Raw genomic sequence first — 56,629 nt, forward strand, 5'->3', positions numbered from 1 at the left:
CGCCGCCGATGGAGTTCATGTGCGGGTACACCACCGCGATGGTCGACGCCACCGCGATGGCGGCATCGACCGCATTGCCGCCGCGCTCCAGCACGCGCAGCCCGGCCTGCGTCGCCAGGCGGTTGGAAGAGGTCACCATGCCGCCGGTGGCCATCGGGTTGATACAGGCCGAAGGCGTGTCGCAGTACTTGCCGGCCTCGTCGACGGCCCATGCCGGCGCGGCGGCCAGCGTCAGTGCCGACCACATGCCGGCCAGGCGCAGAGTGGTGAAGAATCTTGTGCGGTGCATCGCAGGCTCCCTGGGTAACACAGCGAAGTTGCATGCCGGAGCGGACGCAACCGGCACGAGCGGTAGAGCGGATTGCCCGGATTGTCTTGTGGGGCGAGCGCAAGTTAGCCTGCGCCAAACAATCTGGCTAACGGCAAAGTCGCATCCGCTGTCGGCAATCGGACATGAGCGGACATCGGCCGCGGCGCTGCCCGTGCCGCCAGCCATCGCCCACCACTACCACCGGACCACGCATGCCTGCCCATGATCCCGCCCTGCGCGCGCTCGCGCGGCTGCCTCGCCCGCTGTACGGCCACATCGAAGCCCTGCCCAACCGCGTGCTGGGCTACCGCCACCGGCATCCCTGGTGCCAGTTCGCCTATGCCCTGCAGGGCGTGCTGGAGGTGTGGACCGACCGCGGGCGCTTTGTCGCGCCACCGCAATGGGCGGTGTGGATCCCGGCCGGCGTGGCGCACCGCGTGCGCTGCGCGGCCGGCACGCGCATTCGCAGCCTCTACCTTGACAACAGCGTGTGCGCGGTGGCGCGTCCGCGTTGCCACGTGCTGACGGTCAGCCCGCTGTTGCGCGAGCTGATCCGGACCTTCAGCCACCTGCCGGCCGAATACGATGAGCGCGGCGCCGACGGACGCCTGGCGCGCGTGCTGATGGACCAGCTTGGCGCCGCGCCCGAAGTGGAATTCATGCTGCCGCTGCCGGCCGATCCGCGCGTGCGCCTGGTCTGCAATGGCCTGCAGCGCCATGCCGACCGCGACACCAGCCTGGCGGCGTGGAGCGCGCGGCTGGCGGTCTCGGGCAAGACCCTGACGCGGCTGTTCCAGCGCGAAACCGGACTGACCTTCCGCGCCTGGCGCCAGCGGCTGCGGCTGCTCGACGCGGTGCCCCGGCTGGAGCGCGGCGAAGCCGTGACCGAGGTGGCGCTGGATTGCGGCTATGAGTCGCTGTCGGCGTTTATCGCGGCCTTCCGGCGGCTCTACAACATGACGCCGGGCGAGCTGGCGCGCGCCAACCGCGTCGTTCCCGCGGGCAGTTAGCGAACGCCGTCAGGCACGCTTGCGGTGGCGCCGCGCCGCTTCCGCCGCGGCGTCGCGCAGCGCCGGCGGCAGCGCGCGAACCTCGGCCGTGAAGAAGGCCCGTTCGGCCGGGCGCAACGCCGGCAGCTGCCCGGCCAGCCGCTCCACCGCGGCGCACGCGGCGGCGGTGGCGCCCTGTTCATGGGTCAGGTACCAGGCCGATTCCAGCAGCAGGTTGGCCAGCTGCAGCGGCGCCAGCCTGACGTGGCCGGCGTCATGGTCTTCCAGCGCGAAGGCGGCCACGGCCGACCAGCGCACGAAGCCCCTGGCCGGCGCGAACGGTGCATGGAACGGCCGCAGCGCCTCGACCGCGTCGCCCACTGAAAGCGGGCGCTGGCGGCGGAACACGGCCATGCTGTCGCTGGCGCTGGCCGGGCGGTCCAGCGGCGGCGCATCGGGCCCGCAGCTGCCGCGCGCGATGCGCAGCAGGAAGATCGCATTCCACGCCGTGCCGCCGCCGACGCCGAAGCGGTCGCAGATCCATTCCGACAGCCCCAGCCAGCGCATCGCCTGCCGCTGCACGGCGCTGGCGGAAAGGCTGCGCCCGCCGTCGATCAGCCCATGGCGCCAGAACAGCCACAGGCTCAGCCCGATATTGGCCGCGGCATGCTGCACGGCATCGACCGAATCGGCCTCGTATGCAGCCTGCAGCGCGCCCGAGAACGCGTCCAGCGCGCGCTGCGCCGCAGTCGCCGCGGCCGCATGCCCGGGACGCATGGCATCGGCCTTGTGCAAGAGTGCTTCGAGGTTCAGCACCTCGAAGCGCACGCGCGGGTTGTAGCGCACCACCAGGCGCAGCTCGGCATCGGCGTGCAGGTGCTCCAGCCCGGCACGCGCGCCCTCGCCATCGCCGCGCGTATAGCGCTCCCAGGCACGCACCACCTGCGCCATGGCCTGGAACGCCGGCGTGGCCGCGCCCGCGTCAGCCGCCTGTGCCAGCCGGTCGAAACGCCGGAGCGCGGCGCGGCTCTGGTCGAGGCGCCCGCAGCGGCGCCACGCCTGGCTTTCCTTCAGCAGCGACAAGGCCTGCTGGAAACCGTCGCCGGCAAGCCGGCGCGCCGCGCCGAAGGACTCGGCCACGGCGAAGCCGTGGGCGCCCGCATGGCCGTCCTGCGCGCTGCGCATGGCCTGCGTCAGTTCGCTCCAGAAGGCCATGTCGCGCATCACGTAGCCCGTGCCATCGCGCTGCGCCGGCGGCACGGAATGCGCGCCGGCAGGAAAGCCGAAATGCCGCGCCAGCGCAACCGGGCCCAGCGTGCGTCCGTTGGCGAAAAAGCGCAGCCGGCGCGCGCTGGCCGCCGTCAGCCAGAACGGCCCGCGGCTGCGCGGCGCCGGGTTGGCCGCGGCCGGATCCCGCGCGCGGTCCGCGCCCCACCCCATCACGACGCCCCAGCTTGCGAAGTCTGCAAACGCGCGCGACACCAGCATGCGCAGGTTGGCCGCCGTAGGGAACGCATTGCGTACCGCGGCGGCGGTGACTGCTCCCTCTGCGCTGCGATGCGCATGCCATGCGCGTGCGAGCAGCCACACCGACTGGTAGCGCGCGGGCTGCCCATCGACCCGGTAGGGACTCGACACATCGACATGGATCAGGGCAGGCGCGGGCATCGATTTGGCAGCAGGCATCAGTGGCAACGCCCGCCATGTTACGCAAGTTACAGATCACGCGGTTGGCGCTGCGCGAGCGCTCTCCTATGCTGCGCATCACGGTCCGGGCCCGGATTGTCATTCCCTTAACTTCCCACGCACAACCATGAACAATCATCTTGCCCGTCTGCTGACGCCGGTGGCCTTCGGCCTCGGCCTGCTTGCCGCCAACCTGCCCGCACTGGCCGCGCCAAAGGAAACGCCGCTCGACGCCGCGGCACTGTTCCGCCAGGCCGATACCACCGGCACCATGGTGATCTACGACCTGCGGCGCGACCGCATGCTGACCTACAACCCGTCGCGCGCCGCCACGCCGTATTCGCCGGCATCGACCTTCAAGATCATGAATTCCCTGATCGGCCTTGAAACCGGCGCGGTGGCCGACGTCGACCACGACAAGCTGCCATGGGACGGCAAGGTCTGGCTGGTGGGCGGCAAGGCCGTGCTGCCCGAGACCTGCAACGCCGACGTGCCGCTGCGCGTGGCCCTGCCCAACTCGTGCGTGCCGGCCTACCAGGCGCTGGCGCGCCGGGTCGGCAGCGCGGCCTACCAGCGCTACCTGACCGCCTCGCACTATGGCAATGCCGACAGCTCGGGGCCGGTGGACCGCTTCTGGCTGAACGGCAAGCTGAAGATCACCGCCTACCAGCAGATCGATTTCCTGAAGGGCCTGGTGCAGCGCACCCTGCCGTTCTCGCCCGCCACCTTCAAGGCCGTGGACGACATCACCGTGCTGGAGCGCACCGCCAACTACACCCTGCACGCCAAGACCGGCTGGGCCACCTCCGCCAAGCCGGCGGTGGGCTGGCTGGTGGGCTGGGTCGAGCGCGGCAATGACGACTACCTGTTCGCGCTGAATCTGGACCTGCTCCGGCCCGAGCATGCCAAGACGCGGATGGAGATTGCGCGGGCGGCGCTGCGGCAGGTGGGGGTGCTGGCGGACTGAGGCTGCGGATTTCGATCGGCATGGCCCCCGACGACGGCCTTGCGAGACCACTGCCATGCGGTCCCGCGGATTAAGCTTGAAACTGCCCCCAAGTGCCGTTATCCGTTCCGGCGCTGCAAGCCGGACAAGATCTGTTCAGCAAGAAAATCACACGGGGGCCGCTTCGACTTGGCGCTGCGCGCCAGCAACAGCTCCAGCGCAGCCAGCTCGGGCAACCCCTGTGGCTGGCCAAGGATCGTGAAATGCGCTGGCACTGCGCAACGCGCCAGCGGCGCCAGCGCCAGTCCGGCTTCCACCATGCTGAGCAGGCCAAGCAGGCTGGGGCTTTCGTAGGACATGCGGTAGGCAATCCCGGCTCGTTCCAGGCTGCGGATCGCGTTGTTGCGCGCGACGCTGCCCGGCTGGAACACGGCGATGGGCAGCGGCCGCTCGTTCCAGATTTCCCGGGCCGACGGCGAAGCCGCCCACACCATCGGTTCCAGCCGGATAAATTCACCGGACAATCCTTTCACGCGCGTGGCGCAGGCCAGGTCGACGGTTCCGTCCTTGACCAGCGGCGCCAGCGCCACGCTCGGCAAGCCGATAACCTGGATTTCGACCTTGGGGTAGGTCGCGGAAAATCTCTTCAGGATCGGCGGCAGCAACGACGAGGCATAGTCATCCGGCATGCCGAGCACCACGCGCCCGGTCACATCCGGGCGTACCACGGCCGCCCAGGCCTCGTCGCGCAGGGCCAGCATGCGGCGCGCGAAGCCCAGCAGCACCTCGCCTTCCGGCGTCAGCAGCAAGTTCCTCGGCTTGCGCACGAACAGCGGCTTGCCCAAAGCGAGCTCAAGCGCCTTGATCTGCATGCTGACCGCCGACTGCGACCGGTGCACGAGTTCGGCCGCACGGGAGATGCTGCCGGTATCTGCCACGGCCACCATCATCGCCAGCACATCGAAGTCAAGCGCTTTCATTGGTATCAGTAAAACTGAAGCAACAAATCAATTTTACGCGTTTTTCTTAATGGTCCGGCCACGGCATACTGATCCGAAACGTTAAACGCCCATGCCGCATCTCATCCTGGACCACCCCCTGCGCGACAGCCTTGCGCGCGAACTGCATGCCCGCCCCTTCCTGCGCATCGGCGGATCCGCTTCGCTGACGCACTTTGCCATCTATGCCGAGGGCGAAGGCGATACCAACATCCACCACGCCCTGCTGGCCGACCTGTGCAGGCTGACCGGGCTCGACCAACCGGCCGACGGCGCGACGCATTACTCGGCGCGCTGGACCCATGGCACGCAACTGAAGTGGGAGCGGCACACCGAGTTTTCCACCTTCACGTTCGTGGCCCGGCGCAGCGACACCGACTACTTCTCGGAGCTGGCCACCTCGCATATCCCGGCGCAATGGTTCGAGCGCATCGCCGGCAAGCGTCTGGTGGCGCTGCGCATGGAACTGGTCTCCGGCGAGGCCGCCAGCCATGCGCGCGACAACGTGAGGCAGTGGATCGATGGCCCTATCCTGGCGGGCAGCCACGTGCTCGGCGGCGGTGAGGTGTTCTGCGACTGGACCATTCCCCCTGACGGCTTTACGCGCTTCCTTGTCATCGACAATGGCTTTCGTGAAGTGCAAGGCGGACGGCTGTTGCAGCGGCTATATGAGATCGAGACGTACCGGATGATGGCGCTGTTGTCATTGCCGGTGGCGCGTGAACTGGGGCGCAGCGTCGATCATCTGCAGAGCGCGCTCGCGCCACTGATGCGCAGCATGGACACCAGCCAGGGCGGGCGCCACGATGCCGCGGTGCTGGAACGACTGACGCACCTGGCCGTCCGCATCGAAGCCCTGGCAGAGTCCGGCAATCGCTTCAGCGCGTCGCGTGCCTACGAGAAGCTGGTGCTGGCACGCATCCAGGAATTGCGGGAAGAACGGATCGAGGGCATCCCGACGATCGCCGAATACATGGAGCGCCGCTTCGCGCCGGCCATGGAGACATGCAGGTCGGTGTGGGCGCGGCACGAGCAGTTTGCCAGCCGCGTGGCACGCGCGCTCGACCTGCTTCGCACGCGCGTCAACCTGGCGCAGGAGCAGGACACCACGCGCCTGCTGGAGGGCATGGACCAGACCGCGCGCAACCAGTTGCGGCTGCAGCATGCGGTCGAAGGCCTGTCCGTGGCTGCCATTTCCTACTACGTGCTGTCGCTCGCCGGCACCGGGCTCAAGGCGCTGCATGCCGTCCATCTGCCGCTGGACCCGGAACTGATCAAGGGCGTGTTGATCCTGCCGGTGGTGCTGCTGGTGCTGCGGGCGACCCGGCGCAGCAAACATGCCGGGGAAAAGGCGTCAACGCGGCGCCAGGCTGAAAACCAAGCTGCGTAACCTGCACATCAGCAGTAGCGAATAGCGCGCCCAGTCTCCATGCCCCTCCAGGGTGGGCTGCGTATGAACGTTCGCCCCCGGGTTTCCCCGTAGTTGAGTTTTCCGCCCTTCCGTCATTTAATTCAGCATGAATTAATTAATGAGCGGGCCGTGGCAGTGTGGTTCGCCAACAGGACGGAGACAACATGACGGCATCCAAGTCGGGGCGTGGCGTGAATTCCGCCAGCCTGCGCCTCTACAACGAACGCGCGCTGCTGCTGGCGCTGCGCCGTGCTGGCGAAGCCTCCAAGGCGGACCTTGCGCGCATGGCGCAACTGACCAATACGGCCGTCGGCAGCATCGTCCAGACGTTGTCCGACGAGGGCCTGGTCGAGCAGTCCGGGCGCCGCACGGAAGGCCAGCGCGGCCAGCCCGCCAGCCTGATCCGGCTTCAGCCCAAGGGCGCCTTCGGCCTGGGCGTGAGGCTGGACCGGGGCAGCATCGAGGTGGCGATGGTGGACTTTGCCGGCCATGTCCTGGCCAGCCGCGCCCATCAACTGGTATTGCCGCACCCGGACCAGGCGCTCGAGCTGGTGCGGCACGATATCGCCGAGCTGCGTGCCCTGCTCACCCCTGCCGAACAGAAGCGGCTGCTGGGCATCGGCGTGGCGCAGCCCTATAACCTCGGCGCCTGGCTGCGCGAGCTGGACGTGCAGGACGATGCGTTCCAGGCCAGCTTCCGAGCCTGGGACGAGGCCGATTTCCCGGCGATGCTCAACGGCGCCACCGGCCTGCCGGTGTTCGGCGAGAACGATGGCACCGCCGCCGCGGTGGCCGAGCTGTTCTACGGGCGCCACCACGCCCAGCATTTCCTGTACGTGTTCCTGGGCCCCGCCATCGGCGGCGGCGTGGTGCTCAACGGCGATTGCGTGCGCGGGGTTTCCGGCAATGCCGGCGACATCGCGATGATGCCGGTGCCGCGCAGCACCCTGTCCTCTGCGCCGCCGGCGACGGGCCAGCGCAAGCGCCACGACATCCTGATCTCGCGCGCGTCGCTCAACGCCCTGACCCGCCACCTGCGCCACCATGGCGTGGTGGTCAGCGGTCACGCCGACCTGGAGCGCCAGGTCGAACTGGGGCACCCGGCGGTCGAGGAATGGGTGGCGGACTGCGTCGATGCGCTCGCGCCCGCGCTGCAGTCCGCCCTGGCGGTGCTCGACGTGCCGCTGGTGATCTTCGACGCCGATATCGACGGCGGCCTGGTCGCCACGCTGATCGCGCGCCTGCAGCAGGCGCTCGCTGAAAGCGCCCCCGAAGCCCGCGCGCCGGCCACCGTGGTACGCGGCTGCTTTGGCGCCAACGCCGGCGCGGTCGGGGCCGCGTCGCTGCCGATGTTCATGAACTTCTCGCCGCGCACCGAGTTGCTACGGGGTGCGTCGGCCATCGTCCCGGAGGCCAGCCATGCCAATGTCTGAAGCACCGCATGCATCGCCGACGCCAACGCCCTTGCATGTTGGCCATGCGGGCCACTGCGGCTCTGCGCCGCTGCTCGAGCTGCATAACATCTCCAAGACCTTCCCCGGCGTGAAGGCGCTCACCAATATGGCGCTGACCGTCTACCCCGGCGAGGTCCATGCGCTGATGGGCGAAAACGGCGCGGGCAAGTCAACGCTGATGAAGATCCTGTCGGGCGCCTACATTGCCGATCCCGGCGGGGAGTGCCGCATCGCCGGCAAGCCGGTAACCATCGACGGTCCGGCCGCGGCGCGCGCCCACGGCGTGGCCGTGATCTACCAGGAACTGAGCCTGGCTCCCAACCTGAGCGTGGCCGAGAACATCTACCTGGGCCGCCACCTGCATCATCGCGGCATGGTCGACCGCGCCGCCATGGCGCGTGCCTGCGCGGCCACGCTGGCGCGTCTGGGCGCGGACTTCACGCCGCAGGCGGCGGTACACACACTGTCGATCGCCCAGCGCCAGCTGGTGGAGATTGCCCGCGCGGTGCACTTCGAGACCCGCATCCTGGTGATGGACGAGCCCACCACGCCGCTGTCCACGCGCGAGACCGACCGCCTGTTCGCGCTGATCCGCCAGCTGCGCGCCGAAGGCCTGGCGATCATCTACATCAGCCACCGCATGGCTGAGATCGACGAGCTGGCCGACCGCGTCACGGTGCTGCGCGACGGCTGCCTGGTCGGCACGCTCACGCGCGATACGCTGACGCAGGCGGCCCTGGTCAAGATGATGGTCGGGCGCGACCTGTCCGGCTTCTATACCAAGTCCCATGGCGAGCGCGCGCCCGGCGAGATCCTGCTGTCGGTGCGCAATATGTCCGACGGGCAGCGCGTGCGCGGCTGCAGCTTCGACCTGCGCGCCGGCGAGGTGCTGGGGCTGGCGGGACTGGTCGGGGCCGGCCGCACCGAGCTGGCGCGGCTGGTGTTCGGCGCCGACGCGCGCACCGGCGGCGCGGTGTTCGTGGCCGGCACGCCGCTGGCGATCAGCGGCCCGCGCCAGGCCATCGATGCCGGCATCGCCTACCTGACCGAAGACCGCAAGCTGCAGGGGCTGTTCCTGGACCAGAGCGTGCACGAGAACATCAACCTGATCGTGGCCGCGCGCGATGCGCTGCGCGGCGGGCGCCTGAACCGCGCCAGCGCGCGCCAGCGCACCGCCGCGGCGATCCGCTCGCTCGGCATCCGCGTGGCGCACCCGCAGGTCAATGTCGGCGCGCTGTCCGGCGGCAACCAGCAGAAGGTGATGCTGTCGCGCCTGCTGGAAACGCGCCCGCGCGTGCTGATCCTGGACGAACCGACCCGCGGCGTGGATATCGGCGCCAAGGCCGAGATCTACCGGCTCATCGATGCGCTGGCGCACTCCGGCGTGGCGGTGCTGCTGATCTCCAGCGAACTGCCCGAAGTGGTTGGCCTGTGCGACCGCGTGCTGGTGATGCGCGAGGGCGAGCTGGCCGGCGAAGTGCCCGGCTGTGCCGATGCCGCGGCCATGCAGGAAAAAATCATCGCGCTGGCGACCGGAGCCCGCGAATCAGCTTCCGCAGTCCTGCACTGACCCATTGAATCCTCATGAAAGCCGGCCAGAAAACGGCTGAGCCGGGGCGGCCTGCTGCCTCGCAGCCACAGGAGACACCAATGCGCAACACCAGCAATGCCAGCAATCCCCTTTCATCCGCGGCCCACGCCGCCCCGCCGGCGCGCGCCGCCGGACGCGCCACCACCCAGGAGCGCCTGCGCGCCCTCGGCATGCTGCCGGTGCTGGTGCTGCTGTGCGTGGGCTTCACGCTGCTGACCGAGAACTTCGCCAGCCTGCAGAACCTCTCGATCATTGCCCAGCAGGCCTCGATCAACCTGGTGCTGGCCGCCGGCATGACCTTCGTGATCCTGACCGGCGGCATCGACCTGTCGGTGGGTTCGATCCTGTCGGTGTCGGCGGTGGTGGCGATGCTGGTGTCGCTGATGCCGCAGCTGGCCGCGCTGAGCGTACCCGCGGCGCTGCTGTGCGGCTTGCTGTTCGGCCTGCTCAACGGCGCGCTGATCGCATTCATGAAGCTGCCGCCGTTTATCGTCACGCTGGGCAGCCTGACAGCGGTGCGCGGGCTGGCGCGCCTGGTCGGCAACGACAGCACGGTCTACAACCCGGATATCCCCTTCGCCTTCATCGGCAACGGCGACCTGCTGGGCGTGCCCTGGCTGGTGGTGATCGCCGTGGCAGTGGTGGCGGTGTCGTGGGTGGTGCTGCGCCGCACGGTGCTGGGGCTGCAGATCTACGCGGTCGGCGGCAATGCCGAGGCCGCGCGCCTGTCGGGCATCAAGGTCTGGGTGGTGCTGCTGTTCGTCTATGCGGTCTCTGGACTGCTGTCGGGACTGGGCGGCGTGATGTCGGCGTCGCGGCTCTATGCGGCCAACGGGCTGCAGCTGGGCCAGTCCTATGAGCTGGACGCGATCGCCGCAGTGATCCTGGGCGGCACCAGCTTTGTCGGCGGGGTCGGTTCGATCGCCGGCACGCTGGTGGGCGCGCTGATCATCGCGGTGCTGTCCAACGGGCTGATCCTGCTGGGCGTGTCGGATATCTGGCAATACATCATCAAGGGCCTGGTGATCATCGGCGCAGTCGCGCTCGACCGCTATCGCCAGAAGGGCTCGGCCCGTACCTGACCTGCCGCCGCACCGGAGACAAGCCGTGATCCCACCCATCCTCAAGGCCCTCGCCGCGGTCGCGCTGGCGGCACTGTCCATGCTGCCCGCCATGGCGCCCGCGCAAAGCGCACCGGCTTCCGCCGCGCCGGCCATGCAACGCCCGCTCAAGAAGGTCGGCGTCACGCTCGGCTCGCTGGGCAATCCGTACTTCGTCGCGCTGGCCCGCGGTGCCGAGGCCGCCGCCCGGCAGGTGAACCCGAAGGCAAAGGTCACCGTGCTGTCGGCCGACTACGACCTGAACAAGCAGTTCGCGCATATCGACAGCTTTATCGTCGCCGGTGTCGACCTGATCCTGATCAACGCCGCCGACGCGCGCGCCATCGAGCCGGCGGTACGCAAGGCGCGCAAGGCGGGCATCGTGGTGGTCGCGGTGGACGTGGCCGCGGCCGGCGCCGATGCCACGGTGCAGACCGACAACACCCAGGCCGGCGAACTGGCCTGCGGCTTTATCGCCGACCGGCTCGAGGGCCGCGGCAACGTCATCATCCAGAACGGCCCGCCGGTGTCGGCGGTGCTGGACCGCGTCAAGGGCTGCAAGACAGTGCTGGCACGCCACCCGGCCATCCGCATCCTCTCCGACGACCAGGATGCCAAGGGCTCGCGCGAAGGCGGGCTGAACGTCATGCAGCTGTACCTGACGCGTTTCCCCAAAGTGGATGCGGTCTTCACCATCAACGACCCGCAAGCCGTGGGCGCGGACCTGGCCGCGCGCCAGCTCAACCGCCGCGGCATCCTGATTGCCTCGGTCGACGGCGCGCCTGACATCGAGGCTGCGCTCAAGGCCGACACGCTGGTGCAGGCTTCGGCCAGCCAGGACCCATGGGCGATTGCGCGCACCGCGGTGCAGCTGGGCGTGGGCATGATGAACGGCCAGCGCCCGGCCAATCCAACCGTGCTGCTGCCGTCCACACTGGTCACGCGCGCCAATGTCGCCCAGTACAAGGGCTGGGCCACGCCCCGCTGAACTGCCACGCCGGTTCCGGTTCCCCTTCCCCCTTATTGCTGATCCAAGATGGCTAGCCACCCTGCCGGCGCTCCGGCGCCTGACTCTGCCCCGGAGTTCGATTTCGTGTTGTTCGGCGCCACTGGCGACCTGGCGCGGCGCAAGCTGCTGCCGGCGCTGTTCGACGCCCACGCCGCCGGTTCGCTGCATCCGCGCGGCCGCATCCTGGCGCTGGGGAGCCAGCCGCTGACGCATGACGCCTACCTGGCCATGCTCGACGATGAAGTGCTGCCCGGACTGCCGGGCCATGCCGCGGCGGCTGCGTGGCCGGGCTTTCTCGAACGCATCGTGTACCTGCAGGTCGATGCCAACGCCCCTGCCGGCTTCGATGCGCTGGCCGAACTGGTCAGCGCCCGCGCGGCACCGGTGGTGGTGTTCTACCTGGCCACGGCCCCGCATCTGTTCGTCACCGTGTGCGAGCAGCTGGCGCGCGTGGGCCTGACCGGCCAGCGCAGCCGCATCGTGCTGGAGAAGCCGCTCGGGCACGACCTGGCTTCGTCCGAGGCCATCAATGCCGAAGTGGCGCGCCATTTTGCCGAGGACCAGATCTACCGGATCGACCACTACCTGGGCAAGGAGTCGGTGCAGAACCTGATGGCGGTGCGCTTCGGCAACGTGCTGTTCGAACCGCTGTGGCGGCGCGAATGGGTGCGCCAGGTGCAGATCACCATTGCCGAAGAGCTGGGCGTGGAGCGCCGCGGCAACTTCTACGACGGCATCGGCGCGCTGCGCGACATGGTGCAGAACCACCTGCTGCAACTGCTGTGCATGGTGGCGATGGAGCCGCCGACCAGCCTCTCGGAAGATGCCATCCGCGACGAGAAGCTGAAGATCCTGAAGGCGCTGCGGCCGATCCGGCCCGAGGACGTCGCCGAGAAGGTGGTGCGTGGCCAGTACGGGCGCGGCGCCGCGGGCGGCGACCCGGTGCCCGGCTATGCCAGCGAGCCCGGCATTGCGCCCGACAGCCGCACCGAGACCTTCGTCGCGATCCGCGCCGAGATCGCCAACTGGCGCTGGGCCGGCGTGCCGTTCTACCTGCGCACCGGCAAGCGCATGCAGTCGCGCGTGGCGGAGATCGTGATCCATTTCCACGACGTGCCCTACCCGCTGTTCCCGCATCCGCTGGGAACCCTGTCCGGCAACCGGCTGGTGATCACCCTGCAGCCGCAGGAGAGCATCCGGCTGTATTTCCTGACCAAGCAGCCGGGCGACACGCAGGCGCTGATTCCGGCCTCGCTGGACCTGCAGCTGACCAGCGCGGCGCCGCGCGTGCGGCGCGTGGGCGCATACGAACGCCTGCTGCTCGACGTGATCCGCGGCCGGCTGGGCCTGTTCGTGCGGCGCGACGAGCAGGTCCAGGCATGGCGCTGGGTTGCGCCCATCCTGGAGACCTGGGAGCACTCGCCCACGCCGCCCAAGCCTTACACCGCCGGCACCTGGGGCCCGGCGGCCTCCAGCGCGCTGCTGTCGCGCGACGGCATGGCCTGGCATGAAGAAATGTAGCCCACGTATTGCGGAGCACCCGAGATGACCACTTCCCTACCCGCCTGGCAAGCGCTGCGCGCGCATGCCGACTGGCTGCGCGGTACCCATATGCGCGACTGGTTCGACGGCCCGCAAGGATCGGCGCGCGCCGCGCGCTTCACCGCCGAGGCCTGCGGCCTGACGCTGGACTACGCCAAGAACCGCATCACCGACGAAACCCTCGCGCTGCTGTTCGCGCTGGCGGCGCAGGCGCGCGTGGCCGAGCGGCGCGACGCCATGTACGCGGGCGAGCCGGTCAACGTCACCGAGCACCGTGCCGCGCTGCATATCGCGCTGCGCGCCTACCCCGAGGATGGCTACCGTGCGCTGGGCGAGCCTGTCGGCGCCCAGGTCGAGGCCGTGCTGGCGCAGATGGCGCGCTTTGCCGATGCGGTGCGCAGCGGCGCATGGACCGGCGTCGACGGCCGCGCGATCACCGACGTCGTCAATATCGGCATCGGCGGTTCGGACCTGGGGCCGCGCATGGTGTGCCGCGCGCTCACCGATGCGCAGACCACCGGTCCGCGCCTGCACTTCGTCGCCAATGTCGACGGCAGCGACCTGGCGCGCACGCTGACCGGGCTCGATGCCGCCACCACCCTGGTGATAGTCTGCTCCAAAACCTTCACCACGCTGGAAACCATGGCCAACGCGCGCACCGCGCGCGACTGGTTCCTGCGGCAGGGCGTGAGCCGCGCCGGCCTGGCGCGCCACTTCGTGGCGGTATCGACCAACCGCGAGGCAGTGGCCGGGTTCGGCATCGACCCGGCCAATATGTTCCCGTTCTGGGACTGGGTGGGCGGGCGCTTTTCGCTGTGGTCGGCGGTGGGCTTGTCGATCGCAGTGGCGATCGGCTTCGAACGCTTCCGGCAACTGCTGGATGGCGCGCGCGCGATGGACATTCATTTCGCCGGTACGCCGCCGCAGCGAAACCTGCCGATGATCCTGGGCCTGCTGGATGTCTGGTACCGCAGTTTCCTCGGCGCCGCGAGCCGCTGCGTGGCGCCCTACTGCGAGCCGCTGGAACTGCTGCCGGCCTTCCTGCAGCAACTGGAAATGGAAAGCAACGGCAAGTCGGTGGGGCTCGACGGCAGCCCCATCGCCGCGGGCTCCGCCGCGGTGGTGTGGGGCACCACGGGCACGAACGGGCAGCACGCCTACTTCCAGATGATGCACCAGGGCTCGCAACTGGTGCCGGTGGATTTCATCGCCACGCTCGCGCCGGTCAGCGCGCTGCCCGGGCACCATACCAAGCTGCTGGCCAACTGCTTTGCGCAGGGCGAGGCGCTGCTGCGCGGACGCAGCGCCGACGAAGTGCGTGCCGAAGGCGTGCGCGACGAAGCGCTGGTGCCGCACCTGGTGTTCGACGGCAACCGGCCCAGCAACACGCTGTTGCTGCAGCGGCTGGATCCCTACCACCTGGGCGCGCTGCTGGCGCTGTCCGAGCACCGCACCTTCGTGCAGGGCGCGCTGTGGCAGATCAACTCCTTCGACCAGTGGGGCGTGGAACTCGGCAAGAAGCTGGCCGCGCCGATCCAGCGCGAACTGGAAGGCACTGACGGCGTGGTCGCGCATGATGCTTCCACCGCGGCGCTGATCCGCCGGGCGCGCGCGGCGCAGCCCACGCCGGCACGCTGACCCGCAGCAATCCACATTCCACCACCAAGGAGACCTCGATGGCCATGCCCCTTCCCCGCTATGTGGTATTCGGCGAAGCGCTGACCGACATGGTGCGGCAGGCCGACGGCAGCTGGCTCGGGCTGCCCGGCGGCTCATGCTGGAACGTGGCGCGCGTGGCCGCCCGGCTGGGCATTGCCACCGCCTTTGCGGGCGCCGTCAGCCAGGACCTGTTCGGCGATGACCTGGCGCAGGCCAGCGCTGACGCCGGCCTGGACAGCCGCTTCCTGCAACGCGTGGCGCGCTCGCCGTTCCTGGCCTTTGTGGCCTCGCGCCATCCGCCGCAGTACTTCTTTGTCGGCGGCGACAGCGCTGACCTGCATTTCGATCCAGCCCGCTTGCCAGAGGGCTGGCGCCAGGCGGCAGAAGCGATCCACTTCGGCTCCATCAGCCTGGTGCGCCAGCCGTTGGCGGCACGCCTGTGTGAAGAAGCCACGCTGGCCGCAACCGCGGGCAAGCGCATTGCCTTCGACCCCAACTTCCGGGACCTGATGCGTGCACCGGGCTACGCCAATGTTCTCGCACACATGCTGCGGCTGGCCAGCTACGTCAAGATCTCCGACGAAGACCTGGCCGGACTCTTTCCCGCGCTCGATACCGACACAGCACTGGCACAAGTACGCGCCATGGCGCCCGATGCAACCGTCATGCTGACGCGCGGCGCGCATGGCATGACGTTGCTCAAGGGCAGTCGTGTCGTCGAGCAGCCTGCGCTCGCGGTCGAGGTGGCCGACACCGTCGGCTGTGGCGATGCGGCGATGGGCGGCTGGATGGCCGGCGTGCTGTCCGGCGCGGCGGGCGACCTTGCCGCACAGGCGCGGCTGGCTGCGGCCGCGGCGGCCATTGCTGCGACCCGGGCCGGCGCATATCCGCCGCGGCGCGATGAAGTGGAAGAACTGCTGGCTGCTTGAAAGGCCGGCGACAGGCCGCAACGGTCAGCAACAGAAAAGCCGGAGCCAGGAAAGCCTTTTGGGAAAGCTCTAAATACGCGTCAGATCTCGCGAAAGTAACCCCATCGTTACATTGTCGATGGCAAAGTGATGTGCTAGCCAGACGAGCCTTGGCCACATGCAACGGGATTCGGTATCCCCCTGTGGGCGTACAAAACTATGCAAGCGGTCGGGCTCGCCATACTTATCACACTGTGATAGCATATCTATGCGCGACCGTAGCCTCGACACACTGTTGGACCTGGATGGACTCCGCTTCGTCATAGATGACGAAAGCTTGCATTGGGTGAAAATCGTGGTGCGTACCTGCCCTGTCTCGCAGGAACGCCCTCACGGGCTGAGGTATTCGCTGACACTGCATGACAAGATTGGCTGCCGTTTGCTTGGCTTTGACAATGCGCACGGCATCAATGAGGGTTCCGGGCCAGGAGTGCGGACGCGCATTGAATACGACCACCAGCACATGGCGGCGGGCGTTCGATTCTACGACTACCAGGATGCTTCCACGTTGCTGGAAGATTTCTGGACAGAGGTCGACAAGATCCTGCAGCACAAGGAGTGAATGATGAGCGGCAACCTCAAGATTGGCATCGCCTCACTGGAAGACTTCAAGGCCCGCACCATGGCGATCGCCCGCGGCAAACTCAAGCCCGGAAAGGATGAGCCCAAGGTCTGGTTTCAATCGCTGGACGTGCTGGCAAAGGTCCTTTCCCCAGCCAATCGCCAATTGCTTGCACTGATCGCGGAAACGAATCCTGAATCGCTCGAAGAGCTATCGCAGAAAACCGGGCGCGCCGTGTCGAACCTGTCGCGGACACTCCGCACGATGGAGGGCTACGGCTTGATCCACTTCGAACAAGGGCCACGCCGCAGGCTTGCTCCGCGCGTTGACTACAGCGGCGTGGAGCTTGAGCTTGCTTTCCACTAACGTCCGCTGACTGGCCGGCACCATGGCCGGCGCGCTCGCCGCTACGGCAAAAACGCCGGCGACAGCAGACGCAGCCCGACGGTAAAGAAGCGCGCGCCCGTGCCGCCGCCGAACACATTGCCATAGGTGGTGTCGACCTGCACCCGGTCCTGCACCACCCAGAAGCGGAAGCCGGCCTGGAAGGACGGCTTGCCGCGGTTCTCGCCGAAGGTCTCGGCGATCAGGAACACGCGCGGGTGAAGCTGGGTTTCGGTGCCCGCGCCCCAGGTCATGCGCGTCTGGCGATTGCCGGTGTCGCGGTTGGCGCCCAGGTTCAGGTGCGCGACGAAGCGGTCGTCCGCGAACGAGAACGACACCGGCACGTTGACATAGAGGTTGCCCAGCACCTTGCCGGGCTCGGCGTCGGGATGGTGGATCACGCCGCCCGACAGCGCAATGCCGTAGCCGTTGGTTTCCAGCGGCTTGAGCAGCGTCTTGGCCTGGAACTGCACATTGGTGCCGTCCCAGCCGCCATCGACGCGCTGCAGCGAACCGCCCAGCGTAAGTTCGAGGTTGCCGGTGGGATTGCAGCCCGGCAGCGCCCACAGCTCATTGCCGCCGGACTGGAACTGCATCCACGATTCCAGCTGGCAGGCCTTGGGATCGACGATGCGGGCATCGTCCGTGATCAGTGGCCGCGCCGCCAGCGCCGGCCGGCAGGCCGCGGCCACGATGGCCAGCGCGGCCAGGCGTACGAAGAACTGGTGCCACACCATGGCAACCTCCTGAGCAAATACAGCCATACGGCCGGCGACGATACACGCCGGCCGTGACAAGACATCGAAAGGCAGCAAGGGAGGTCTGGCACCGGCGGTCGCAGGCGTGGGCCTGGCCGCATGGGGCATGGCAGCGCCGGGCGGCGGCACTGCAGCGAATGACCGCAGTGTCTCAGCGCGCCGGCGCGGCCGGGAAAACTCCCGTTGCGCAAGAAGGACTGGGACAACTGTCCACGGATAGCTCCGTTGGTTGGAACGGGGCGCAGTGTAATCCCGGCCCATGGCGCGGTCAACCCGATCCATGCGCCGCGCGCATGGCTGCATGCGGAGATTTCGCTACCGCTCGCCGACCACCCTCTCCTAACATCGTCGGCACCATCTGCCAGGCCGGTGCGAGATGCAAGCGCCCGGTCCCTGCCCCCCGGCAGATGCCACAGAGGAGGAAGCCAAATGCCAAACAGTGCCGCGCCAACGAGCGCGCCCTACACGCCGCCGACCCAGGCGGCGCCCGCCATCCAGCCCAGCCAGCGCCGCCGCGCCATCGTCGCCACGGTGATCGGCAACGGCCTGGAGTGGTTCGATTTCACCGTGTACAGCTTTTTCGCGGTCATCATCGCCAGGCTGTTCTTCCCCACCGGCAACGACCTCAGCTCGCTGCTGCTGGCCGTGGCCACCTTCGGCGTGGGCTTTTTCATGCGGCCGGTGGGCGGCATCGTGCTGGGCGTCTACGCCGACCGCGTCGGGCGCAAGGCGGCGCTGTCGCTGACCATCCTGCTGATGGCACTGGGCACGACCTTGATCGGGATTGCCCCCACCTATGACCAGATCGGCATTCTGGCCCCGCTGCTGATCGTGGTGGCGCGGCTAATGCAAGGTTTCTCCGCCGGCGGCGAAATGGGCGGCGCCACCGCCTTCCTGACCGAATACGCACCGGCGCGCCAGCGCGCCTACTATTCCAGCTGGATCCAGGCCAGCATCGGCGTGGCCGTGCTGCTGGGCGCCGCGGTCGGCACCTTCGTCACCAGCTCGCTGAGCGAGGAGGCACTCAACAGCTGGGGCTGGCGCCTGCCGTTCCTGCTGGGCATCGTGATCGGCCCGGTGGGCTACTACATCCGCCACCACCTGGACGAGACCCCGGCCTTCCGCGACACCGCCGAGCGCGCGGATTCGCCGCTGAAGGAAATCTTCCAGGCCTATCCGCGCGAAACCGCCGCCAGCTTCTCGATGGTGATCCTGTGGACCGTGTGCACCTATGTGCTGCTGTTCTACATGCCGACCTACGCCGTCAAGGTGCTGAAGGTGCCGCAGGCCGACGGCTTCGTCGCCGGCATGGCGGGCGGCTGCGCCATCATGGTGTTCGCGCCGCTGGTGGGGCTGCTGGCCGACCGCATCGGCCGGCGCGTGCTGCTGAGCGGCTCGGCGCTGCTGATCCTGGTGCTGGCGTGGCCCATGTTCGCGTACATCAACCACCTGCCCGGCCTGGCCTCGCTGCTGGTGTTCCAGCTGGTGTTCGGGGTGCTGATCGCCACCTATACCGGCCCGATCCTGGCGGCCTTCTCCGAGCTGTTCCCGGCGCGCGTGCTGTCGACCGGCCTGTCGGTGGCCTACAACTTCGCGGTGACGATCTTCGGCGGCTTTGCCTCCTTCATCATCACCTGGCTGATCGCCAGCACCGGCAGCAGCATGGCGCCCGCCATCTACGTGATGATCGCCGCCGCCATCAGCCTGGTCGGCACCCGCTTCGTGCGCGAACCCTCCTATCTGCAACAACGCTGACATGTCCCAGAACACCCAGATCCTTTTCCACGGCGGCGATGTGCTCGAACCCGGCACGGGAGAGCTGCTGCGCGGCCACGACGTGCTGGTCGACGGCGAGCGCATCGCCGCGGTCGGCCCGGCCATCGATGCTCCCAATGCCCGGCGCATCGACGCGCGCGGCAAGACCGTGATGCCCGGCCTGATCGACTGCCACGTGCACGTGCTGGCGTCGCTGGCCAACCTCGGCCTGAACGCGGTCCAGCCCAACGTGCTGGTGGCGATCCGCGCCCTGCCGATCATGCAGCGTATGCTGGAGCGCGGCTTTACCACCGTGCGCGATGCCGGCGGCGCCGACTGGGGCCTGTCGCAGGCGGTGGCCACCGGGCTGGTGCCGGGCCCGCGCATCTTTGCCTCGGGCAAGGCGCTGTCGCAGACCGGCGGCCATGGCGACTTCCGTCCGCGCTCCGATGTGCTCGAGCCCTGCTCGTGCGCCTTCCGCGCCGGCGCCATTGCCCGGGTGGCCGATGGCGTGGACGCGGTGCGGCTGGCGGTGCGCGAGGAAATCCAGAAAGGCGCGACCCAGATCAAGATCATGGCGTCGGGCGGCGTGGCGTCGCCGACCGACCCCATCGGCAACACCCAGTACAGCGAGGACGAGATCCGCGCCATCGTCGCCGAGGCCGAGGCCGCGCAGACCTACGTGATGGCCCACGCCTACACCGGCCGCGCGATCACGCGCGCGGTACGCTGCGGCGTGCGCACCATCGAGCATGGCAACCTGGTCGACCGCGCCGCCGCCGACGAAATGCGCAAGCACGGCGCCTTTGTCGTGCCGACGCTGGTCACCTACGACGCGCTGGCGCGCGACGGTGCCCGCCTGGGCCTGCCGCCCGAATCGGTGGCCAAGATCGAGACCGTGCGCCAGGCCGGCCGCGACTCGCTGCGCCTCTATGCCGATGCCGGCGTGCCGATGGGCTATGGCTCGGACCTGCTCGGCGAGATGCACGACCACCAGGCCGACGAGTTCCGCATCCGCGCCGAACTGCTGGGCAACCTGGAAGCGATCCGCTCTGCCACCTCGATCGCCGCGGCCATCCTGCAGCGCGAAGGCGAACTGGGCACCACGCGTGCCGGCGCGCTGGCCGACCTGCTGCTGGTCGACGGCAACCCGCTCGCCGACATCAGCCTGATCGCCGGACAGGGTGAACGCCTGAGCGTGGTGATGCAGGCGGGCCGCATCCACCGCCGCGCCGGCTGAGCCGGCCGCCGCCACCCGGATGCCGCGGGTGGCAAGCCTCTCCCGCCCCACGCGCTGGCACATGCCGGCGGTCTATCATGGCGGCATCTCCGGCCCGGACGCCCCCATGCGCATTTCCCCGCTCCCGCCCCTGCCCAACCTGGTCGCCTTCGAAGCCGCGATGCGGCACGGCAGCTTTACCCGCGCCGCGGCCGAACTGCACCTGACGCAGAGCGCGATCAGCCGCCAGGTGGCACAGCTGGAACGCTTCCTGGGGCGCAAGCTGTTTATCCGCGAACCGCGCGCGCTGCGCCTGACCGTGAGCGGGCAACGCTATGCCGAGGTGGTGCAGCGCCTGCTGGTCGGCTGCGCCGAGGCCACCGAAGACGTGATGAAGGTACGCAGCCATACCGCGCTGACGGTGGCCTGCTCAAGCGGCGTCGCGGTGCTGTGGCTGACGCCGCGGCTGGCCTCGTTCCGCGCCGCCCACCCCGAGATCCAGCTGCGCCTGACCGTCAACGACAGCCTGTCGGCGCTGTCGCCGGCAGAGTTCGACATCGGCCTGTACTACCTGCGCGAAGGACCGCCGCCCGGGCTGGCCGCGCGCCGGCTGTACGGCGAGGAAGTGTTCCCGGTCTGCACGCCCGGCTATCTCGGCGGCCGCACGCTGGCCCCGTCGGACCTGGCCGGCGAGACCCTGCTGATGCTTGACGACGGCCAGCGCCAGTGGATGTCGTGGCAGACCTGGCTGGCCCACCAGGGGCTGCCCGACGCCACGCCGCGCAACGTGCTGACCTCGAACCAGTACCCGATCCTGCTGCAGCTGGCCATGGAAGGCCAGGGCATCGCGCTGGGCTGGCGCCACATGATCGATGCCTGCCTGCGCGACGGCCTGCTGGTGCGCGCCTGCGACGCCAGCGCCAGCCTGGGCGGCGGCTACCACGCGGTATGGCCGCGCGACCGGATGGAACCCGCCGCGGCGCGCGCGTTCCGCAACTGGCTGGTGCGGCAGGCGGCGGCCGCGTCGTGACGGCTCAGGACCCGGCCTTGTAGTTCGTCTCCTTGACGATCTTTGCCCACCTTGCCGCGTCCTCGGCGATGGTGGCGGCGAACTGTTCCGGGGTGCCGCCCACCACCTCGTAGTCGATCGCGGCCAGCCGTTGCCGGATGTCGGGCTGCGCCAGGATGCGGTTCATCTCCTGGTTCAGCCGCGTGACGATCTCCTTCGGCGTTCCGGCCGGCGCCAGCAGGCCGGCCCACGAGTTGAACGCCATGCCGTCGAAACCGGCCTCCTGCATGGTCGGGACATCCGGCAGCGCGGGCGAGCGCCTGGACGCGAACACCGCCAGCGGGCGCAGCTTGCCGGCCTTGATCATGGCCATGCCGTTGAACGGGTCGATGGTCATGTCGACCTCGCCCGAGACCACCGCCTGCATCTGCGGGCCGGTGCCGCGGTACGACACGCTGACCACGTCGGGCGTGCCCGCGGCGCTCTTGAAGGTGGCGCCGATCAGCTCGATCATGCTGCTGCCGGCCGACAGGCTCAGCGGCCGGGACTTCGCCTTGGCCAGCGCCACGAACTCCTGCACGGTCCTGGCCGGCACCGACGGGTGCACCACCATCACGAAGCCGATATTGCTGATCTGCGAGATCGGCGCGAAGCTCTTCAGCGGCTCATAGCCCGCCTTGTACAGCACCGGGCTGAGCGTCTGCGCGCCGGCGGTATTGAGCAGCAACGTATAGCCATCGGGGGCCGCGCGCGCCGCCGCGTCGGTGCCGATGATGCCGTTGGCGCCAGGACGGTTTTCCACCACCACCGACTGCTTCAGCGCCTCGCCCAGCTTTTGCGAAATCAGCCGCGCCACCACGTCGGTGGCGCCGCCGGGGGCGAACGGCACCACCATGCGGATCGGCTTGCTGGGGTAGGTGTCGCTCCAGGCCAGCGCGGGCATCGCGCCCAGCATGGCGGCGCACAGCATCAGGCGGCGGCGCGGATTCGGTTGCATCGGGGTGTCTCCTGGATGGCGGTGGTCGGAAGCGGTGCCGCACGGTGGCTAGCACCTGCCATTATTCATAGTTATGAATTAAATTTTACGCACATAAACTTTACCGTCAATTAGGGGTATGTGCGGACTGCGCAGCCGGTGAAGTGCTTCGCCGAAGACGCCGGCAACCCAGTGCCCGGCAGGATTCCCCCATGGCATGTGGTTTGCGTTTCCATCAGGCTTCGACGTCGGGAAGCAGGCCGCGGGTGGCTTCGGATCGGGAGCCTCGCGCGTTCGGCGCAACATCTACCGGAGATCAGCCATGGCAAATGACAAGCGTCCGCAAGGAAATCCGCGCGTGGATCGATGGGATCCGGCCGCGCTCGAGCAGGCACTGCGCGGCCTGGACTATCCCGCGACGCGTGGCGCGTTGGTTTCCACCGCGCGCGACAACGACGCGGATGACGCGATCGTGGATGCCCTGCTGGGCATACCTGAACAAAACTACCGGGATGCTGCGGAAGTGGCGCGAGCCGTTGCGCGGCACCTCGGCACGTAGCAGGGACCGCCGCGCAGGCCCTCGCCTGCGCCCGGGATTTCAGCGTCGATCGCTGTACAGCGGGTCCAGGTCGTGCCGGAACAGCTTGCGCAGCGGAGCGGGATACTGGAACGCCAGCACGGGCTCCAGCGCGCCTTGCTGGTCCCGGAACACCTCGAACAAGCGGCGCCTGCCGCCGCCGTCCCAGCCAAAGACATAGACGTAGGCGCTGCCCCGCCACGCCAGCGTTCCGGCCCCGAACGGCGGTCCCACCTCGGCAAGCGGGCAATAGCGGGCGCAGAGCGCCAGGGCCGTCTTTTCAGGTCCGGTGGGCTCGCGGTTGGTGTCTGTTTCAAACGTCGCGCCCAGGCCCGGGGCGAGCGACAGAGGAGGACCGTTGGGATGTGCCGGCGCAAGGCGGTGAACTGGCGACTGGTGGGCAGGCACTGTCTCACTCCTTTTTCTTGAGGGTTCCATATCGCGCGCCGACGGCACCAGCCGATCAAACGCGAATGATTCGCGCCTTCATATCACTTTGCTGCTCCCCAAAAGAAAGCGCCCGCAGGTGGAACCTGGCGGGCGGGCTTTCCCGGGTGCGGACGGGCGCATTCGGACCGTGCCGATATTGCCCTGCTATGTCGGTCGCAGCATATCCCTCTAAAGCACTACAGCAGCAACGCGCATCGCGCCGTCACGCCGCCAGCTCCACCCGGGCGGGCTCAGGCCGCGGCTTGCGCCAGCGTCGGATAGTCGGTCAGCCCTTGCGCCCCGCCGCCGAACAGGGTGTCGCGCTGGTGCTGCGCCAGTGGAGCGCCGACGCGCAAACGCTCGGGCAGGTCCGGATTGGCCACGAACGGACGGCCGAACGCGATCAGGTCGGCCCAGCCGGCGGCAACGGCGTCGCGGGCACGCTCGGCGGTGTACTTGCCGGCATAGATCAGCACCCCCGGGAAGGCCTCGCGCAGCCGTTGCTTGAATGCCAGCGGCATCAGCGGCGCGTCGTCCCAGTCCGCTTCGGCGATATGGAGGTAGCCGACGCCAAGCTGGCCCAGCAGCCTGGCGGCGCCCAGGTACGTCGTTTCCGGATCGTCATCGACGCAGCCGTTGAGCGTGGTCAGCGGCGCCAGGCGGATGCCGACGCGCGATGCATCACCGGCGCCTTCGATCAGTGCCTGCGCGACTTCGCCCAGGAAGCGCAGCCGGTTTTCCAGCGAGCCACCGTACGCATCCGTGCGGGTGTTGGCGCCCGAGTCGATGAACTGGTTCACCAGGTAGCCGTTCGCGCCGTGCAGCTCGACGCCGTCGAAGCCCGCCGCGATTGCGTTGCGGGCCGCGGCACGGTACTGGTCGACGACCTCGCGGATTTCGTCCACCGTCAGTGCGCGGGGCACGGAGGCCTGGACGAAACCCGGGGTGCTGCCGTCCTCCGCCGCAATGAAGACATTGACGCCCTGCGCCTGGATCGGCGACGACGACACCGGTTGCCGGCCGCCCAGCAGGCTGGTGTGGCTGAGCCGGCCGACGTGCCAGAGCTGCGCGAAGATGCGCCCGCCGGCGGCGTGGACCGCGCCGGTCACCTTGCGCCATCCGGCCACCTGCGCCGGCGTATGGATGCCCGGCGTCCAGGCGTAGCCCTTCCCCAGCGGGTCGATATAGGTGCCCTCGCTGACGATCAGGCCGGCGCCGGCGCGTTGCGCATAGTAGGCGGCCATCAGGTCGTTGGCCTCGTCGCCGGGCTGGCTCGCGCGCGAGCGGGTCATCGGCGGCATGACGATGCGGTTCGGCAGCGCCAGGCCACCCAGTTGCAGCGGTTGGAACAGCGGATCCTTGTTCATTGTGCTTGTCCTGTCAGGTTCGCGGCCGGGGGGCCGCGAACGGGTCATCGGGAATGTCGGCGCGTCAGGTCGCTCAGTCCCATTGCGGCGCCAGCCCGTCCGGGCTGACCTCGCGGCCGTTGCGCTCCAGCGCGGCGATCTGCGCCATGTCGTCTTCGCTGAGCCGCAGGGTCTGCGCCAGCAGGTTGCTGGCCAGGTTCTCGCGTTTGGTCGACGACGGAATCACCGAGTAGCCCAGCTGCAGCGCCCACGCCAGCACCACCTGCGCGGGCGTGGCCTGGTGCCGCTGCGCGATCGCGCCGATCACCGGGTCGCCAAGCACCTTGCCGTAGGCGAGCGTCATGTACGACGTTACGTGGATGCCTTCGCGCTGCAGGAACGCCACCAGCTCGCGGTTCTGCAGGTAGGGGCTCAGTTCGATCTGGTTGGTGGCGATCGCATCCTTGCCGACCGCGGCGATGGCCTGGCGCGTCAGCGCGATGTTGAAGTTGGAGACGCCGATCTGCCGCGTCAGGCCTTTTTCCTTCGCGCCGGCCAGCGCGGTCATGAAGGTTTCCAGCGGCACGCCATTGCCGGGTGCCGGCCAGTGGATCAGGGTCAGGTCGACGTAGTCGGTGCGCAGCTTGCGCAGGCTCTCTTCGAGGCTCGGCACGAGCTTGTCCGGGGCGTAGTTGTCGACCCAGATCTTGGTGGTCAGGAACAGCTCGTCGCGGCGCACGCCGGAAGCCGCGATGGCCTCGCCGATCTCGGCTTCGTTGCCGTAGATCTGCGCGGTGTCGATGGCGCGATAGCCCAGTTCAAGGCCGTTGCGGACCGAGTCGATGACAACCTGGCCTTGCAGGCGGAAAGTGCCGAGGCCGAAGGCGGGAATCTTGCTCATGGTTTTAGCTCCTGGGGAGAAGACAGGGAAGGCTGGTTCGATGCAGCCATTCTGCCCGCCGGAACTGATGAGATAAACGCCTTTACTGGACAAAAATATTTGATTTGAGATCAAGGATTGCCACGCGCTGCGGCATCGTCTATAAACCAGTCTGTCTCGATTCCGGCGCAACCATGAAAATCACGCTCGACGAACTGCTCGCCTTTGCGACCGTGGTCGACAGCGGCTCGATCACGGCCGCCGCGCAGCAGCTCGACCTCACCGTCTCGGCAACCAGCCGCACCCTCGCCCGCCTCGAGGAAAAGCTCAAGACCACGCTGCTGCGCCGGACCACGCGCCGCCTCGAGCTGACCGAGGAAGGCCAGGCCTTCCTGCACGACGCGCGCGCCATCATCGACTCGGTCGAAAGCGCCGAAGAACAGATGCTGGCGCGGCGCGAGAAGCCGTCCGGGCGCCTGCGCGTCGACGCGGCGTCGCCGTTCATGCTGCATGTGATCGTGCCGCTGGTGCACGGCTACCGCGAGCGCTTTCCGCAGGTCGAGCTGGAGCTGAACAGCAACGAGGGCATCATCGACCTGCTTGAGCGGCGCACCGACGTGGCCATCCGCATCGGCCGCCTGAAGGACTCGACGCTGCATAGCCGGCTGATCGGCAACAGCCGGGTGCGCATGCTGGCCAGTCCGGCCTACCTCGAGGCGCACGGCCAACCGCGCAAGGCGCAGGATCTCGGCAAGCACGCGCTGCTCGGCTTCAACCAGCCCGAATCGCTGAACGTGTGGCCGATCCTGGGTGCGGACGGCGAGCCCTACCGGATCGAGCCGGCGGTGTGGTCGTCGAGCGGCGAAACGCTCAGGCAGCTGGCGCTGGAGGGCGCGGGGATCGTGTGCCTGTCGGACTTCATGACCGCGCACGACCGCGAGGCGGGCCGGCTGGTGCAGGTGCTGGCGCGCCAGACGCAGGACGTGCGCCAGCCGATCCATGCGGTCTACTACCGCAATACCGCGATCTCCGCGCGGATCGCGTCGTTCGTCGACTACCTGGTCGAGGCGATCGGCGGCAAGGGCGGTTCACGGCAGCCGGCGGCGTGGGCCCAGCCGTGACGATGGCCCAGGCCACCACGAAGCTGGAGGCCAGCCGGGCCCGGGGCCGGATCGACGGCGGCCGCGGCACCGAAGCTGTTCGCGTCACATGCGGGTCGCCTTGCCACCTCCCCTTATCCCGCCTCTAATAGATCCAGGTACCGTCAGGCTGGCAACGACGGCCGGGAGGCGAAATGCGCTGCAGCCAATGCGGCTTCGGCAACCTTGCTGGCGCCAACTTCTGTGAGGCGTGCGGGGCGCGGCTTGCCCGCGTGTGCCCGCAATGCGGCGCGGAGGCCACCGCGGCGGCGCGGTTCTGCCGCGTCTGCGGCGTCGGCCTGCCCGACGCGCCCGCCACGACTGCGCCTGCGCCCGCCGCGCCGCGCCAGGACAGCCCGGCGCCGGTCCACTACACCCCGCCGCACCTGGCCGGGCGCATCCTGGCCGAGCAGGCGGCAATGGAAGCCCGCGGCGAGACCGCGGGCGAGCGCAAGACCATTACCGCGCTGTTTGCCGACATGGCCGGCTCCACCGCGCTGACCCAGGACCTGGACCCGGAGGACGCACGCCGGCTGATCGATCCCGTGGTGACGCTGATGATGGAAGCGGTCCACCACTACGAGGGCTACGTCGCCAAGTTCCTCGGCGACGGCATCCTGGCGCTGTTCGGCGCGCCCATCGCCCACGAGGACCACGCGCTGCGCGCGCTGTACGCGGCGCTGCGCATGCAGGATGCGATGCACCGGCACAGCGACCGCGTGCGCCTGGAGCAAGGCATTCCGCTGCAGGTCCGCATCGGCATCCATACCGGCGAGGTGGTGGTGCGCTCGATCCGCAAGGACGACCTGCACACCGACTACGATCCGGTCGGGCACACCATCCATATCGCCTCGCGCATGGAAGGCATCGCCACGCCGGCGTCGATCCTGGTCAGCGAGTCGACCCACAAGCTGACCGAAGGCTATTTCGAGTTCACGGCGCTGGGCACCACCAGCGTCAAGGGCGTGCGCGAGCCGCTGGCGGTGTACGAGGTGATCGGCCCGGGAGCCTTGCGCACGCGGCTGCAGGTGGCCGCGCACCGCGGCCTGGCGCGCTTCGTCGGGCGCCAGGACGAACTTGCGCACCTGAACGCGGCGCTGGAGCAGGCCAAGGCCGGCCACGGGCGCATCGTCGCCGTGGTCGGCGAGGCCGGGGTCGGCAAGTCGCGCCTGTTCCATGAATTCAAGGTCAGGTCGCAGCAAGGCTGCCTGGCGCTGGAGACGTTCTCGGTCTCGCACGGCAAGGCCTTCGCCTACCTGCCGCTGATCGAGATGCTGAAGAACTATTTCCAGATCACCGCGCACGACGGCGACCGCAGCTGCCGCGAGAAGCTGACCGGCAGGCTGCTGACGCTGGACCGCTCGCTGGAAGAGCACCTGCCCTACCTGCTCTACCTGCTCGGCGTGGTCGAGCCCGACTCGCAGCTGCCGACCATGGACCCGGCCCTGCGGCGCCAGCGCACCTTCGAGGCGATTGCGCGGCTGCTGGTCCGCGAAAGCCAGAACCAGCCGCTGGAAGTCATCTTCGAGGACCTGCAATGGCTCGACGGCGAGACCGAGGCCTTCCTCAACATGCTGGTCGAGCATGTGCCCGGCGCGCGCATCGTGCTGCTGGTGAACTACCGGCCCGAGTACAGCCACCGCTGGGAAGCGGGCGCGCATTACTCGCAGCTGCGCCTGCAGCCGCTGGGTCAGGCCGAGGCGCAGGAGCTGCTGACCGCGCTGCTCGGCGACGACCCGAGCCTGGCGCCGCTGAAGCGGCTGATCCTCGACAAGACCGAAGGCAATCCCTTCTTCATGGAGGAAGTGGTCCAGACCCTGGCCGAGGAAGGCGCGCTGCTGGGCCAGCCGGGCAGCTACCGCATCGAGAAGGCGCCGGCGCTGCTGCACATCCCGACCACCGTGCAGGGGGTGCTGGCCGCCCGTATCGACCGGCTGCCGCTGGCGCAGAAGGAGCTGCTGCAGACCCTCGCCGTGATCGGCAAGGAGTTTCCGCTGGGCCTGGTGCTGCGCGTCACCGGCCTGCCCGAAGAGCGCCTGCATCCGCTGCTGCGCGACCTGCAGGGCGCCGACTTCATCTACGAACGCCCCGCCTTCCCCGAGGTCGAGTACGCCTTCAAGCACGCGCTGACCCAGGAAGTGGCCGGCAGCTCGCTGCTGACCGAGCGCCGCAGCGCCCTGCATGAAAGCTCGGCGCAGGCAATCGAGGCGATGTTCCACGGCCGGCTCAAGGACTACTGCAGCGAACTGGCCCACCACTACAGCCACAGCGGCAACGTGCCGAAGGCGGTCGAGTACCTGCACTGCGCCGGCCAGCAGGCGCTGCAGCGCTCCGCGCAGGAAGAAGCAATCCGGCACCTGAGCGAGGCCATTGCCCTGCTCAAGCGCCAGCCCGACAGCGGCGAGCGCGCGCGCCTGGAACTGACGCTGCTGCTGACGCTGGGGCCCGCGCTGATCGCGGCGCGGGGCCAGGCCTCGCCCGAGGTCGAGGCCAATTACCGGCGCGCGATGTCGCTGTGCGAGCAAGGGCGGCAGACACCCTATGTGTTCTCGGCGCAGCTGGGCATGTGGGCGTTCTACCAGCTGCGCGCGCAATACCAGGTGTCGCTGCCGCTGGCGCGGCGCCTGCTGGCGCTGGCCACCGAGTCGCAGAAGCCCAAGCAGCTGGCCGAAGGCCACCGCGCGCTGGGCGCCACGCTGTTCCGCCTGGGCCTGCTGGAAGAAGCGCGCGCGCATATGGAGGCCGTGCTGGCCGTGCCGCACCCGGAGCACTCCGCCTATGACTTCCTGACTGGCTACGGCCGCGACCCGATGGTCCATGCCACCAGCACGTTGGCCTGGATCCTGTGGTACCAGGGCTTTGCCGACCAGGCCCTGGCGCGCAGCCGCGAGGCGCTGGCGCTGGCCCGCGCGCGCCCGGATGCCTACAACCTGGCGCTGTGCCTGGTGTTCGCGGCGGAACAATACCGCTGGCGCCGCGATCCCGCGCAGGCCAGGGAGTATGCCGAAGCCGCCATTGCCATTTCGGGCGAACAGGGCTTCCCGATCTACCTGGCCTGGGGCACCGTGCTGCAGGGTTGGGCGCTGTCCGAGCAGGGCAGCCACGAGGAAGGCATTGCGCGGATGCGCCGCGGCCTCACGGCTTACGAGGCCACCGGCGGCGAACTCGGCATGCCGAACCTGCTGGCGATGCTGGCCGAGGCCTGCGGCAAGGCCGGCCAGCCAGCCGCCGCGCTGGACGTGCTGACGCGCGCGCAGGCCATGATCGAAGAAACCGGCGAGCGGCTCGATGAGGCCGGGGTCTATCGGCTGCGCGGCGACTTGCTGCTGCAGCTGGCCGCGCCCGATGCCGGTGCCGCCGCCAGCCATGAAGCCGAGGCCTGTTTCCAGCGCGCGCTTGCAGTCGCGCACGGCCAGGGCGCCAGGCCGCTGGAACTGCAGGCCGCGCTGAGCCTGGCCCGGCTGTGGCAACGCCAGGGCAAGCGCGACGCCGCGCGCGAAGCACTGGCGCGCATCCACGGCAGCTTCAGCGAGGGCACCGATGGCGCCGACTGGCAGGAGGCGCGGGCCCTGCTTGCCGAGCTTGCCGACGACGCGGCCCGCGACACGGGTGCGGCGCGCGCATGACTACCGCCGCCGCCAACCCGCTGCAAGAGCGCTTTGTCGCGCTCTGGACCCTGGCGGGCGGCACGCGCGCGGCGGACGCGTATGCCGACCTGGCGCGCTGCTACGGCGAGCCGACCCGGCACTACCACACCCTGGACCATGTGCGCCGCTGCCTGCACGACCTCGACTGGGCGCGCAGCGCGATACCGGATGCCGCCGACGTGGAACTGGCGCTGTGGTGCCATGACGTCATCTACGTGCCCGGCGCCGCCGACAATGAAGCGCGCAGCGCGGCGTGGCTGCAGCAGTGGTCCGCCGGCACGGTCGCCGCCGCCGGGCGCGTCGCCACGCTGATCCTGGAAACCACGCACGCCGACGTGCCCGCCAGCCTGGCCGGGCGCTTCACCGCCGACATCGACCTGGCCGCGCTGGGATACAGCCGCGCGCGCTTCCAGGACAACGGCGCGCGCCTGCGCGCGGAGCGCACCGACCTGGACGATGCCGCCTATGACGCCGCCGAGCGGGCCTTCCTGCAACGCCTGCTGGCCAGTCCCCGCATCTATGCCACCGACCTGTTCCGGTCGCGCTACGAGGCGCAGGCGCGTGCCAATCTGTCCTGGCGGCTGGCCCAGCCGGCGACTACAGGAATTCGCCGGTGATATCGACGCTGGAGCGCTGGCCCACGCAGTCATAGTTGCGATCCAGCCAGAGCGTGGCGGCCTGCCGGCCCTGGTCGCGCAGCGTGCACAGGAAGTCCCAGTCGGCGTTGTACTTGGTCGAGACCCCGAGCGCGGCCATGGTCTCGTCCGAGCGGATCGAATGGATCCACATCTCCTTCATCTCGTTGCGGTCGATCTTGCCCTGCTGGATCAGCGTGGTGACGAAGCCGATCGCCCGCATCTCGCGCATCAATGACGAATTGAAGCTGACCTCGTTGACCCGGTTCAGGATCTCCGCCGCCGTGGTCGGCACGCCGCGGCGCACGATCGGGTTGATGTGGACGATCACGACGTCGTGGGTCTCGCAGTGATAGATCAGCGGAAAGATCGCCGGGTTGCCGACATAGCCGCCATCCCAGTAATGGTGGCCGTCGATGCTGACCGCCTGGAACAGCGTGGGCACGCAGGCCGAGGCCAGCACCGCGTCCGCGCTAAGCTCTTCCTGCGCGAAGATGCGGATGCGGCTGGTCTCGATATTGGTCGCGCACAGGTACAGGCGGATCGGGCAATGCGCGCGCAGCGCCGCGAAATCCACCTGGCCGAGCAGCACGTCGCGCAGCGGATTGGCATTGCCCGGGTTGAACTGGTACGGCGACAGCAGCCGCAGCGTGATGTCGGCCATGGCGTACAGCGGCGAATGGTTCAGACCCAGGGTATGGCTGCCCTTGAACCACGGCAGCCAGCGCAACGGGTTGAAGCGCTGCGCCGAGTGCGCGATGGCCTCCCAGAAGTCATGCAGGGCCTGGCGCGCGCCTTCGCTGCCGCCCTGCATCAGGCCATAGGCCAGCACCGTGCCGTTCATCGCGCCGGCGCTGGTGGCGCTGACGCCCTCGATCACCAGCCGGCCGTCTTCCAGCAGGCGGTCCAGCACGCCCCAGGTAAATGCGCCGTGCATGCCGCCGCCTTGCAAGGCCAGCGCCACGGGCTTGGCTTGGACAGGCTCGGGCGGCATAGGCGTGTTCCCCTGGGCGGCGACAAGGCGCCATGCTCCAGTGTAGGGAAGAACCGCGCCCGGGGCGTAGGGCGCCGTGCGTGGTATGACACACAGCGCGGCGCCGCTACGTCATGATGGTCCCCGCGATCGTGGCAGCGGCATCACTTGCGGACGTGCCCGCACCCCGCTATGCCAGTTCGAACCCGTGCCGCGCCAGCGGCAGCGAGCGCAGGCGCTGGCCAGTCGCGGCAAACAGCGCATTGGCCAGCGCCGGCGCCAGCGTCGGCACCGCCGACTCGCCCACGCCGCCGATGCGCTCGCCACTGGGCGCCAGCACCGCCTCGAAGCGCGGCGTCTGCGCCAGCCGCAACAGCGGATAGTCGTGGAAGTTGGATTGCTGCACGCGCCCGTCGGCAATGGTGATGGCGCCAGTCATGGCCGCGCTCAGGCCCCAGATGCTGGCGCCCTCCAGCTGGCGCTCGACCGTCGCCGGGTTGATCACCGTGCCGCAGTCGATGGCATTGACGACGCGGTGCAGCGTGATGCGCTGGCCCTGCACCGACAGTTCCACCACCGTCGCGCACAGCGAGCCCCACGCCTGCGACAGCGCCACGCCGTGGCAGCGCCCTGCCGGCGCGCTGCCCCAGCCGACGTGCTGCGCCAGGCGCTGCAGCAAGCGCGCCGGACGCGGACGGTCGGCCAGCAGGTTCAGCCGGAACTGCAGCGGATCGGCTTTGGCGTGATGGGCCAGTTCGTCGATGAAGCTCTCGGCAAAGAAGGTGTTCTGCGTATAACCCACGCCGCGCCAGAACCCCACCGGCACGGCAGTATTGACCATGGCATGGCGCACCGCCACGTGGGGCAGCGCGTAAGGCAGGTCGACCACCCCTTCGACCGATTTCGGGTCGACCCCGCCCTTGACCCGGTCCGGGAAATTGCGGACATAGATCGACGAGCACGCCAGGCGCGCATCCAGCGCGCGGATGCCGGCCCCGTCCGGGGCCAGCACCGCGCTGAAGCGCGCCGCCGCCGCGGGCCGGTAGAAATCGTGCTGGATGTCTTCCTCGCGCGACCAGATCAGCTTGACCGGCTGCCCCGCCGCCTTCGATGCCAGCGCGGCCTGGACAAAGACATCGAACTCCTCGCGCCGGCCGAAGCCGCCACCGACGAAGGTCCCGTGCACGGCGATGCGATCGGCAGGCAGCCCAAGGGCGCCCGACAGCCGCTGCGCGATCTCGCCGCAGACCTGGGTCGGACCCCAGATCTCGGCGCCGTCGGCGCGCACATCGGCGGTGGCGTTCATCGGCTCCATGGTGGCGTGGGCGAGGTATGGCACCTCGTATTCGGCGATGTAGGCCTGCGCTTGCTGCAGCTGCGCGTCCGGGTCGCCGTGGCGCAGCGCCACCGCCGAGGCATGGCGCGCGGCATCGCGGTAACCGGCCATCAGCGCCGCGTCGCTGGCCGGCTTGCCTTGCGGCAGCTGCCACTCGGGCTGCAGCGCGGCCAGGCCCTTGCGCGCGGTCCAGTAGCTGTCGGCCAGCACCACCACGGCATCGTCCAGCGGCACCACGCGCCGCACGCCGCGCAGCGCCAGCGCCGGCCGGGCATCGACCCGGCGCAGCGTGCCGCCGAAGGCGGGGCACGCCATCACCGAACCCACCAGCATGCGCGGCACCCTGACGTCGACGCCGAACACCGCGGCGCCGCGCGTCTTCAGCGGAACGTCGAGCCGGTCCGTCGGGCGGCCCAGCAGCTTCCAGTCGCTCGGCTCCTTCAGCGCCACGCTGGCCGGGCGTGGCAGCGTGGCAGCGCGCGCGGCGAGCGCACCGTAGCCCAGCGCGCGCCCGCTGGGCTCGTGCCGCACCACGCCCTGCACGGCACGGCACTGCGCCACCGGCACGCTCCAGCTTTGCGCGGCGGCCTCGCGCAGCATCTCGCGCGCGGTGGCGCCGATGCGGCGCAGCGGCTCGAACGACCAGCGCGCCGAGGTGCTGCTGGCGGTCGCCTGGACCTTGAACATGCGGTTGTTGTAGACCGGGTCGGTCGGTGCAAGCTCGGCCCGCACCTGGCGCCAGTCGCACTCGAGCTCTTCGGCGATCAGCATGGGTGCGGAGGTCATCACGCCCTGCCCCAGCTCGGCCGATGGCACCATGATGGTCACGCCGCCGTCGGCATCGATGCGCAGCCAGGCGTTGACGTCGTCCGGATCGCGCGCGGGCGCGCGCGCCTCGGCGGCCTTCGCCAGCGGCAGGTGAAAGCCCAGCACCAGCGCCGCGGGGATGGCGCCGGCGGCTTGCAGGAAACGGCGGCGGCTTGTGTGGAGATGGCTCACGATGACGCCCTCGCCTTGGGATCGCCCGCGTTCTGCGCGGTGGCCGCGCGCAGGATGGCGCGTTCGATGCGCGGATAGGTGCCGCAGCGGCACAGGTTGGTGATGCCGGCGCGGATATCCTCCGGGCGCGGCGACGGGTTGTCCTTCAGCCAGGCGCAGGCGGCCATGATCATGCCCGACTGGCAATAGCCGCACTGCGGCACCTGCTCGGCAATCCACGCACGCTGGACCGGGTGCGAATTGTCGGCCGACAATCCTTCGATGGTAGTGATGTCGGCGCGCGCTACGCTGCCGACAGGCGTGATGCAGGCGCGCGCCGCCTTGCCGTCGACATGCACGGTGCAGGCGCCGCACAGGCCGGCACCGCAGCCGAACTTGGTGCCGGTATAGCCCAGGTAATCGCGCAGCACCCACAGCAGGGGCATGTCGCGTTCGGCCTCGACGGCGTGACGCTTGCCGTTGATCTTCAACTGCAGTTTCATGGGGGTCTCCTCGTTGCGCACCGGCTTCGGGGCGGCCGGTTCGGTGCGGCCCAGTATCGGCCGGGCGCCATGGCGGGACAATCGACTTGTTTTGCCAGCACCTGTGAGGCAAGATCACAGCCATGATCCGCAGGCTCCCCTCGATGCAAGTGCTCCAGGCCTTTGCCGCCACCGCGCGCACGGGCAGCATGACGCGCGCCGCCGATGCGCTGTGCGTAACGCATGGCGCCATCAGCCGGCATATCCGTGCGCTGGAGTCACAGCTGGGCTGCACCCTGTTCCTGCGCGCCGGCCGCCAGCTGGAGCTGACCGCCACCGGCCGCGAACTGGCCGACGACCTCGATCGCGCCCTGCGCGCGGTGGAGCTGTCGCTGGCAGGCGCGGCCGAGCGGCGCGCGCGCGAACGCCAGTCGCTGCATGTCAATGTCAGCCCCGAACTGGCCGGCGCCTGGCTGGTGCCCAGGCTGCCGCAACTGCGCGAGGCGCTGCCTGGCCTGGACCTGTCCATCGCCGCCACCACCGAGGATCCCGACTTTGCCCGCTCGGACCTCGACGTCAGCCTGCGCTACGGCCCCGCGCCCTTCACCGGCTACCAATGCCTGAAGCTGCTCGACGACGACATCATCGTGGTGTGCAGCCCAGGCTTCGCCCAGCGGCACGCCGGCATGACCGCGGCCGACACCGCGCAACTGCCGCGGCTGCGGCATGCACGCTTCCGCTGGTCGCAGTGGGGCGCGGCTGCGGGCGTGGCGCTGGACGAGCCCGAGGACGGCATCGTGTTCGACTGCCGGGCACTGTTGATCGAAGCCGCGGCCAGCGGGATGGGGCTGGCGCTTACGCGGAGCTTGCTGGCACGCGAGGCCATCGCCGCGGGGCGGCTGGTGCAGCCGCTGGTGGACAGTTTTCCGGCCAGCCATAACTGCTACATCGTATGGCGTGGGGATAATCCAAAGCAGGGGCTGATACGGGGTTTTGCGGAGTGGTTGCGGGAGGTGGCTTTGCGGGGGTGAGGGCCGGCGCATCCACGAAGTCAACCGCATCAATCCGTGCAGACCAATATCCCCGGCCCCTCAGTCCTTAAATCCCCTTCCCCGCCAACCATTCCTATCCCGCCCAGTCAGCACTATCGTCGAGCGGATAAACCGGCCTGCTCACCTTGCGAAACGGAAAGCGCTCGTAGCGCGAACTGGTAACGCCCTCCCCGTCGCACTCCACCACCGCCCTGGCGATCGGCACGAACACCGGGCGGCAGTACATGCGTGACTTCAGCAGCAGGAACTTCGCCCGGTGCGGATCGATGCCGATATGGGTGAAGATGCCCAGGTCCCAGTGCTCTTGCGGGGTCTCGGTCACGATCACCTGCGCCGCGCCGATATCGAGCAACGCGGTGCGCCCCATGCGGATGCGTTGTCCGGTGTAGGTCGGCCCGGTGATGGTGTACTCGCCGTCGCTGATCGCGGCGACCGTGCCGGTCAGCGGCCTGGCCTGCGGATAGACCTCCAGCTGCGGCAAGGGCACCTTGTCGCCGACGGGCAGCGTGATGCTGGCGCCGACGCCGGCGTCGACCAGCGCTGCGACCGCCTCAGGGTCGCACACGGGTCCGACCGCGATGCCCGTCAGTCCCTGCGCCAGCGCTTCGTGCAGCACCGCCATGTTGTCGCAGGTGCCGCCGGACATGCAGTTGTCGCCATGGTCGAGCAGCAGCACCGGGCCGGCGCCCGCAGGGTGCGCGCTGTCGGCCAGTTGCGCGGCGCGCGCGATGGAACTGGCCAGCGGTTCTGCCTGGTAGCCAAAGGCATCGCGCTCGGCCCACGCCTGCGCGGCGATCCGGCCGGCGACCTCGTCGGCCTTGGCCTGGTCGCCGTCGCCGACCACGATCACGCTCAGGCAGGGCGCGGCGATGTCGGCCAGGCCGAAGCCGGCCAGCACCGACACCGCCAGCATGCCATCCCGCTCGGCCTCGCGCGCCAGCGCGACGGCGCGCTGCATGGCGCCTTCGTCGGTGCGGCTGCGCAGGGTGTGGGTGATCAGCGGCGGGCGCCGCCACGCCATCACCGGGCGCACGCGTCCCGCGACCATGTCGAGCAGCAGCCGGCCGGCGTGCTCGCCGGTTTCGTACATGTCGACGTGCGGATAGGTCTTGAAGCTGACCGCGATGTCGGCGTGGTCGATCAGTGCCTGCGTGATGTTGCCGTGCAGGTCCAGGGCGACCGCGACCGGCGCGTGCGGCAGCACGGCGCGCAGGCGGCGCAGCAGGTCGCCTTCGCCGTCGTCGATGTTGTCGGCCACCATCGCGCCGTGCAGGTCGAGCATCACCGCATCGCAACCATGGGCCGCCGCGATGATGGTGTCGCACAGGTGCGTATACGCATCGGCGGCGACGCGGCCGCTCGGGTTGGCGCCGGCGATCACCGGCACCACGATCTCGGCGCCGGCGGCCTCTGCCAGGTCGATGAAGGCGGCGGCCGCGGTGCGGGTGCCTTTGGCGGCGCGATAGGCGTCGTCGCCATAGGCCGGCGTGAACGCAGCCAGCGGCGTCGGCACCGGTGAAAAGGTGTTGGTCTCGTGGTTGAGTCGGGCAATCAGGATCTTCATCGGGCAGTCCGTTCCGGTGTCATGGCCGCGTGGCGGCATCGAGCATGGCGCGCAGCAGGACGTTGCAGCCAGCCTCCAGGTCCTCGGGCCGCGCGTCTTCGATTTCGTTGTGGCTGATGCCGTCCTTGCACGGCACGAAGATCATCGCCGCCGGGGCGACGCGGGCCAGGTAGACCGCGTCATGGCCGGCGCCGCTGATCACGTCCATGGCGGAATGGCCGAGCCGCCGTGCGGCGCCGCGCACCGCCTGAACCAGCCGCGCATCGAACGGCTGCGGCGGGAAGTACACCACCTGCTGCAGCTCGATGTCGATGCCGCTGCGCGCCGCCAGCGCGGCAACCTGCTTACGCAGCGCCGCGTCCATCGCGGACAGCACCGTGTCGTCGCCGGCGCGCAGGTCCACCGTCATCGTCACCCTGCCCGGGATGACGTTGCGCGAATCGGGATGCACGCCCAGGCAGCCCACCGTGCCGCGGCCATGCGGGGGATGATCGAGTGCGATGCGGTTGACGATGCCGACCAGCTCGGATGCCGCCAGCAGCGCGTCCTTGCGCAACGCCATCGGCGTGGGCCCCGCGTGTGCTTCCATGCCGGTCAGCACCACGTCATACCAGCGCTGGCCGAGCGCGCCGGTGACCACGCCGATGGTGGTGTCGTTGGCCTCCAGCACCGGACCCTGCTCGATATGCGCTTCAAAGTAGGCGCCGACCGGGCGCACGCCGACCGTTTCGGGTCCGGCATAGCCGATGGCCTGCAGCGCCTGCCCGACGCTGATGCCGTCGCGGTCGCGCTGCTGCAGCACGTCCGCCAGCGCGAACTCGCCGACGAACGCGCCCGAGCCCATCATCACCGGCACGAAGCGCGAGCCTTCCTCGTTGGTCCACACCGCCACCTCGAGCGGGGCATCGGTGACGATGCCCGCGTCGGCCAGCGTGCGCAGCACTTCGATGCCGGCGAACACGCCGTAGTTGCCGTCGAACTTGCCGCCGGTCGGCTGGGTATCGATATGGCTGCCGGTCATCACCGGCGGCAGGGCGTCGTCGCGGCCGGCGCGCCGCGCAAAGATATTGCCGATGGCATCGATGCGCACCGTGCATCCGGCGGCTTTGGCTTCGGCAATGAAGAAGTCGCGGCCCTGGCGGTCCAGGTCGGTCAGCGCCAGCCGGCATACGCCCCCCTTGGGCGTGGCGCCGATGGCGGCCAGGCGCATCAGGGTGTCCCACAGGCGCTGGCCGTCGATGCGCAGGTCGGCGCGCGCGCCGGCGCTCGCCGCTGCCGCGCGCGCAGCTTGCAATGTCGTCATGTCATTCCTCGTCTGGGTCGGCCGGCATCGCGGCCGCCGTCATCCATGGTTCAGGCCGCCAGCCCGACGCCGAGATAGCGGTCCTTGACCCCCTCGTCGGCGCGGAACGCGTCGTTGTCGCCGGTATAGACCACCCTGCCCTGCTCGATGATCACGTGGCGGTCGGCCAGTTGCGTGCACACCTCCAGGTTCTGCTCGACCAGCAGGATCGGCACGCCGGCGGCCTTGATCACCCTGAGCTGCGCCACGATCTCTTCCACGATCACCGGGGCCAGCCCTTCGACCGGCTCATCGAGCATGAGCAGGCGCGGATGGTTCATCATGGCGCGCCCGATCGCGAGCATCTGCTGTTCGCCGCCGGACAGCTGCGCGCCGCCGTTGCCGCGCCGCTCGCGCAGGCGCGGGAAGATGCGGTAGATGTCCTGCAGCTGCCACGGCGAATCGCGGCGCGCGGCCAGCTTGAGGTTCTCTTCCACCGTCAGCAGCTTGAAGATGCCGCGGTGCTCGGGCACCAGGCACAGGCCTTCGGCGGCAATCCGGTGCGGCGCCATGCCGGCGACGTCCTTGCCGCGGAAAACGATGCGCCCGCCGCGGGGCTGGACCACGCCTGCGATGGCCTTCAGCGTGGTCGACTTGCCGGCGCCGTTGCGCCCCAGCAGCGTTACCAGTTCGCCTTCGCCGATCGCCAGCGATACGCCCTGCAGCACATGGCTCTTGCCGTAGTAGCCATGGATCTCCTGTACATCGAGCATCATCCCTTGCCTCCGGTGATCATGTTGCCGAGATAGGCCGCGCGCACGCGCGGATCGCCGCGCACGGCCGCGGGCGGCCCTTCCATCAGCACCTTGCCTTGCTGCATCACGGTGACGGTGTCCGAGATATCCATGACGATGTCCATGTTGTGTTCGATCAGCACGACGGTGTGGTCCGCGGCCAGCCCGCGGATCAGCCGCTTCATCGCGCCGAGGTCGTCGACGCCCATGCCCGACGTGGGCTCGTCCAGGAAGATCGCGCGCGGCCGCGCCGCCAGCGCCATGCCGACTTCCAGCCGGCGCTGCTGGCCGTGCGACAGCACGCCCGCCGCGCTGTCGGCGACGCGCCCCAGCTCCAGCCGTTCCAGCACCTGGTCGACCACCTCGCCACAAGCGAGTTCGCCCACCGGCAAGCGCCATCCGCTCATGGCCTTGCGCGGCGACGTGCCCAGCGCGGCGAGGCGCAGGTTCTCGCGTACCGGCAGGCTCGGGAACAGGCTGGTGACCTGGAACGAGCGCGCGATACCGCGCTGCACGCGCTGGTAGTCGGCTTCGCCCGTGACGTCCTTGCCGTCGAAGACGATGCGGCCGGCGCTGACTTCCTTGGTGCCGGTCAGCATGTGGAACAGCGTGGTCTTGCCGGCGCCGTTGGGGCCGATCACCGAATGGATCGTGCCCGGCATCACGCGCAGGTCGACCCCGCCCAGCGCCATGAACTTGCCGTACTGCTTGACGATGCCGGTGGCTTCCAGGATGGGGGTGGTGGCGGTATTCATGCGCGTTCCTCCTGTGTGGCGGGCGCGCGGCGCACGCCGCGCAGTCGATCCCATAGCGTGGCGCCCAGCCCCCACAGCCCGCGCTGCATGAACAGGCTGACCGCGATCAGCAGGAAGCCGAGCAGCATCAGCCAGCGCGGCCACAGCGTCGACAACCAGTCCGCCAGCAGCACATAGAAGGCCGCGCCCAGCACCGACGCGAAGATATTGCCGGTGCCGCCGATCACGGTCATCACCAGGATCATCTCGCTGGCGTGGTAGTCGATGTTGGTCAGCGGCGCGATGCCGGTCAGCATGGCGTGCAGCGCGCCGGCCAGCCCGGTCACCGCGCCGGAAACCATGAACGCCAGCAGCTTGAACGCCTTGACGTTGTAGCCGACCGCCAGCGCGCGCTCTTCGTTGTCGCGGATCGCCAGCAGCGTGCGTCCCAGCACCGACTCGGTCACGCGCAGCACCGCCAGGAACACCGCCAGGAACAGCACCGCGACAAAGCCATAGAACTGCCATGGCGACGCCAGCGGCACCAGCGCATGGCCGGCCACCGACAAGGGCGGACGCGGGATATCCAGCAGGCCGTTGTCGCCGCCGGTGATGCCGGGCGCGGTATAGGCCAGGAAGTAGAACATCTGCGCGAAAGCCAGCGTCAGCATCACGAAGTAGGTGCCGCGCTGCCGGATCGCGAACCAGCCCACCAGCGCCGCCGCGGCCGCGCCGGTCGCGATCGCCAGCAGCAGGGCCAGCGGCATCGGCAGGCTGGCGCGGGTCAGTGCCAGCCCCACCGCGTAGCTGCCCAACCCGAAGAAGATACCCTGGCCGAACGACAGCAGGCCGGTGTAGCCGAGCAGCAGGTTGCAGGCCATGGCGGCCATCGCGTAGATCAGCACCTCCGTGGCAAGCGTGCCGGAGCGCATCGTCAGCGGCAGCAGCAGCGTGACGCCAAGTGCCAGCCACCAGAAGCGGTAGCGCAAGAGCCATTGTCCTTGCATAGCCATCATCCCCTCCCCAGCAAGCCATGCGGACGCAGCAGCAGCACCGCGGCCATGGCGACATAGATCATCAGCCGCGCGCCTTCGGGCCACAGCGTGCTCATCAGGCTCTGCACCACGCCGACCAGCAGGCCGCCCACCAGCGCCCCCGTGAAGCTGCCCATGCCGCCGACCACCACCACGATGAAGGCCACGCCCAGCGCCTCGACGCCCATGAACGGCTCGGCGCCGCGGATCGGCGCGGCCAGCACGCCGGCAATCGCCGCGGTCGCGGCGCCGAGCGCAAACATCAGGCTGAACAGCCGGAACACATTGATGCCGAGCAGCGACACCATCTCGGTGGATTCGCTGCCCGCGCGCACCGCGCTGCCCAGGCGCGTGCCTTCCAGCAGCCACCACAGTCCGATCGCCAGCAGGCCGGTGAAGCCGATCACGAACAGGCGGTACTTGGGATAGACGAAGTCGCCCCACATCACCACACCCTGCAGCGCATCCGGCGGCGGCACGTCGACGCCGAGCGGCCCCCAGCCGACGATGATGAGTTCCTGGATGGCGAGCGCCAGGCCCACCGTGACCAGGATGTGGAACTCGTGCGGCTGCGCGTAAACGTGGCGCAGCATGACCTTCTCGGTCAGCCACGCGAGCGCGCCGATGATGATCGGAGCGAATACCAGCGCCACCCAGAAGTTCATGCCGATCTGCAGCGCCTGGAAGCAGAGATAGGCACCGAGCGCATAAAAGGCGCCATGCGCGAAATTGACGAAGCGCAACAGGCCGAACACGATCGACAGGCCTACCGCCAGCAGGAAGTAGAGCATGCCGATCCCGACGCCGTTGATCACCTGCAACAGATAGACGTTCATGAGTCGTACGGATGTAGGAAGCCGCCATGCCGCGCGCGACTGCGCGGCACGGTGCCTCGGTGTGCTTCAGTGTGTGAATCGCCGGGGCGGCGGCCCCGCGGCGTCAGGGCATCAGGCCATCTTGCACTGGGTCTGCTCGACCGGCAGGAAGGCCTTGCCGACGCTGACGATTTCGGCGTAGTCGTCCTTGTCCTTCATGCGCGACCTGGCCTTGCCCTTGAGCAGGTAGTAGTTTTTCAGCACCTGGTGGTCGGCGGCGCGAATTTCCTCCGGCCCGGTCAGGCCCTCGTACTTCATGCCTTCGAGCGCGGCGACCACCGCCTTGGGATCGGCGCTGCCGGCCTTGATCATGCCGTCCACCATGATCTTGGTGCAGATATACGAGCCAGCCAGGCTGTAGTTGGGATTGGCCTTGAACTTGGCCTGGGTGCGCTTGACCAGGTCGCGGTTCAGCGGCGTATCGACACCGTGCCAGTACTGCGCGCCGAAGTACACGCCCTCGCACAGGTCGGCGCCGAGCGACTCGAACTGCTCCAGCCCCGAGGCCCAGGCCAGCAGGATGGTGGTGTTCTTCTTCATGCCGAAGCTGACCGCCTGGCGCAGCGTGTCGGCGGACTGCGAGCCGAAGTTCAGGATCAGCAGCACGTCCGGCTTGGCGGCCAGCGCATTGGTCAGGTAGCCGCTGAATTCCTTCTCGGTCAGGGCATGGTAGCTGTTGCCCACGTGCTCGATGCCCTTCTCCTTGAAGATCGCCTTCGCCGCCGACAGCAGCCCGTCGCCGAACACGTATTGCGGCGTGATGGTGTACCAGCGCTTGGCCTTGGGCATCGATTCGATCAGCGGCCGCACGGTGCGCTCGATCGCGCCGAAGGTCGGCACCGACCAGCGGAAGGTGGCGCGGTTGCAGTCCTTGCCGGTGATCTCGTCGGCCCCGGCGGTGGTCACGAACACGCCGCCGAACTTTTCCGCCTCCTTGCCCATGGCCAGCGATTCGGACGACAGGATGCCGCCCGCGAAATAGCGCGCCGCCTTCTGCTGCGCCAACTCCTGCACCTTGCGCACCGCGGTGGCGGGCTTGCCTTCAGTGTCGAGCACGCTGTAGCGCAGCGGCCGGCCCAGCACCTGTCCGTACTGGTCAATGGCGAGCCGCATGCCCAGGTCGGCGAACTTGCCGTTGGCGGCGAAGGCGCCCGACATCGGCACCGGGCAGCCGAACTCCAGCGCCTCGCCCGCGGCAAGGGCGCTGCGGCCATGGATCAGGGAGGTGGGGACGGCGGACAGCGCCGCCAGTTTCAGCAGGTCACGACGATTCAAGGCTCACTCCTCGTTCTGTGGGGATTGGGCTGCACGGGGCGAAAGTCCGGCCAACGCCATGGCCTGGCGCTGCCCCGTCTCCCCGACATGCTGGTGACTTTCGCCCGGCGCCGACACTGCCCGAGCAAGAATCGAACCTGTTTATTCTATTTATACGTATAAATAGAATAGAATCATCTTAGGAGTCGGCCGGAATCGTTGTCAACAAAGGAAGGGTCAGGGTTTACGCACCCTCGGCGCATCGCCTCATGTGCCCGGCGCATGGGGCGACGGCGGGCAGAAAGGTGCGGGCAGCGGGCATGGCCATGCCAGCCAATCGGGCACCATGCACGCCCCTGGGGCAAGCCGCGGCCCTGCGCCGGCGCGCTTGGCTAGAATGCAGGCGCCCGGTCGTCCATGGCTGGCGGCGCATGACAAGGAAAGAGCAATGGCGATGTTTCGGGAGGGCAAGACCGGTTCCATCGAGATCCGCAAGCAGAAGCGCGCGGACCTGGTGGCGGAAGAGCTCAAGCGGCTGATCACCCAGCGCAACCTGCGCCCGGGCGACAAGCTGCCGCACGAGGTCAAGCTGCAGCAGATGTTCTCCGTCAGCAAGAGCACCATCCGCGAGGCACTGAAGTCGCTGGAGGTGCAGGGCCTGATCCGGGTCAGCACCGGGCCGGCAGGCGGCGGCACCATCGTGGAAGTGCCGCTGGACCGCACCTTCCAGCTGATGCAGAACTACCTGTTCTTCAAGGACGTCGGCATTGCCGACATCTACACCGTGCGCCGGCTGCTGGAGCCGGAACTGGCCGCCGGCGCGGTGCCGCATCTGACCGATGACGATTTCCGGGCGCTGGAACGCACCATCGACCTGTGCGACCCGGCCTCGGCCGCGGCCGCGACGCCGCTGCTGGACCAGCGCCAGGAAGACCTGACCTTCCACGACATCCTGGCCGCGGCCAACCCCAACCCCATGCTGCGGTTCTCATGCGAGCTCATCAACGAGATGATCCGCCAGCTGGTGGTGTTCGCCAACGACACCCCTGCGTGCGAGCACGAGAAATTCGGCGCGGCCAACGTCAAGTTCCACAAGCGCATCGTCGAGGCGGCACGCCAGCGCGACGCCGAGACGGTACGCGCGCTGATGTCGGCGCATATGGAAGAGTGCACGCATTACGTCACGCGCATGAACGGGCGGGTCCATGGCCGGCTGGTGCTGGACTCTGAAATGCCGCGGCGCGGCCGGATGCTGCCGGCGGACGACGAATGAACCGCGGAGCGGCGCACCCGCTATCGCGTCAGCCAGCCGCGTCCAGGCGCGCCGCCGCCCGCTTCAGCCGCGCCACGCCTTCGGCGATCTGCTCCGGCGCCGCGCCAGCGAACGAGAGCCGGAACGCGGGCCGTGGGCGGCGCTGCGCGTAGAAGCCCGCGCCGGGTACGAACAACACCTTTTCGGCGATCGCATGCGGCAGCAGCGCGGCCGCATCGTCGACGCCTTCCAGCGCGGCCCACAGGAACATGCCGCCGGCGGGCAAGGCAAAGCGGATGCGCTCGCCGAAGGCCTGGCACAGCGCCTCCGCCAGCCGGTCGCGCTTGTCGCGGTAGAACGCGATCTCGCGCTCCACCTGCGCGCGCAGGCGGCCGTCCGCCAGGTATTGCGTGACCGCCAGCTGGATCCACGGCGGCGTGCAAAGGTCCGACACCTGCTTGGCAATCACCGCGCGGCGGATGATTTCCGGCGCGGCCACCATCCAGCCGATGCGCAGGCCGGGCGCGAGCGTCTTCGACAGGCTGGCCAGGTGCACCAGCCACGGACGGGCGCCGGGCACCTGGTCGCACAGCGCCAGCAGCGACGGCGGCGCGGCGCCGTCGAAGCTCAGCGCGCCATAGGGATCGTCTTCGACCAGCACCACCTGGTGCCGCGCCGACAGCTCCAGCAGGCGCAGCCGGCGCTCGGGCGACAGCGTGGCGCCGGTCGGGTTGGCGAAGGTCGGCACGGTGTAGATCAGCCGCGGGCGCACCGCGCCGTCGGCCAGCATCGCCGCAAGCGCGTCGACGTCCATGCCGTGCCGGTCGGACGGCACCCCGCGCACCTCGGCACCGGCCAGCCGCAGCGCCTGCAACGTCGCCGAATAGGTCGGCTCCTCGACCAGCACCACGCTGCCCGGCTCGACCAGCGCGCGCACCAGGAAATCGAAGCCCTGCTGCGAGCCGCTGGTGACCAGCAGTTGCTCCCGCGTCACGGCGGCACCGCGCCCGGCCATCAGCGCCACCAGGGCGTCGCGCAGCGCGGGGGCGCCTTCGGTGGCGCCGTACTGCAGGCATTCGGCGGGCCGCTCGCGCAGCACCCGCGCGGACGCGGCGCCGATGCCGTCGGCATCGAACAGCGCGGCGGACGGGTAGCCGCCCGCGAAGGAGATCATCTCCGGGTCCGACAGGTACTTGAACAGCTCGCGGATGGGCGAGCCTTCCGGCTCGCGCAGCGCGGGAACGAACGGGTAGGCGGCGGTCATGGTCAGGCTGGCCTCAGCATTGCGCGGCGGTCATCTTGAAGATGCCCTGCGCGTTGCCCGCGTCGAAACCCAGGTCGGTGCGCGTCACCGCCTGCGCGTCATCGACGTAGCGGTCGCGGGTGATGAACTCGTAGAACGAGCCCGGCACCTCGCGCACCACCTCGGCGCCGTCGGCGCCGACAAAGGCACGGCGCACCGGGTCGGCGCGGAACGCGGTCTGGCGCACGCGGCCGCTGCGCGACACTTCCACCTTGTCCTTGATCGGCCGGCCCAGGCGCTTCTGCGCCTCGGCCAGCGCGAACACGTCTTCGACGCGGTCGGTGGCATGGTTGAAGGCATTGCCCTCGGTGGCGATCCACGCCATCTCGGCCGATTCGGCCAGCAGGGCCTCGTAGTCGGCCAGCCGCGGCGCTGCATGATGGCGCTCGAAGCAGCGCGCCAGCGCACCGATCAGCTCGCCGGCCTCCGCCAGCGGCAACGACCCTTCGCGCTCGAGTTCCCACAGCAGCGCCTGCGCGCGCGGCGTCAGCGGATCGACCGAAGTTTCGAGGACGCGGCTGACGGCCTGCTGGAAGCCTGCGCTGAAGCGCTCGGGATGCAGCTCGCTGACAAAGAACTGCGCGATCTCTTCGGGCGCGTCTTCATGCGCGTACGAGCGCCCGGTCATGCCGATGCGGTCGAGCGGATAGGTGCCGTTGAGGCGGTAGCCCAGCGGACGCAGGATGCGCGTGAAGGCGGCCTCGCCGGCTGGCAGCGCGCCGTTGTCGGGCCAGCGCACCGTGCGCAGCGCGCCATGGTCGAAGTGAACCTTGCCGCCCGCCGCGGCCACGTCTTCGGTGTAGGCCTTGCCGGTCGGCACGCGCTCGAGGATGCCGGCGAACAGCACCAGGTTCAGCGCGTGGGCAATCTCGGCGCGCGACGCGTGACCCGCTGCGCCGGCCGGCAGTTGCGCGGGCGCGCTCACCAGCGCGGACAGGCGGTCGGCGCCGGTGGCGCCAAGATGCAGGGAAACCAGTTGCTTGATGTTCTTGCTCATGATGCAGGAAGGCCCGATCGGCCTGATAACGAGATGGAAATCAATGACGGCTTTCAGTCCACCGAAGCGCCGGACAGGCGCACGATCTCGCCCCACTTCTGGCGGTCTTTCTTCAGCACCTCGGCGAAGGCTTCGGGGGTGCTCGGCGCGGGTTCCGCGCCCAGGTCGCGCATGCGCGCCTGCACGGCGGGATCGCCGAGCGCGCGCGCCAGGTCCTGGCTGATCTTCTGCGCCACCGCGCTGGCTACGCCGCGCGGCGCCAGCAGGCCGAACCACGGGCTGGCGTCGAAGCCCGGCACCGGGCCGGCGGCGGCGACGGTCGGCACATTGGGCAGCGCCGACGAGCGCGCGGGCGTGGTCACCGCCAGCGCCTTGAGCTTGCCGGAGCGCACGAACGGCAGCGACGCCGGCAGGTTGTCGAACATCACGTCGACGCTGCCGCCCATCAGGTCGGCAATCGCCGGGCTGCTGCCCTTGTAGGCGACGTGGCTCATCTCGGTGCCGGTCATGCGCTGGAACAGCTCGCCGGCCAGGTGCGTCGACGTGCCGTTGCCTGCCGACGCCATGTTGACGCGCTTCGGGTTGGCCTTCAGGTAGGTAATGAACTCAGCCAGCGTCTGCACATGGGCGCGCTCGGCAAAGGCCGGCGACAGCACCACCACGTTGGGCACGCGCGCCACCATGGTCACCGGCGCGAAATCGGCCGCGGCGTCGTAGGGCAGCTTCTTGTACAGGGTGGGATTGATACCGAACTCGCCCACCGAGCCCATCAGCAGCGTATAGCCGTCGGCGGTGGACTTGGCAGCGACGCCGGTGCCCACGATGCCGCCCGCGCCGGGGCGGTTCTCCACCAGGACCGGTTGCTTCCATTGCAGCGCGAGCCGCTCGCCGACCAGCCGCGCCACCATGTCGGTGGTGCCCCCCGGCGGGTACGGCACGATGATGCGGACCGGCTTGGCGGGGAAATCCTCGGCGGCGACGATGCCGGATAGGGCCATGCCAAAGGCAAAAGTGCCGGCGGCCAGCGCGCTGAACAAGCGTTTCATATTGTTTTCCTGTCTACCTGATGGTTGTCGTTATGGCGGTGCCGCGCTGGTGGGGGGCTGCGGGACCAGGGCTGAATCATTTCTCATCAAGTCCGACGATTCAAGCGAGATTTCGGTATAGGATGATGACTTAATGTCATCAACTACCGGCCCTACCCGCGATGCGGCAACGCCTTCCGAGCCTTTCCAGCCTGCGCGCCTTCGAAGCCGCCGCGCTGCACCTGAACCTGCGCCGCGCCGCCGCCGACCTGTTCATCACGGAGAGCGCGGTATCGCGCCAGATTGCCGCGCTGGAAAGCCTGCTCGGCGTGCAACTCTTCCACCGCGCCAACCAGCGCATCACGCTGACCGCGGCCGGTGCGCTCTACAGCGTCCAGGTGCGCGAGATGCTGCGCAAGCTGCAGCGCGACACGCTGGAGGTCATGGCGCATGAAGGCGCGGGCGGCACCGTCGAGCTGGCATGCGTGCCGACACTGGCGGTCGAATGGCTGATCCCGCGGCTGCCCGACTTCTATGCGCGGCATCCCCGGGTGGTGGTCAATATCAGCGCCCAGTCCGACGTGTTCCTGTTCGACGGCACGCCCTACGACGCGGCGATCCACTTCGGCGAAGCGGTCTATCCCGGCGCGCGCGCGGACCTGTTGTTCGGGGAAGAATCCGTGGCGGTGTGCCATCCGCAGCTGTTCGGCCGCAAGAAGCGCCTCGACGCGCACGACATCGCGCATGCACCGCTGCTGCACCTGGCCACGCGCAGTTTCGGCTGGAAGCAATGGATGGAGGCGGCCGGCATCGACGACGTCAACGCCATGCGCGGCGCCCGCTTCGACCACCACAGCATGGTGATCGCCGCGGCGCGGGCCGGGATGGGTATCGGGCTAGTGCCGCGCTTCCTGGTGGAGGAATACCTGGCGAGCGGGCAACTGGTGAGCCCCGTGGCCCGCTCGCTGCGCTCCACCAGCGCGTATTACCTGGTCCTGCCCGATACGCGCCCGGTGAGCCATGCCATGCAGCATCTGCGCGCGTGGCTGCTGGAGGCGGCGGTGACGTTTGCGCAGGGGCAGGCTACGGGTTCCGAAGCACCGGAGCCAGCCACGGAAGCTTGAAGGACGCCGCGCTTTTCTTTTTCGCGGATCGTCGTCTATATCCATACAGCCCCACACGCCGGCACGTTCATGCTGGCGCCGCCGTCAGCGCTTGCGCCACCAGTTCGGCAAAGGCATCCGCCATGCTGGAATTGGCAAGGTGGCTGGCGCGGGCCATGCGCACCTCCACCACGCATGCCGGCTCGAGCGGCACGACACGCAAGGCATGCGCGAACACACGCGCCGCATAGGGATTGACGATGCCGATGCCCGCGCCCTGCGCGGCCAGGCCGCAGATCGTGCCGGAGTAGGTCGTCTGCAGCGTCGCGGCGGGTTCGGCCCCGGCATCGCGCAACGCCTGCCAGAGCGCGATCGAGAGTTCGTCATCTGAGTTCAGCGTCAATAGCCGCTGCGCCGCCAGCTGGGAAGCATGGATGCGCTGCCGCGCAGCCAGCGGATGTTCCGGCTAACGGCCACCAGACTGACTCAGGAGACTCCCTATGCCGCGCAAGCTGAAAAAAGCACGCTGCCTGCCCCCGATAACCACCCTGCTCGCAGGCGCCCTGTCCCTGCTCACGTTCGGCGCCCACGCCGCCTACCCGGACCATGCCATCCGCCTGATCGTTCCATTCAGCGCCGGCGGCAGCTCCGACCTGCAGGCTCGCATGCTCGCCGACCGGCTGGGCAAGCTGTATGGCCAGACCGTGGTGGTAGAGAACCGCCCGGGTGCCGGCGGACATATCGGCGGCAAGGCCGTCGCCGACGCCCCGCCCGACGGCTATGCGCTGCTGCTCGGTTCCATCGGCCTGCACGCGACCTATGGCACCTACCCCAAGCTGAACTACAACCCGGCGACCGACCTGAAGGTCGTGACCGTGCTGGCGGAGATGCCGCATGTGGTCGTGGTCAGTCCGCAGATTCAGGTGGCAAGCCTGAAGCAGCTTGCCGAGGCTGCGGGGAAGCGGCCGCAGGGCATGACGTTCGGTTCGGCCGGGGTGGGTTCGTCGGTGCACATGATCGGCGAGCTGTTCCGGGTTGCCACGGGCGCACCGCTGACACATGTGCCCTACAAGGGCAGTTCGGCCGCCATGGCCGACCTGCTGGGCGGCCAGATCGACATGATGTTCGAGAATCCGCCGACCACGCTGGGCTACATCCGTGCCTGCATGCCCGACCGTCGCCAGAACTGGCCCCGGCGCACGATGGCATCCATGCCATGGAGATCGGGACCGGGCAATCGCGCCTGATCGTCAGCTACCAGGATCTCCGAAACTTCCATCCCGTCCCTTCGATGGACAAGGCGATCCACTGGGTCAGCCACATCGAGATCAACCCGTCGTCTTCGCGCGTGCTGTTCCTGCACCGCTGGACCGAACGCGTGGAGGACGAAACCTGCTTCCTGCATCGCCTGATCACCGTCAATCCGGATGGCTCGGACATGCGGCTGCTGGAGTGCTCCGATCATCCGTTGCCGCAACTGGCCGAGCACTTCGATCCGGATGCGGTGGGCACCTTCGACTACGAAAAGTCTGAGTACCAGATCTCGCACCCCTTGTGGAAGGACGACACGCACATCATCGTCTGGGGCCCGCATGACGGCAGCATCCATTACCACCTGTACGAAGACCGCAGCGGCGGCGAGGTCATGGCGATTGGCGCGGGCCTGCTGACCGAGAACGGCCACATGACGTTCTCGCGCACACATCCGCAATGGCTGCTCAGCGATACCTATCCTGACGCGCAGACCAACGAGCGTGTGCTGTTCCTCTACCATGTCGGGCGCGGCAGGCGCTACGACATCGGCACGTTCTACACCAGCCCCGACCTGAAGAAAGAGAACCGGTGTGATCTGCATCCACGCTGGAGCCGCCATGGCACGCAGATCTGCATCGATTCGATCCATGACGGCGATCGGCAGATGTATGTTCTCGACGCGGATTTCGTGGCTGGGTGAAGGCGCGCCGGCTCCCAGGCAGCACCGCTACCCTTTCTCCGCGCGCCACAACTGCTGCAGTTCCCACGCCGGCGCCTCGTCCGCCGGCGGCGGCAACGCCTGGGCTTCGGCCAGCATGGCGCCGGCCTGCGCCTGCAGCTTGTCCAGGCAGCGTGACAGGATCATGGCCTCCTCGGCCGTCAGGCAGGCGGCCAGCTGTGTATTGAAGTCGCGCGCTTGCGCAAAGGCGGTGCGGTAGACCGCCTCGCCCTCCTCCGTCAGCGTGAAAGCGGCCGCGCGCCGGTCCTGCGAGCGCGTTTCCCGGCGCACCAGGCCGCGCTCCACCAGCGCGTGCACGGCGCGGCTGGCCAGCACCTTGTCGAGGCCGGCGCTCTCTGCCAGTTCGGTCAGCCGCGTGCCGGGCTGCTCTCCGAGGAAGGAAATCATGCGCCATTCGCGCCGGGTCACGCCCGCCCGCGCGCGCAGGTGCAGCGCGGCCGCGCCCAGCGCGACGCGGTTCAGGTGATAGACCCGGTAGTTGATGAAATCGGCCAGCCGCCGCGGCCGCTGCAGGCGATTGCCGCCGTTGCCGTGTGCCATGCCACCCCCGCGATTTAGTTGACTTTGTCAATTATATCGACGGGTGTTAGCTTCCTCTCCATGCCGGCCGCCGGCGCATAACAGACAGGAGACACCGTGAGCCCCAGCAACTTCGTTCCCCGCCTCGTCGCATGCCTGCTGGCCGTCGCCGCGGCGTGGTCCGCGCCGGCCAGCGCGCAGTCGGACCGGCCGCTGCGCATCCTGGTGGGCTACCCCGCCGGCGGCACCGCCGACCTGGCCGCGCGCCTGGTCGGCGACAAGCTGCGCGAGACCCTGAACCAGACCGTGGTGATCGAGAACAAGCCCGGCGCCGGCGGGCGGCTGGTGATGGACTACGCCCGCACGCAGCCGGCCGACGGCAATACGCTGGTGGTGGCCAACTCGGCGGTGATGACCATCGCGCCGCTGGTCTACCGCAAGCTCAATTACGATATCCAGCGCGATTTCACGCCGGTGGCGCAGGCCGCCAACTTCCAGCTGGCGCTGGCCACCGGTCCGGGCAGCCCCGCGCGCACGCTGAAGGATTACGTCGCCTGGCTAAGGGCCGGTGCGCAGAACAATTCCTACGCCTCGCCCGCGCTCGGCAGCATTCCGCATTTCTTCGGGCTGATGATCGGCAAGCAGGTCGGCGTCGACATGCTGCACGTGCCGTTCAACGGCTCGGCGCCGCTGATGAGCGCACTGGTCGGCGGGCAGGTGCCGGCCTCGGTCGACACCCTGGCCGACCTGACCGAGATGCACCGCGCCGGCAAGATCCGCGTGCTGGCGACCTCGGGCACGCATCGTTCGGTGGCGCTGCCGGACGTGCCGACCTTTACGGAACTCGGCTACAAGGGCATCGAGGGCGAAGGCCGCTATGGCGTGCTGGCGCCCGCCGGCACGCCGCGCGCGGCGCTGGAGCGGCTCAACGCCGCCATCGTCAAGGCGGTGCAGTCGCCCGACGTGCGCGACAAATTCCTGAAGCTGGGGCTCGAGCCGGCCACCGGCCCCGCCGACGCCTTCGCCGGGGTGCTGAAGGCCGACGCCGCCAAATGGGCGCCGGTGGTCCGGGCCTCGGGCTATACCGGCGACTGATGCCGCCAGCCGGCTATCCGCAACCTTCCCGACCATGACGATCCGCAATACCCTTTTCATCATGTGCGACCAGCTGCGGCGCGACCATCTCGGTTGCTACGGGCACCCGACGCTGCGCACGCGCAATATCGATGCCCTGGCCGCGCGCGGCGTGCGCTTCGACCGAGCCTATGTCACCTCCGGCGTCTGCGGCCCCAGCCGCATGAGCTTCTACACCGGCCGCTACGTCAGCAGCCACGGCGCCACCTGGAACCGCGTGCCGCTGTCGGTCGGAGAAGTCACGCTGGGCGAATACCTGAAGGACAGCGGCCGCGCGCTGGCGCTGGCGGGCAAGACCCATGTGATGCCCGACAACACCAACCTGAAGCGGCTGCACCTGGATGGCGGCACCGAGCTGGAGACACTGCTGCGCAGCGGCCACTTCACCGAAGTCGACCGGCACGACGGCCATCACGCCGAGCCGCGCAGCGCCTATGCCGACTGGCTGCGCCGGCAAGGCTACGACAGCGCCGACCCGTGGACCGACTACGTGATCAGCGCCGAGAACGCGCGCGGCGAGATCGTCTCGGGCTGGCACATGCGCAATGCCGGGCTGCCGGCGCGCGTAGCCGAGCCGCACTCCGAGACCGCCTACACCGTCGGCCAGGCCATGCAGTACATCGCAGCGCGCGGCGACGATCCGTGGGTGCTGCACCTTTCGCTGGTCAAGCCGCACTGGCCCTACCTGGCGCCGGCGCCGTACCACGCCGCCTATTCGCTCGACGACTGCCTGCCGCTGCAGCGCCACGACGCCGAACTCGAAGACCCGCATCCGGTGCTGTCGGCGTATCGCACGCAGGAGGAATGCGCCAACTTCATGCGCGCCGAGGTCTCGGACACGGTGCGCCCCGCCTACCAGGGCCTGATCCAGCAGATCGACGACCGGCTCGGCCTGCTGTGGGAACAGCTGGAACGGCTGGACCGCTGGGACGACACGCTGATCGTCTTCACCGCCGACCATGGCGACTTCCTGGGCGACCACTGGCTGGGCGAGAAGGAGCAGTTCTACGACACCGTGCAGAACATCCCGCTGATCGTCTACGACCCCTCGCCGCAGGCCGATGCGACCCGCGGCACCGCGCAAGACAGCCTGGTCAGCGCGGTCGACGTGGTGCCGACGGTGCTGGATGCGCTGGGGCTGCCGCCCGCCAACCACCGCGTCGAAGGCCGCTCGCTGCTCGACCTGACACGCGCCGCCGCGCGCGACGGTGCGGGTGCGTGGCGCGATGCGGTGGTCTCCGAGCTGGACTATGCCTACCGCGGCGCGCGCGTCGCGCTGGGCCGCCATCCCGCCGAATGCCGCGCCTGGATGGTGCGCGACGCGCGCTGGAAGTACGTGCACTGGCAGGGGTTCCGGCCACAGCTTTTCGACCTGCAAAACGATCCGCAAGAATACTTCGACCTGGGCGCCGACCCCGGGCACGAAGCCGTGCGCAGCGCCATGCGGCTGCGCCTGCTGGACTGGTTCTGCACGCTCAAGCCGCGCGTGACGGTGACCAACGAAGAGGTCGCGGCCAAGACCAACGTGTACAAGCAGGCCGGCGTGTTCTTCGGCGTCTGGTAACGGGATCGCTGCCGCCCTGGCCGGCGCGTCCAGGGCCGGTTGCCTGAAAAAGTTGCACGGTTTGCCTGTCGATACTGCAACCGTGTGCCGCGCCCGTCATTCCAGGCCGCGTCTGGCCCAGCCCGCGGCCAAAGGCCCGGCGGCGGTGCGGATGGCGTGTCCCTTGCAACAGGTGCCGGAGGGCCCTGTGTTCGGGCCGGCAACCGGAGCGATCATGAAGAACATCTGGATCCTGGTGGCGGACGAATCCGTCGCCCGCATCTTTGCCTCGCATGGCGACAGCGCCCCGCTGGAAGTCATCGAGGAAATCACCGACGCGGCCGCGCATGCCGACCGCGCCGACCTGCGCCGCGACGCCTATGGCCGCCGGGGCCAGGCCGCCGTGCAGGGCGACGCGGGACATCCCGGCGCCCACCAGGTGGGACCGTCCACGGTCACGTCTTCGGCAGGCGAGGACGAGCTGCACCAGGAAGCGCAGCTGTTTGCGCGGCGCGTGGCCGATTACCTCGACGACGCGCGCAACAAGCAGCGCTTCGATGAACTGGCCCTGATCGCGGCGCCGCGCTTCCTGGGGCTGCTGCGCAAGACCCTGCCGCCGAGCGTCACCGATGTGGTCACCCGGGAAATCGACAAGGACTTCAAGTACGTGGCCAACAACGACCTGCAGCAGCGGCTGGCCGACGAGGGCATCGTACCGGCGCGGCGCGACGAACGCGTCAATACCGGCCGCGACCGTTAGCGCCGAGGCTTGACAACGCAGCCGCCCGTGCTGGCGCAGGCGGCTGCGCCGCCGTCAGCGGGCGGTGCCGGAGCCGCTGGCGGCGCCACTGCTGCCGCTCGAGGTACCGCTCGGGCTGGTGGTGCTGGTCGCACCGGAGGTGCCGGTGGACGTGCTGGCGCCAGGCGTGCTGCGGCTGCGGTTCTGTTCCGTCACCGAACCCGATCCGGACAGCGAGCCGGAGCCGCTGGTGCTGCCGGTGGCGGTGCAACCCGCCAGGATGCCAAGTGCGAGCAAGGCTGTGCCGATGCGTAAGGGTGTTTTCATGTTGTCCTCCATCAGGCAGGTTGGCGGCAAGCCTTGCTGCATGGCGCATGCCTGCCGGCGGGGCGCCGCTGGCGCCGCTGCGCTGGAGAAGACGCAACTGACGTACCAGATTGGGATGGACGGGGGCGGCGCTGCGGCGAAGCGCGCACGGCTGCGGAGCGGGCCTTCGCCGCAGTAAGAAGTACGCGCGGCCGGTAAAAGTTACCGTGCGGGTACCTGATGACAACGGGATCGGCGCGCCGGTGCGGCGCTTGCTGCAACGGCAGGCCTTCGACTCAGCACATCAGCGCGTCAGCGTCCACTTGTAGGCATAGCGGTCCGGGCGGAACAGCAAGTCCGCGCAGAACAGCGGCGTGCCTTCGATATCGTACGGCGTGCAGCGCAAGCGCAGCAGCGGCAGCCCATCAGCGATGCCGAGCTTGCGTGCCACCTCGGCCGGCGCCGGGATCGCGCTGGCTTCCATCGCCACGTCGCGAAAGCGATACCCCAGCCGGCTTTCGAACAGCGCCATGGCGTCGTTGGTCTCGACATCTTCCTGCACCAGGCGGCGCATCAGCGGCTCGGGCCCCATCAGGTTGAAATACGCCACTGCCACATCGTCCCAGTAGCGCACCGTGGCCACGCTCAGCACCTTCTCGCCCGGCTGCAGGCTGAGCGCCGCGGCCACATGGGGCGGCGCCCGCAATAGCCGCACCGATGCCAGCTTGCCGTAAGCCAGCTGGCCCCGCGCTCGGCAGGCTTCATAGAAACCGGTGAGCGCGCCCAGGCTGGGGGTATCGGCCGGCCGCGTCACGAAACTGCCCTTGCCGTTCACTTTTTCGATCAGGCCGGCGTTGTGCAGGCCGGACAAGGCCTGGCGCACGGTGATGCGGCTGACGCCGAACTCTGCCATCAGCTCGGCCTCGGACGGCAGCTTGGCGCCCGGGCCAAATGTGTTGCTGGCGATTCGCTGGCGAATCTCGCTTTCGATCTCTTTGAACCTGGGCAGCGCCACGTGTGTCCCGCCCCGCGGGCGGCTCCGAACTGAGTGAGGCGGATTATACCTATCATGACAGGTACCGTCATAACCTATTGACCTGTCATAACAGGTAATGGCAGTATCCGTCGTCACCAACGCTCTGCGCCCCCCGCCATCACCGCATGCTGGCAACTCAGGAGACAAGACATTGGATACCAGGGCAAATGACACCGCCGGCGCGCCGGCGGAGTTCGACTACATCGTCATCGGTGCGGGATCGGCGGGCTGTGCCGTGGCCGGCCGCCTGGCCGAGGATGCGAGCGTCACGGTGGCGCTGCTGGAGGCGGGCCCGCATGACCATCACTACGCGATCTGGGCGCCGGTCGGCATCGCCGCCGT

General features: G+C 68.9%; 51 protein-coding genes and 2 pseudogenes (2 of these 53 running past the window's edge). 28 read left to right on the plus strand and 25 right to left on the minus strand.

Translation table 11 applies throughout. The annotated features are described in order from the left end of the window. Positions 1-154 carry the beginning of a gamma-glutamyltransferase gene (gene ggt / locus FHX60_RS09265; protein WP_183283432.1) on the minus strand. Its footprint begins 1,463 nt before the window's first position, so only the first 154 of its 1,617 coding nucleotides appear in the window; the start codon lies at positions 152-154; the stop codon falls past the left edge of the window. Positions 155-522: 368 nt separating this feature from the next. Between ggt and FHX60_RS09270 the strand changes: the two genes are divergently transcribed. Then, positions 523-1,320, plus strand: a complete 798-nt coding sequence (locus FHX60_RS09270) for an AraC family transcriptional regulator (RefSeq protein WP_183283155.1) — start codon at positions 523-525, stop codon at positions 1,318-1,320. 9 nt (positions 1,321-1,329) lie between these two features. On the opposite strand, the gene FHX60_RS09275 is transcribed toward FHX60_RS09270, so the two are convergent. Continuing rightward, positions 1,330-2,967: a hypothetical protein gene (locus tag FHX60_RS09275; protein ID WP_183283433.1), complete on the minus strand. Its 1,638-nt coding sequence runs from the start codon at positions 2,965-2,967 to the stop codon at positions 1,330-1,332. Between the two features lie 145 nt (positions 2,968-3,112). On the opposite strand from FHX60_RS09275, the gene blaOXA reads away from it, so the two are divergent. Next, positions 3,113-3,952: an OXA-1206 family carbapenem-hydrolyzing class D beta-lactamase gene (gene blaOXA, locus FHX60_RS09280; protein ID WP_183283156.1), complete on the plus strand. Its 840-nt coding sequence runs from the start codon at positions 3,113-3,115 to the stop codon at positions 3,950-3,952. 98 nt (positions 3,953-4,050) lie between these two features. Here the strand turns inward: blaOXA and FHX60_RS09285 are convergent, their stop codons facing one another. Continuing rightward, positions 4,051-4,911 carry a LysR substrate-binding domain-containing protein gene (locus FHX60_RS09285; protein WP_183283157.1) on the minus strand — a complete coding sequence of 287 codons (861 nt, stop codon included), beginning with the start codon at positions 4,909-4,911 and terminating at the stop codon, positions 4,051-4,053. Positions 4,912-5,002: 91 nt separating this feature from the next. On the opposite strand from FHX60_RS09285, the gene FHX60_RS09290 reads away from it, so the two are divergent. From FHX60_RS09290 to FHX60_RS09335, 10 genes are all read left to right on the plus strand, one after another. Beyond that, a complete protein-coding gene (locus FHX60_RS09290) occupies positions 5,003-6,319 on the plus strand; it encodes a DUF3422 family protein (protein ID WP_183283158.1) in 1,317 nt (438 codons plus the stop codon). Positions 6,320-6,504: 185 nt separating this feature from the next. Next, positions 6,505-7,773, plus strand: coding sequence for an ROK family protein (locus FHX60_RS09295; RefSeq protein WP_183283159.1), 1,269 nt, complete (start codon positions 6,505-6,507; stop codon positions 7,771-7,773). Next, entirely contained in the window at positions 7,760-9,364 is a 1,605-nt protein-coding gene (locus FHX60_RS09300) for a sugar ABC transporter ATP-binding protein (RefSeq protein ID WP_375790531.1), read from the plus strand. Before FHX60_RS09295 ends, FHX60_RS09300 begins: the two co-directional genes overlap by 14 nt. A gap of 80 nt (positions 9,365-9,444) precedes the next feature. Further along, positions 9,445-10,467, plus strand: a complete 1,023-nt coding sequence (locus FHX60_RS09305; RefSeq protein WP_112776623.1) for an ABC transporter permease subunit — start codon at positions 9,445-9,447, stop codon at positions 10,465-10,467. Between the two features lie 79 nt (positions 10,468-10,546). After that, a complete protein-coding gene (locus FHX60_RS09310; protein WP_183283435.1) occupies positions 10,547-11,473 on the plus strand; it encodes an ABC transporter substrate-binding protein in 927 nt (308 codons plus the stop codon). 48 nt (positions 11,474-11,521) lie between these two features. Next, a complete protein-coding gene (gene zwf, locus FHX60_RS09315) occupies positions 11,522-13,015 on the plus strand; it encodes a glucose-6-phosphate dehydrogenase (protein ID WP_112776621.1) in 1,494 nt (497 codons plus the stop codon). 24 nt (positions 13,016-13,039) lie between these two features. Continuing rightward, positions 13,040-14,674, plus strand: coding sequence for a glucose-6-phosphate isomerase (gene pgi / locus FHX60_RS09320; RefSeq protein ID WP_183283160.1), 1,635 nt, complete (start codon positions 13,040-13,042; stop codon positions 14,672-14,674). Between the two features lie 38 nt (positions 14,675-14,712). Next, positions 14,713-15,624: a carbohydrate kinase family protein gene (locus tag FHX60_RS09325; protein WP_112776619.1), complete on the plus strand. Its 912-nt coding sequence runs from the start codon at positions 14,713-14,715 to the stop codon at positions 15,622-15,624. 247 nt (positions 15,625-15,871) lie between these two features. Next, the gene (locus FHX60_RS09330) at positions 15,872-16,225 is read left to right on the plus strand and encodes a toxin-antitoxin system TumE family protein (protein WP_244981240.1); all 354 of its coding nucleotides are present in this window, start codon (positions 15,872-15,874) and stop codon (positions 16,223-16,225) included. A gap of 3 nt (positions 16,226-16,228) precedes the next feature. Next, the gene (locus FHX60_RS09335; protein WP_013953158.1) at positions 16,229-16,591 is read left to right on the plus strand and encodes an HVO_A0114 family putative DNA-binding protein; all 363 of its coding nucleotides are present in this window, start codon (positions 16,229-16,231) and stop codon (positions 16,589-16,591) included. Between the two features lie 41 nt (positions 16,592-16,632). Here FHX60_RS09335 and FHX60_RS09340 read toward each other — a convergent pair whose 3' ends face one another. After that, the gene (locus FHX60_RS09340; RefSeq protein ID WP_092315823.1) at positions 16,633-17,346 is read right to left on the minus strand and encodes a PA4824 family protein; all 714 of its coding nucleotides are present in this window, start codon (positions 17,344-17,346) and stop codon (positions 16,633-16,635) included. A 450-nt stretch (positions 17,347-17,796) separates the two neighbouring features. On the opposite strand from FHX60_RS09340, the gene FHX60_RS09345 reads away from it, so the two are divergent. The 3 genes from FHX60_RS09345 (at position 17,797) to FHX60_RS09355 (ending at position 21,371) form a co-directional block, all read left to right on the plus strand. After that, positions 17,797-19,122, plus strand: coding sequence for an MFS transporter (locus FHX60_RS09345; RefSeq protein WP_112776616.1), 1,326 nt, complete (start codon positions 17,797-17,799; stop codon positions 19,120-19,122). Position 19,123: 1 nt separating this feature from the next. Then, positions 19,124-20,362 (plus strand): metal-dependent hydrolase family protein, encoded by a 1,239-nt coding sequence (locus tag FHX60_RS09350; protein WP_183283161.1) that lies wholly within the window; start codon positions 19,124-19,126, stop codon positions 20,360-20,362. Between the two features lie 106 nt (positions 20,363-20,468). Next, positions 20,469-21,371, plus strand: coding sequence for a LysR substrate-binding domain-containing protein (locus FHX60_RS09355; RefSeq protein WP_183283162.1), 903 nt, complete (start codon positions 20,469-20,471; stop codon positions 21,369-21,371). 4 nt (positions 21,372-21,375) lie between these two features. On the opposite strand, the gene FHX60_RS09360 is transcribed toward FHX60_RS09355, so the two are convergent. After that, entirely contained in the window at positions 21,376-22,347 is a 972-nt protein-coding gene (locus FHX60_RS09360) for a Bug family tripartite tricarboxylate transporter substrate binding protein (protein WP_112776613.1), read from the minus strand. Positions 22,348-22,648: 301 nt separating this feature from the next. Between FHX60_RS09360 and FHX60_RS09365 the strand changes: the two genes are divergently transcribed. After that, the gene (locus tag FHX60_RS09365; protein WP_112776612.1) at positions 22,649-22,885 is read left to right on the plus strand and encodes a DUF2795 domain-containing protein; all 237 of its coding nucleotides are present in this window, start codon (positions 22,649-22,651) and stop codon (positions 22,883-22,885) included. 39 nt (positions 22,886-22,924) lie between these two features. Here FHX60_RS09365 and FHX60_RS09370 read toward each other — a convergent pair whose 3' ends face one another. The 3 genes from FHX60_RS09370 to dkgB form a co-directional block, all read right to left on the minus strand. Beyond that, positions 22,925-23,311, minus strand: coding sequence for a hypothetical protein (locus FHX60_RS09370; RefSeq protein ID WP_183283163.1), 387 nt, complete (start codon positions 23,309-23,311; stop codon positions 22,925-22,927). A gap of 272 nt (positions 23,312-23,583) precedes the next feature. Next, positions 23,584-24,699, minus strand: a complete 1,116-nt coding sequence (locus FHX60_RS09375) for an alkene reductase (RefSeq protein WP_183283164.1) — start codon at positions 24,697-24,699, stop codon at positions 23,584-23,586. A gap of 73 nt (positions 24,700-24,772) precedes the next feature. Beyond that, a complete protein-coding gene (dkgB, locus tag FHX60_RS09380; RefSeq protein WP_183283165.1) occupies positions 24,773-25,579 on the minus strand; it encodes a 2,5-didehydrogluconate reductase DkgB in 807 nt (268 codons plus the stop codon). A gap of 173 nt (positions 25,580-25,752) precedes the next feature. Between dkgB and FHX60_RS09385 the strand changes: the two genes are divergently transcribed. The 3 genes from FHX60_RS09385 (at position 25,753) to FHX60_RS09395 (ending at position 30,961) form a co-directional block, all read left to right on the plus strand. Next, positions 25,753-26,679, plus strand: coding sequence for a LysR family transcriptional regulator (locus tag FHX60_RS09385; RefSeq protein WP_183283166.1), 927 nt, complete (start codon positions 25,753-25,755; stop codon positions 26,677-26,679). Positions 26,680-26,852: 173 nt separating this feature from the next. After that, on the plus strand, positions 26,853-30,323 hold the full coding sequence (locus FHX60_RS09390; protein ID WP_183283167.1) for an adenylate/guanylate cyclase domain-containing protein: 3,471 nt from the start codon (positions 26,853-26,855) through the stop codon (positions 30,321-30,323). Continuing rightward, on the plus strand, positions 30,320-30,961 hold the full coding sequence (locus FHX60_RS09395) for an HD domain-containing protein (RefSeq protein WP_183283168.1): 642 nt from the start codon (positions 30,320-30,322) through the stop codon (positions 30,959-30,961). The genes FHX60_RS09390 and FHX60_RS09395 overlap by 4 nt, the downstream gene beginning before the upstream one ends. Here FHX60_RS09395 and FHX60_RS09400 read toward each other — a convergent pair. From FHX60_RS09400 to FHX60_RS09410, 3 genes are all read right to left on the minus strand, one after another. Beyond that, the gene (locus FHX60_RS09400; protein WP_112776605.1) at positions 30,942-31,973 is read right to left on the minus strand and encodes a patatin-like phospholipase family protein; all 1,032 of its coding nucleotides are present in this window, start codon (positions 31,971-31,973) and stop codon (positions 30,942-30,944) included. The genes FHX60_RS09395 and FHX60_RS09400 overlap by 20 nt on opposite strands. A gap of 169 nt (positions 31,974-32,142) precedes the next feature. Continuing rightward, entirely contained in the window at positions 32,143-34,287 is a 2,145-nt protein-coding gene (locus tag FHX60_RS09405) for a xanthine dehydrogenase family protein molybdopterin-binding subunit (RefSeq protein ID WP_183283169.1), read from the minus strand. Next, on the minus strand, positions 34,284-34,769 hold the full coding sequence (locus tag FHX60_RS09410) for a (2Fe-2S)-binding protein (RefSeq protein WP_183283170.1): 486 nt from the start codon (positions 34,767-34,769) through the stop codon (positions 34,284-34,286). Before FHX60_RS09410 ends, FHX60_RS09405 begins: the two co-directional genes overlap by 4 nt. Positions 34,770-34,912: 143 nt before the next feature. Between FHX60_RS09410 and FHX60_RS09415 the strand changes: the two genes are divergently transcribed. Further along, positions 34,913-35,779 (plus strand): LysR substrate-binding domain-containing protein, encoded by an 867-nt coding sequence (locus FHX60_RS09415; RefSeq protein WP_260163806.1) that lies wholly within the window; start codon positions 34,913-34,915, stop codon positions 35,777-35,779. Between the two features lie 94 nt (positions 35,780-35,873). On the opposite strand, the gene FHX60_RS09420 is transcribed toward FHX60_RS09415, so the two are convergent. The 7 genes from FHX60_RS09420 to FHX60_RS09450 form a co-directional block, all read right to left on the minus strand. Then, entirely contained in the window at positions 35,874-37,364 is a 1,491-nt protein-coding gene (locus FHX60_RS09420; RefSeq protein ID WP_183283172.1) for a M81 family metallopeptidase, read from the minus strand. 19 nt (positions 37,365-37,383) lie between these two features. Further along, positions 37,384-38,667 (minus strand): Zn-dependent hydrolase, encoded by a 1,284-nt coding sequence (locus FHX60_RS09425; RefSeq protein ID WP_183283173.1) that lies wholly within the window; start codon positions 38,665-38,667, stop codon positions 37,384-37,386. Between the two features lie 50 nt (positions 38,668-38,717). Next, positions 38,718-39,422, minus strand: a complete 705-nt coding sequence (locus tag FHX60_RS09430; protein ID WP_183283174.1) for an ABC transporter ATP-binding protein — start codon at positions 39,420-39,422, stop codon at positions 38,718-38,720. Beyond that, positions 39,419-40,195 carry an ABC transporter ATP-binding protein gene (locus tag FHX60_RS09435; RefSeq protein WP_112776598.1) on the minus strand — a complete coding sequence of 259 codons (777 nt, stop codon included), beginning with the start codon at positions 40,193-40,195 and terminating at the stop codon, positions 39,419-39,421. The genes FHX60_RS09430 and FHX60_RS09435 overlap by 4 nt, the downstream gene beginning before the upstream one ends. Then, complete coding sequence (locus FHX60_RS09440) at positions 40,192-41,187, minus strand: branched-chain amino acid ABC transporter permease (protein WP_183283175.1); 996 nt, start codon at positions 41,185-41,187, stop codon at positions 40,192-40,194. Before FHX60_RS09440 ends, FHX60_RS09435 begins: the two co-directional genes overlap by 4 nt. Beyond that, entirely contained in the window at positions 41,187-42,044 is an 858-nt protein-coding gene (locus FHX60_RS09445) for a branched-chain amino acid ABC transporter permease (RefSeq protein WP_112776597.1), read from the minus strand. The genes FHX60_RS09440 and FHX60_RS09445 overlap by 1 nt, the downstream gene beginning before the upstream one ends. A gap of 111 nt (positions 42,045-42,155) precedes the next feature. Continuing rightward, entirely contained in the window at positions 42,156-43,358 is a 1,203-nt protein-coding gene (locus tag FHX60_RS09450) for an ABC transporter substrate-binding protein (RefSeq protein ID WP_112776596.1), read from the minus strand. A 427-nt stretch (positions 43,359-43,785) separates the two neighbouring features. On the opposite strand from FHX60_RS09450, the gene FHX60_RS09455 reads away from it, so the two are divergent. After that, a complete protein-coding gene (locus tag FHX60_RS09455) occupies positions 43,786-44,610 on the plus strand; it encodes a FadR/GntR family transcriptional regulator (RefSeq protein WP_112776595.1) in 825 nt (274 codons plus the stop codon). A gap of 28 nt (positions 44,611-44,638) precedes the next feature. Here the strand turns inward: FHX60_RS09455 and FHX60_RS09460 are convergent, their stop codons facing one another. The 3 genes from FHX60_RS09460 to FHX60_RS09470 are packed head-to-tail and all read right to left on the minus strand — an operon-like array spanning position 44,639 to position 47,935. Then, positions 44,639-45,853: an aminotransferase-like domain-containing protein gene (locus FHX60_RS09460; RefSeq protein ID WP_183283176.1), complete on the minus strand. Its 1,215-nt coding sequence runs from the start codon at positions 45,851-45,853 to the stop codon at positions 44,639-44,641. 13 nt (positions 45,854-45,866) lie between these two features. Further along, positions 45,867-46,889 (minus strand): DUF1338 domain-containing protein, encoded by a 1,023-nt coding sequence (locus FHX60_RS09465; RefSeq protein ID WP_183283177.1) that lies wholly within the window; start codon positions 46,887-46,889, stop codon positions 45,867-45,869. 53 nt (positions 46,890-46,942) lie between these two features. Further along, the gene (locus tag FHX60_RS09470) at positions 46,943-47,935 is read right to left on the minus strand and encodes a Bug family tripartite tricarboxylate transporter substrate binding protein (protein WP_092315769.1); all 993 of its coding nucleotides are present in this window, start codon (positions 47,933-47,935) and stop codon (positions 46,943-46,945) included. Positions 47,936-48,096: 161 nt separating this feature from the next. On the opposite strand from FHX60_RS09470, the gene FHX60_RS09475 reads away from it, so the two are divergent. Beyond that, positions 48,097-49,038: a LysR substrate-binding domain-containing protein gene (locus FHX60_RS09475; protein ID WP_112776592.1), complete on the plus strand. Its 942-nt coding sequence runs from the start codon at positions 48,097-48,099 to the stop codon at positions 49,036-49,038. A gap of 67 nt (positions 49,039-49,105) precedes the next feature. On the opposite strand, the gene FHX60_RS09480 is transcribed toward FHX60_RS09475, so the two are convergent. Continuing rightward, complete coding sequence (locus tag FHX60_RS09480; RefSeq protein ID WP_258397064.1) at positions 49,106-49,471, minus strand: LysR substrate-binding domain-containing protein; 366 nt, start codon at positions 49,469-49,471, stop codon at positions 49,106-49,108. Between the two features lie 46 nt (positions 49,472-49,517). Here FHX60_RS09480 and FHX60_RS09485 point away from each other — a divergent pair. Further along, positions 49,518-50,180: pseudogene (locus FHX60_RS09485) on the plus strand (Bug family tripartite tricarboxylate transporter substrate binding protein); the annotation flags it as partial. 20 nt (positions 50,181-50,200) lie between these two features. After that, positions 50,201-50,971, plus strand: a pseudogene (locus FHX60_RS09490) (hypothetical protein); the annotation flags it as partial. A 27-nt stretch (positions 50,972-50,998) separates the two neighbouring features. On the opposite strand, the gene FHX60_RS09495 reads toward FHX60_RS09490, so the two are convergent. Continuing rightward, a complete protein-coding gene (locus FHX60_RS09495; RefSeq protein ID WP_183283178.1) occupies positions 50,999-51,550 on the minus strand; it encodes a MarR family winged helix-turn-helix transcriptional regulator in 552 nt (183 codons plus the stop codon). Between the two features lie 96 nt (positions 51,551-51,646). Here FHX60_RS09495 and FHX60_RS09500 point away from each other — a divergent pair, with 96 nt between their 5' ends. The 3 genes from FHX60_RS09500 (at position 51,647) to FHX60_RS09510 (ending at position 54,966) form a co-directional block, all read left to right on the plus strand. Further along, positions 51,647-52,624: a Bug family tripartite tricarboxylate transporter substrate binding protein gene (locus tag FHX60_RS09500; protein ID WP_183283179.1), complete on the plus strand. Its 978-nt coding sequence runs from the start codon at positions 51,647-51,649 to the stop codon at positions 52,622-52,624. A gap of 34 nt (positions 52,625-52,658) precedes the next feature. Next, positions 52,659-54,227, plus strand: coding sequence for a sulfatase-like hydrolase/transferase (locus FHX60_RS09505; protein WP_183283180.1), 1,569 nt, complete (start codon positions 52,659-52,661; stop codon positions 54,225-54,227). A 214-nt stretch (positions 54,228-54,441) separates the two neighbouring features. Beyond that, entirely contained in the window at positions 54,442-54,966 is a 525-nt protein-coding gene (locus tag FHX60_RS09510) for a host attachment protein (RefSeq protein ID WP_112776588.1), read from the plus strand. A gap of 54 nt (positions 54,967-55,020) precedes the next feature. Here the strand turns inward: FHX60_RS09510 and FHX60_RS09515 are convergent, their stop codons facing one another. Both FHX60_RS09515 and FHX60_RS09520 read right to left on the minus strand, forming a co-directional pair. Further along, entirely contained in the window at positions 55,021-55,272 is a 252-nt protein-coding gene (locus FHX60_RS09515) for a hypothetical protein (protein ID WP_141693757.1), read from the minus strand. 283 nt (positions 55,273-55,555) lie between these two features. Next, positions 55,556-56,266 carry a GntR family transcriptional regulator gene (locus FHX60_RS09520; RefSeq protein WP_183283181.1) on the minus strand — a complete coding sequence of 237 codons (711 nt, stop codon included), beginning with the start codon at positions 56,264-56,266 and terminating at the stop codon, positions 55,556-55,558. 172 nt (positions 56,267-56,438) lie between these two features. Between FHX60_RS09520 and FHX60_RS09525 the strand changes: the two genes are divergently transcribed. After that, positions 56,439-56,629 carry the 5' portion of a GMC family oxidoreductase gene (locus tag FHX60_RS09525; RefSeq protein WP_183283182.1) on the plus strand. Its footprint extends 1,480 nt past the window's final position, so the window shows 191 of its 1,671 coding nt (coding positions 1-191); the start codon lies at positions 56,439-56,441; its stop codon lies beyond the right edge, outside the window.

The organism is Cupriavidus alkaliphilus (assembly GCF_014191175.1).
GTDB classification, from domain to species: Bacteria; Pseudomonadota; Gammaproteobacteria; order Burkholderiales; family Burkholderiaceae; genus Cupriavidus; species Cupriavidus alkaliphilus.

Coding starts and splice junctions, on each gene's coding strand:
- FHX60_RS09270 (WP_183283155.1), top strand. CDS start 523: ATGCCTGCCCATGATCCCGCCCTGCGCGCGCTCGCGCGGCTGCCTCGC.
- FHX60_RS09275 (WP_183283433.1), bottom strand. CDS start 2,967: ATGCCCGCGCCTGCCCTGATCCATGTCGATGTGTCGAGTCCCTACCGG.
- blaOXA (WP_183283156.1), top strand. CDS start 3,113: ATGAACAATCATCTTGCCCGTCTGCTGACGCCGGTGGCCTTCGGCCTC.
- FHX60_RS09285 (WP_183283157.1), bottom strand. CDS start 4,911: ATGAAAGCGCTTGACTTCGATGTGCTGGCGATGATGGTGGCCGTGGCA.
- FHX60_RS09290 (WP_183283158.1), top strand. CDS start 5,003: ATGCCGCATCTCATCCTGGACCACCCCCTGCGCGACAGCCTTGCGCGC.
- FHX60_RS09295 (WP_183283159.1), top strand. CDS start 6,505: ATGACGGCATCCAAGTCGGGGCGTGGCGTGAATTCCGCCAGCCTGCGC.
- FHX60_RS09300 (WP_375790531.1), top strand. CDS start 7,760: ATGCCAATGTCTGAAGCACCGCATGCATCGCCGACGCCAACGCCCTTG.
- FHX60_RS09305 (WP_112776623.1), top strand. CDS start 9,445: ATGCGCAACACCAGCAATGCCAGCAATCCCCTTTCATCCGCGGCCCAC.
- FHX60_RS09310 (WP_183283435.1), top strand. CDS start 10,547: ATGCTGCCCGCCATGGCGCCCGCGCAAAGCGCACCGGCTTCCGCCGCG.
- zwf (WP_112776621.1), top strand. CDS start 11,522: ATGGCTAGCCACCCTGCCGGCGCTCCGGCGCCTGACTCTGCCCCGGAG.
- pgi (WP_183283160.1), top strand. CDS start 13,040: ATGACCACTTCCCTACCCGCCTGGCAAGCGCTGCGCGCGCATGCCGAC.
- FHX60_RS09325 (WP_112776619.1), top strand. CDS start 14,713: ATGGCCATGCCCCTTCCCCGCTATGTGGTATTCGGCGAAGCGCTGACC.
- FHX60_RS09330 (WP_244981240.1), top strand. CDS start 15,872: ATGCGCGACCGTAGCCTCGACACACTGTTGGACCTGGATGGACTCCGC.
- FHX60_RS09335 (WP_013953158.1), top strand. CDS start 16,229: ATGAGCGGCAACCTCAAGATTGGCATCGCCTCACTGGAAGACTTCAAG.
- FHX60_RS09340 (WP_092315823.1), bottom strand. CDS start 17,346: ATGGTGTGGCACCAGTTCTTCGTACGCCTGGCCGCGCTGGCCATCGTG.
- FHX60_RS09345 (WP_112776616.1), top strand. CDS start 17,797: ATGCCAAACAGTGCCGCGCCAACGAGCGCGCCCTACACGCCGCCGACC.
- FHX60_RS09350 (WP_183283161.1), top strand. CDS start 19,124: ATGTCCCAGAACACCCAGATCCTTTTCCACGGCGGCGATGTGCTCGAA.
- FHX60_RS09355 (WP_183283162.1), top strand. CDS start 20,469: ATGCGCATTTCCCCGCTCCCGCCCCTGCCCAACCTGGTCGCCTTCGAA.
- FHX60_RS09360 (WP_112776613.1), bottom strand. CDS start 22,347: ATGCAACCGAATCCGCGCCGCCGCCTGATGCTGTGCGCCGCCATGCTG.
- FHX60_RS09365 (WP_112776612.1), top strand. CDS start 22,649: ATGGCAAATGACAAGCGTCCGCAAGGAAATCCGCGCGTGGATCGATGG.
- FHX60_RS09375 (WP_183283164.1), bottom strand. CDS start 24,699: ATGAACAAGGATCCGCTGTTCCAACCGCTGCAACTGGGTGGCCTGGCG.
- dkgB (WP_183283165.1), bottom strand. CDS start 25,579: ATGAGCAAGATTCCCGCCTTCGGCCTCGGCACTTTCCGCCTGCAAGGC.
- FHX60_RS09385 (WP_183283166.1), top strand. CDS start 25,753: ATGAAAATCACGCTCGACGAACTGCTCGCCTTTGCGACCGTGGTCGAC.
- FHX60_RS09390 (WP_183283167.1), top strand. CDS start 26,853: ATGCGCTGCAGCCAATGCGGCTTCGGCAACCTTGCTGGCGCCAACTTC.
- FHX60_RS09395 (WP_183283168.1), top strand. CDS start 30,320: ATGACTACCGCCGCCGCCAACCCGCTGCAAGAGCGCTTTGTCGCGCTC.
- FHX60_RS09400 (WP_112776605.1), bottom strand. CDS start 31,973: ATGCCGCCCGAGCCTGTCCAAGCCAAGCCCGTGGCGCTGGCCTTGCAA.
- FHX60_RS09410 (WP_183283170.1), bottom strand. CDS start 34,769: ATGAAACTGCAGTTGAAGATCAACGGCAAGCGTCACGCCGTCGAGGCC.
- FHX60_RS09415 (WP_260163806.1), top strand. CDS start 34,913: ATGCAAGTGCTCCAGGCCTTTGCCGCCACCGCGCGCACGGGCAGCATG.
- FHX60_RS09420 (WP_183283172.1), bottom strand. CDS start 37,364: ATGAAGATCCTGATTGCCCGACTCAACCACGAGACCAACACCTTTTCA.
- FHX60_RS09425 (WP_183283173.1), bottom strand. CDS start 38,667: ATGACGACATTGCAAGCTGCGCGCGCGGCAGCGGCGAGCGCCGGCGCG.
- FHX60_RS09430 (WP_183283174.1), bottom strand. CDS start 39,422: ATGATGCTCGATGTACAGGAGATCCATGGCTACTACGGCAAGAGCCAT.
- FHX60_RS09435 (WP_112776598.1), bottom strand. CDS start 40,195: ATGAATACCGCCACCACCCCCATCCTGGAAGCCACCGGCATCGTCAAG.
- FHX60_RS09440 (WP_183283175.1), bottom strand. CDS start 41,187: ATGGCTATGCAAGGACAATGGCTCTTGCGCTACCGCTTCTGGTGGCTG.
- FHX60_RS09445 (WP_112776597.1), bottom strand. CDS start 42,044: ATGAACGTCTATCTGTTGCAGGTGATCAACGGCGTCGGGATCGGCATG.
- FHX60_RS09455 (WP_112776595.1), top strand. CDS start 43,786: ATGGCGATGTTTCGGGAGGGCAAGACCGGTTCCATCGAGATCCGCAAG.
- FHX60_RS09460 (WP_183283176.1), bottom strand. CDS start 45,853: ATGACCGCCGCCTACCCGTTCGTTCCCGCGCTGCGCGAGCCGGAAGGC.
- FHX60_RS09465 (WP_183283177.1), bottom strand. CDS start 46,889: ATGAGCAAGAACATCAAGCAACTGGTTTCCCTGCATCTTGGCGCCACC.
- FHX60_RS09470 (WP_092315769.1), bottom strand. CDS start 47,935: ATGAAACGCTTGTTCAGCGCGCTGGCCGCCGGCACTTTTGCCTTTGGC.
- FHX60_RS09475 (WP_112776592.1), top strand. CDS start 48,097: ATGCGGCAACGCCTTCCGAGCCTTTCCAGCCTGCGCGCCTTCGAAGCC.
- FHX60_RS09495 (WP_183283178.1), bottom strand. CDS start 51,550: ATGGCACACGGCAACGGCGGCAATCGCCTGCAGCGGCCGCGGCGGCTG.
- FHX60_RS09505 (WP_183283180.1), top strand. CDS start 52,659: ATGACGATCCGCAATACCCTTTTCATCATGTGCGACCAGCTGCGGCGC.
- FHX60_RS09510 (WP_112776588.1), top strand. CDS start 54,442: ATGAAGAACATCTGGATCCTGGTGGCGGACGAATCCGTCGCCCGCATC.
- FHX60_RS09515 (WP_141693757.1), bottom strand. CDS start 55,272: ATGAAAACACCCTTACGCATCGGCACAGCCTTGCTCGCACTTGGCATC.